The 57032-nt window shown below is 41.4% G+C and carries 64 protein-coding genes and 1 pseudogene (2 of these 65 cut by a window edge); 23 read left to right on the top strand and 42 right to left on the bottom strand.

The features are described from left to right. From BV375_RS18235 to rplC, 25 genes are all read right to left on the bottom strand, one after another. Positions 1 to 198: the 5' end (the start) of a DNA-directed RNA polymerase subunit alpha gene (locus BV375_RS18235; RefSeq protein ID WP_086688749.1), read on the bottom strand. Its footprint begins 750 nt before the window's first position; only the first 198 of its 948 coding nucleotides appear in the window; its start codon is at positions 196 to 198; its stop codon lies beyond the left edge, outside the window. A gap of 347 nt (positions 199 to 545) precedes the next feature. Next, positions 546 to 941 carry a 30S ribosomal protein S11 gene (gene rpsK, locus BV375_RS18240; protein ID WP_010998331.1) on the bottom strand — a complete coding sequence of 132 codons (396 nt, stop codon included), beginning with the start codon at positions 939 to 941 and terminating at the stop codon, positions 546 to 548. A 54-nt stretch (positions 942 to 995) separates the two neighbouring features. Next, complete coding sequence (gene rpsM, locus BV375_RS18245) at positions 996 to 1376, bottom strand: 30S ribosomal protein S13 (protein ID WP_086688748.1); 381 nt, start codon at positions 1374 to 1376, stop codon at positions 996 to 998. A gap of 114 nt (positions 1377 to 1490) precedes the next feature. Beyond that, the gene (gene rpmJ, locus BV375_RS18250; protein ID WP_015129703.1) at positions 1491 to 1604 is read right to left on the bottom strand and encodes a 50S ribosomal protein L36; all 114 of its coding nucleotides are present in this window, start codon (positions 1602 to 1604) and stop codon (positions 1491 to 1493) included. A 115-nt stretch (positions 1605 to 1719) separates the two neighbouring features. Further along, a complete protein-coding gene (infA, locus tag BV375_RS18255) occupies positions 1720 to 1944 on the bottom strand; it encodes a translation initiation factor IF-1 (protein ID WP_006276978.1) in 225 nt (74 codons plus the stop codon). 224 nt (positions 1945 to 2168) lie between these two features. Next, positions 2169 to 2723, bottom strand: a complete 555-nt coding sequence (locus BV375_RS18260; RefSeq protein WP_086762880.1) for an adenylate kinase — start codon at positions 2721 to 2723, stop codon at positions 2169 to 2171. Next, positions 2723 to 4036, bottom strand: a complete 1314-nt coding sequence (gene secY, locus BV375_RS18265) for a preprotein translocase subunit SecY (protein ID WP_086762882.1) — start codon at positions 4034 to 4036, stop codon at positions 2723 to 2725. The genes BV375_RS18260 and secY overlap by 1 nt, the downstream gene beginning before the upstream one ends. A 71-nt stretch (positions 4037 to 4107) precedes the next feature. Continuing rightward, positions 4108 to 4554 (bottom strand): 50S ribosomal protein L15, encoded by a 447-nt coding sequence (rplO, locus tag BV375_RS18270; protein ID WP_086762884.1) that lies wholly within the window; start codon positions 4552 to 4554, stop codon positions 4108 to 4110. Between the two features lie 48 nt (positions 4555 to 4602). Further along, entirely contained in the window at positions 4603 to 5130 is a 528-nt protein-coding gene (rpsE, locus tag BV375_RS18275; protein ID WP_086762886.1) for a 30S ribosomal protein S5, read from the bottom strand. Positions 5131 to 5238: 108 nt separating this feature from the next. Next, on the bottom strand, positions 5239 to 5601 hold the full coding sequence (gene rplR / locus BV375_RS18280) for a 50S ribosomal protein L18 (protein ID WP_086762888.1): 363 nt from the start codon (positions 5599 to 5601) through the stop codon (positions 5239 to 5241). A gap of 2 nt (positions 5602 to 5603) precedes the next feature. After that, positions 5604 to 6152: a 50S ribosomal protein L6 gene (rplF, locus tag BV375_RS18285; RefSeq protein WP_086762890.1), complete on the bottom strand. Its 549-nt coding sequence runs from the start codon at positions 6150 to 6152 to the stop codon at positions 5604 to 5606. 65 nt (positions 6153 to 6217) lie between these two features. Then, positions 6218 to 6619 carry a 30S ribosomal protein S8 gene (gene rpsH / locus BV375_RS18290; protein WP_086762892.1) on the bottom strand — a complete coding sequence of 134 codons (402 nt, stop codon included), beginning with the start codon at positions 6617 to 6619 and terminating at the stop codon, positions 6218 to 6220. Positions 6620 to 6639: 20 nt separating this feature from the next. Beyond that, a complete protein-coding gene (rplE, locus tag BV375_RS18295) occupies positions 6640 to 7188 on the bottom strand; it encodes a 50S ribosomal protein L5 (protein WP_086762894.1) in 549 nt (182 codons plus the stop codon). Positions 7189 to 7298: 110 nt separating this feature from the next. Beyond that, positions 7299 to 7649 carry a 50S ribosomal protein L24 gene (rplX, locus tag BV375_RS18300; protein WP_086762896.1) on the bottom strand — a complete coding sequence of 117 codons (351 nt, stop codon included), beginning with the start codon at positions 7647 to 7649 and terminating at the stop codon, positions 7299 to 7301. Beyond that, positions 7649 to 8017 (bottom strand): 50S ribosomal protein L14, encoded by a 369-nt coding sequence (gene rplN / locus BV375_RS18305; protein WP_015129713.1) that lies wholly within the window; start codon positions 8015 to 8017, stop codon positions 7649 to 7651. The genes rplX and rplN overlap by 1 nt, the downstream gene beginning before the upstream one ends. A 41-nt stretch (positions 8018 to 8058) precedes the next feature. Further along, positions 8059 to 8310, bottom strand: coding sequence for a 30S ribosomal protein S17 (rpsQ, locus tag BV375_RS18310; RefSeq protein ID WP_086688738.1), 252 nt, complete (start codon positions 8308 to 8310; stop codon positions 8059 to 8061). Between the two features lie 6 nt (positions 8311 to 8316). Then, positions 8317 to 8547, bottom strand: coding sequence for a 50S ribosomal protein L29 (rpmC, locus tag BV375_RS18315; RefSeq protein WP_086762898.1), 231 nt, complete (start codon positions 8545 to 8547; stop codon positions 8317 to 8319). Positions 8548 to 8550: 3 nt separating this feature from the next. Continuing rightward, positions 8551 to 8976 carry a 50S ribosomal protein L16 gene (gene rplP, locus BV375_RS18320; RefSeq protein WP_086762900.1) on the bottom strand — a complete coding sequence of 142 codons (426 nt, stop codon included), beginning with the start codon at positions 8974 to 8976 and terminating at the stop codon, positions 8551 to 8553. A 94-nt stretch (positions 8977 to 9070) separates the two neighbouring features. After that, the gene (rpsC, locus tag BV375_RS18325; protein WP_086762902.1) at positions 9071 to 9832 is read right to left on the bottom strand and encodes a 30S ribosomal protein S3; all 762 of its coding nucleotides are present in this window, start codon (positions 9830 to 9832) and stop codon (positions 9071 to 9073) included. Positions 9833 to 9884: 52 nt separating this feature from the next. Next, on the bottom strand, positions 9885 to 10244 hold the full coding sequence (gene rplV, locus BV375_RS18330) for a 50S ribosomal protein L22 (protein WP_086762904.1): 360 nt from the start codon (positions 10242 to 10244) through the stop codon (positions 9885 to 9887). A gap of 80 nt (positions 10245 to 10324) precedes the next feature. Beyond that, positions 10325 to 10603 (bottom strand): 30S ribosomal protein S19, encoded by a 279-nt coding sequence (rpsS, locus tag BV375_RS18335; protein ID WP_086688733.1) that lies wholly within the window; start codon positions 10601 to 10603, stop codon positions 10325 to 10327. Between the two features lie 105 nt (positions 10604 to 10708). After that, positions 10709 to 11572: a 50S ribosomal protein L2 gene (gene rplB, locus BV375_RS18340; RefSeq protein WP_086688732.1), complete on the bottom strand. Its 864-nt coding sequence runs from the start codon at positions 11570 to 11572 to the stop codon at positions 10709 to 10711. 7 nt (positions 11573 to 11579) lie between these two features. Next, positions 11580 to 11894 carry a 50S ribosomal protein L23 gene (locus BV375_RS18345; protein WP_086762906.1) on the bottom strand — a complete coding sequence of 105 codons (315 nt, stop codon included), beginning with the start codon at positions 11892 to 11894 and terminating at the stop codon, positions 11580 to 11582. After that, positions 11887 to 12519: a 50S ribosomal protein L4 gene (gene rplD, locus BV375_RS18350; protein ID WP_086762908.1), complete on the bottom strand. Its 633-nt coding sequence runs from the start codon at positions 12517 to 12519 to the stop codon at positions 11887 to 11889. The genes BV375_RS18345 and rplD overlap by 8 nt, the downstream gene beginning before the upstream one ends. A 122-nt stretch (positions 12520 to 12641) precedes the next feature. Further along, positions 12642 to 13277 (bottom strand): 50S ribosomal protein L3, encoded by a 636-nt coding sequence (rplC, locus tag BV375_RS18355; protein ID WP_086688729.1) that lies wholly within the window; start codon positions 13275 to 13277, stop codon positions 12642 to 12644. 233 nt (positions 13278 to 13510) lie between these two features. Here rplC and BV375_RS36085 point away from each other — a divergent pair, with 233 nt between their 5' ends. Further along, positions 13511 to 13750, top strand: coding sequence for a hypothetical protein (locus BV375_RS36085; protein WP_134075754.1), 240 nt, complete (start codon positions 13511 to 13513; stop codon positions 13748 to 13750). 497 nt (positions 13751 to 14247) lie between these two features. Next, complete coding sequence (locus BV375_RS18360; protein WP_086762910.1) at positions 14248 to 14724, top strand: NAD(P)H-quinone oxidoreductase subunit N; 477 nt, start codon at positions 14248 to 14250, stop codon at positions 14722 to 14724. A gap of 49 nt (positions 14725 to 14773) precedes the next feature. Here BV375_RS18360 and BV375_RS18365 read toward each other — a convergent pair whose 3' ends face one another. Continuing rightward, positions 14774 to 15244, bottom strand: coding sequence for a GNAT family N-acetyltransferase (locus tag BV375_RS18365; protein WP_086762998.1), 471 nt, complete (start codon positions 15242 to 15244; stop codon positions 14774 to 14776). A gap of 592 nt (positions 15245 to 15836) precedes the next feature. Between BV375_RS18365 and BV375_RS18370 the strand changes: the two genes are divergently transcribed. From BV375_RS18370 to BV375_RS18380, 3 genes are all read left to right on the top strand, one after another. Then, positions 15837 to 16691 carry an RnfABCDGE type electron transport complex subunit D gene (locus BV375_RS18370; RefSeq protein WP_086762912.1) on the top strand — a complete coding sequence of 285 codons (855 nt, stop codon included), beginning with the start codon at positions 15837 to 15839 and terminating at the stop codon, positions 16689 to 16691. 34 nt (positions 16692 to 16725) lie between these two features. After that, positions 16726 to 18102, top strand: a complete 1377-nt coding sequence (locus BV375_RS18375; RefSeq protein WP_086762914.1) for a DUF2330 domain-containing protein — start codon at positions 16726 to 16728, stop codon at positions 18100 to 18102. A gap of 760 nt (positions 18103 to 18862) precedes the next feature. Further along, on the top strand, positions 18863 to 19513 hold the full coding sequence (locus BV375_RS18380) for a hypothetical protein (RefSeq protein WP_086762916.1): 651 nt from the start codon (positions 18863 to 18865) through the stop codon (positions 19511 to 19513). 8 nt (positions 19514 to 19521) lie between these two features. Here the strand turns inward: BV375_RS18380 and BV375_RS18385 are convergent, their stop codons facing one another. The 3 genes from BV375_RS18385 to BV375_RS18395 form a co-directional block, all read right to left on the bottom strand. After that, a complete protein-coding gene (locus BV375_RS18385) occupies positions 19522 to 20103 on the bottom strand; it encodes a hypothetical protein (protein ID WP_086762918.1) in 582 nt (193 codons plus the stop codon). Further along, positions 20084 to 21343, bottom strand: a complete 1260-nt coding sequence (locus tag BV375_RS18390) for a peptidoglycan-binding domain-containing protein (protein WP_086762920.1) — start codon at positions 21341 to 21343, stop codon at positions 20084 to 20086. Before BV375_RS18390 ends, BV375_RS18385 begins: the two co-directional genes overlap by 20 nt. A gap of 217 nt (positions 21344 to 21560) precedes the next feature. Next, on the bottom strand, positions 21561 to 22052 hold the full coding sequence (locus BV375_RS18395) for an orange carotenoid protein N-terminal domain-containing protein (RefSeq protein WP_086762922.1): 492 nt from the start codon (positions 22050 to 22052) through the stop codon (positions 21561 to 21563). 434 nt (positions 22053 to 22486) lie between these two features. Here BV375_RS18395 and BV375_RS18400 point away from each other — a divergent pair, with 434 nt between their 5' ends. The 3 genes from BV375_RS18400 (at position 22487) to BV375_RS18410 (ending at position 25586) form a co-directional block, all read left to right on the top strand. Then, the gene (locus BV375_RS18400) at positions 22487 to 24031 is read left to right on the top strand and encodes an FAD-dependent oxidoreductase (RefSeq protein WP_086762924.1); all 1545 of its coding nucleotides are present in this window, start codon (positions 22487 to 22489) and stop codon (positions 24029 to 24031) included. A gap of 79 nt (positions 24032 to 24110) precedes the next feature. After that, on the top strand, positions 24111 to 24815 hold the full coding sequence (locus BV375_RS18405) for an actin-binding WH2 domain-containing protein (RefSeq protein ID WP_086762926.1): 705 nt from the start codon (positions 24111 to 24113) through the stop codon (positions 24813 to 24815). 63 nt (positions 24816 to 24878) lie between these two features. Continuing rightward, complete coding sequence (locus tag BV375_RS18410; protein WP_086762928.1) at positions 24879 to 25586, top strand: actin-binding WH2 domain-containing protein; 708 nt, start codon at positions 24879 to 24881, stop codon at positions 25584 to 25586. A 91-nt stretch (positions 25587 to 25677) separates the two neighbouring features. Here BV375_RS18410 and BV375_RS18415 read toward each other — a convergent pair whose 3' ends face one another. Together BV375_RS18415 and BV375_RS18420 are read right to left on the bottom strand one after the other, a co-directional pair. After that, positions 25678 to 28020 carry an ATP-binding protein gene (locus tag BV375_RS18415; RefSeq protein WP_086762930.1) on the bottom strand — a complete coding sequence of 781 codons (2343 nt, stop codon included), beginning with the start codon at positions 28018 to 28020 and terminating at the stop codon, positions 25678 to 25680. 272 nt (positions 28021 to 28292) lie between these two features. After that, positions 28293 to 28979, bottom strand: a pseudogene (locus tag BV375_RS18420) (IS1 family transposase). A 372-nt stretch (positions 28980 to 29351) separates the two neighbouring features. Between BV375_RS18420 and BV375_RS18425 the strand changes: the two are divergent. Then, positions 29352 to 29627, top strand: a complete 276-nt coding sequence (locus tag BV375_RS18425) for a hypothetical protein (protein ID WP_086762932.1) — start codon at positions 29352 to 29354, stop codon at positions 29625 to 29627. A 44-nt stretch (positions 29628 to 29671) separates the two neighbouring features. After that, positions 29672 to 29899: a hypothetical protein gene (locus BV375_RS18430; protein ID WP_086762934.1), complete on the top strand. Its 228-nt coding sequence runs from the start codon at positions 29672 to 29674 to the stop codon at positions 29897 to 29899. Between the two features lie 25 nt (positions 29900 to 29924). Here BV375_RS18430 and BV375_RS18435 read toward each other — a convergent pair whose 3' ends face one another. Further along, positions 29925 to 30881, bottom strand: coding sequence for a putative 2-dehydropantoate 2-reductase (locus BV375_RS18435; RefSeq protein WP_086762936.1), 957 nt, complete (start codon positions 30879 to 30881; stop codon positions 29925 to 29927). Between the two features lie 146 nt (positions 30882 to 31027). On the opposite strand from BV375_RS18435, the gene BV375_RS18440 reads away from it, so the two are divergent. Further along, positions 31028 to 31429 carry a fasciclin domain-containing protein gene (locus tag BV375_RS18440; protein ID WP_086762938.1) on the top strand — a complete coding sequence of 134 codons (402 nt, stop codon included), beginning with the start codon at positions 31028 to 31030 and terminating at the stop codon, positions 31427 to 31429. A gap of 178 nt (positions 31430 to 31607) precedes the next feature. Then, entirely contained in the window at positions 31608 to 31943 is a 336-nt protein-coding gene (locus BV375_RS18445; protein ID WP_086762940.1) for a hypothetical protein, read from the top strand. Positions 31944 to 32312: 369 nt separating this feature from the next. On the opposite strand, the gene crtA is transcribed toward BV375_RS18445, so the two are convergent. Continuing rightward, positions 32313 to 33173 (bottom strand): cyanoexosortase A, encoded by an 861-nt coding sequence (gene crtA, locus BV375_RS18450; protein WP_086762942.1) that lies wholly within the window; start codon positions 33171 to 33173, stop codon positions 32313 to 32315. Between the two features lie 455 nt (positions 33174 to 33628). Continuing rightward, positions 33629 to 35806, bottom strand: coding sequence for a hypothetical protein (locus tag BV375_RS18455; protein WP_086762944.1), 2178 nt, complete (start codon positions 35804 to 35806; stop codon positions 33629 to 33631). Between the two features lie 78 nt (positions 35807 to 35884). Here BV375_RS18455 and BV375_RS18460 point away from each other — a divergent pair, with 78 nt between their 5' ends. The 4 genes from BV375_RS18460 (at position 35885) to BV375_RS18475 (ending at position 39997) form a co-directional block, all read left to right on the top strand. Beyond that, positions 35885 to 37204, top strand: coding sequence for a proton extrusion protein PcxA (locus tag BV375_RS18460; RefSeq protein WP_208096049.1), 1320 nt, complete (start codon positions 35885 to 35887; stop codon positions 37202 to 37204). Positions 37205 to 37247: 43 nt separating this feature from the next. Next, entirely contained in the window at positions 37248 to 38516 is a 1269-nt protein-coding gene (locus tag BV375_RS18465) for a murein transglycosylase A (RefSeq protein ID WP_086763000.1), read from the top strand. Between the two features lie 361 nt (positions 38517 to 38877). Further along, positions 38878 to 39336, top strand: coding sequence for a PIN domain-containing protein (locus BV375_RS18470; protein ID WP_086762947.1), 459 nt, complete (start codon positions 38878 to 38880; stop codon positions 39334 to 39336). A gap of 61 nt (positions 39337 to 39397) precedes the next feature. Continuing rightward, on the top strand, positions 39398 to 39997 hold the full coding sequence (locus tag BV375_RS18475) for an HD domain-containing protein (RefSeq protein ID WP_086762949.1): 600 nt from the start codon (positions 39398 to 39400) through the stop codon (positions 39995 to 39997). A 241-nt stretch (positions 39998 to 40238) separates the two neighbouring features. Here the strand turns inward: BV375_RS18475 and BV375_RS18480 are convergent, their stop codons facing one another. Continuing rightward, positions 40239 to 40955 (bottom strand): biotin/lipoate A/B protein ligase family protein, encoded by a 717-nt coding sequence (locus BV375_RS18480; protein ID WP_086762951.1) that lies wholly within the window; start codon positions 40953 to 40955, stop codon positions 40239 to 40241. Positions 40956 to 40985: 30 nt separating this feature from the next. Then, on the bottom strand, positions 40986 to 41465 hold the full coding sequence (locus BV375_RS18485) for a YbjN domain-containing protein (RefSeq protein WP_086762953.1): 480 nt from the start codon (positions 41463 to 41465) through the stop codon (positions 40986 to 40988). Between the two features lie 145 nt (positions 41466 to 41610). Here BV375_RS18485 and BV375_RS18490 point away from each other — a divergent pair, with 145 nt between their 5' ends. Continuing rightward, positions 41611 to 42663, top strand: coding sequence for an aromatic ring-hydroxylating dioxygenase subunit alpha (locus tag BV375_RS18490; RefSeq protein ID WP_086762955.1), 1053 nt, complete (start codon positions 41611 to 41613; stop codon positions 42661 to 42663). A 431-nt stretch (positions 42664 to 43094) separates the two neighbouring features. On the opposite strand, the gene BV375_RS18495 is transcribed toward BV375_RS18490, so the two are convergent. Next, positions 43095 to 43367 carry a GlsB/YeaQ/YmgE family stress response membrane protein gene (locus tag BV375_RS18495; protein ID WP_086762956.1) on the bottom strand — a complete coding sequence of 91 codons (273 nt, stop codon included), beginning with the start codon at positions 43365 to 43367 and terminating at the stop codon, positions 43095 to 43097. 659 nt (positions 43368 to 44026) lie between these two features. On the opposite strand from BV375_RS18495, the gene BV375_RS18500 reads away from it, so the two are divergent. Beyond that, entirely contained in the window at positions 44027 to 44500 is a 474-nt protein-coding gene (locus tag BV375_RS18500; RefSeq protein WP_086762958.1) for a hemerythrin domain-containing protein, read from the top strand. A gap of 280 nt (positions 44501 to 44780) precedes the next feature. Here BV375_RS18500 and BV375_RS18505 read toward each other — a convergent pair whose 3' ends face one another. Next, positions 44781 to 45488 carry an alternative oxidase gene (locus tag BV375_RS18505; RefSeq protein ID WP_086762960.1) on the bottom strand — a complete coding sequence of 236 codons (708 nt, stop codon included), beginning with the start codon at positions 45486 to 45488 and terminating at the stop codon, positions 44781 to 44783. A gap of 379 nt (positions 45489 to 45867) precedes the next feature. Here BV375_RS18505 and BV375_RS18510 point away from each other — a divergent pair, with 379 nt between their 5' ends. Together BV375_RS18510 and BV375_RS18515 are read left to right on the top strand one after the other, a co-directional pair. Then, complete coding sequence (locus BV375_RS18510) at positions 45868 to 47100, top strand: DUF4336 domain-containing protein (RefSeq protein ID WP_086762962.1); 1233 nt, start codon at positions 45868 to 45870, stop codon at positions 47098 to 47100. A 931-nt stretch (positions 47101 to 48031) separates the two neighbouring features. Then, entirely contained in the window at positions 48032 to 48532 is a 501-nt protein-coding gene (locus BV375_RS18515; protein WP_086762964.1) for a sterol desaturase family protein, read from the top strand. A gap of 208 nt (positions 48533 to 48740) precedes the next feature. On the opposite strand, the gene BV375_RS18520 is transcribed toward BV375_RS18515, so the two are convergent. The 4 genes from BV375_RS18520 to BV375_RS18540 all read right to left on the bottom strand — a co-directional run bounded on the left by BV375_RS18520 (position 48741) and on the right by BV375_RS18540 (position 54079). Then, positions 48741 to 48974: a hypothetical protein gene (locus BV375_RS18520; RefSeq protein WP_086762966.1), complete on the bottom strand. Its 234-nt coding sequence runs from the start codon at positions 48972 to 48974 to the stop codon at positions 48741 to 48743. Between the two features lie 472 nt (positions 48975 to 49446). Next, a complete protein-coding gene (locus tag BV375_RS18530) occupies positions 49447 to 50949 on the bottom strand; it encodes an HlyD family efflux transporter periplasmic adaptor subunit (RefSeq protein ID WP_086762970.1) in 1503 nt (500 codons plus the stop codon). Between the two features lie 47 nt (positions 50950 to 50996). Next, positions 50997 to 53216, bottom strand: coding sequence for a peptidase domain-containing ABC transporter (locus tag BV375_RS18535; protein WP_086762972.1), 2220 nt, complete (start codon positions 53214 to 53216; stop codon positions 50997 to 50999). A 473-nt stretch (positions 53217 to 53689) separates the two neighbouring features. After that, entirely contained in the window at positions 53690 to 54079 is a 390-nt protein-coding gene (locus BV375_RS18540) for a hypothetical protein (RefSeq protein ID WP_086762974.1), read from the bottom strand. 366 nt (positions 54080 to 54445) lie between these two features. On the opposite strand from BV375_RS18540, the gene BV375_RS18545 reads away from it, so the two are divergent. The 3 genes from BV375_RS18545 to BV375_RS18555 form a co-directional block, all read left to right on the top strand. Next, positions 54446 to 55642 carry a sigma-70 family RNA polymerase sigma factor gene (locus tag BV375_RS18545; RefSeq protein WP_086763002.1) on the top strand — a complete coding sequence of 399 codons (1197 nt, stop codon included), beginning with the start codon at positions 54446 to 54448 and terminating at the stop codon, positions 55640 to 55642. A gap of 43 nt (positions 55643 to 55685) precedes the next feature. After that, the gene (locus tag BV375_RS18550; RefSeq protein WP_086763004.1) at positions 55686 to 56837 is read left to right on the top strand and encodes a DUF1822 family protein; all 1152 of its coding nucleotides are present in this window, start codon (positions 55686 to 55688) and stop codon (positions 56835 to 56837) included. Between the two features lie 85 nt (positions 56838 to 56922). Next, positions 56923 to 57032, top strand: the 5' portion of a protein-coding gene (locus BV375_RS18555; RefSeq protein WP_086762976.1) for a hypothetical protein. Its footprint extends 70 nt past the window's final position; the window shows 110 of its 180 coding nt (coding positions 1–110); the start codon lies at positions 56923 to 56925; its stop codon lies beyond the right edge, outside the window.

The following is a 57032-nucleotide window of genomic DNA, read 5'->3' on the forward strand; positions in this document are numbered from 1 at the left end:
GGCAAACTCGTGTGAAACTCCTGCAATCCGCACTGCTGTAACTGCCGTTCCCTCTAAATTAGACAGTAAAACACGCCTTAAGGCGTTGCCAACTGTCGTTCCTTGACCGCGTTCTAGAGGTTCTAGGACAAATTTACTGTAATGGCTTCGACTTTCCTCAGTATTAGACTCTACACATTCAATTTGAAACTGCGCCACGGAGTTGCCTCCCTTGTTTTAAGGTGCTACTAGTAGGCAAACCAATTGCCTCCTAAAAGTTAGTTTTTGCCCTGAAGCTTAATTGAGTTTTATCAATTAGCCAACTACAAATGTTGTTATTTGATACTCTGATTTAGCTCGCGGGCGCTAATAATTAATTTTGGGTTTTCCAAAGTTGGGCGAACCTCTTTTGAGGAGGAACGCTGATGGTCTTTTAATCACCCAATCCGTCTGAAGTTCAAAAGCCTTTACGTTGCAACACAGTTTGCGCGTTCAAGTTTCAAGCAGGCTGTACAGGTGGCTTTTCCGTGCCAGAACTTCTCGCTTTTACTGCCCACAGGTTGGGTTTAGACTCGACGGCGCTTAGGTGGACGGCAACCATTGTGAGGAATCGGAGTAATGTCCCGAATAAGTGTAATTTCCAGTCCGGCTCCTTGGAGTGCCCGAATCGCAGTTTCTCTACCTGCACCTGGACCACTGACCATTACCTCAATTTGGCGCATTCCTTGATCGATGGCTCGACGGGCAGCACTTTCAGCGGCAGTTTGTGCAGCAAAGGGAGTTCCTTTTTTGGCACCCTTAAAACCGCTGGAACCAGCGCTTGCCCAAGAAATGACGTCTCCGTTTTGATCGGTAATGGTGACAATGCTATTGTTGAAAGTAGACTGGATGTAAGCCATACCGTTGGGTACGTTCCGTTTCTGCTTTTTGCTCCCGGATTTTTTTGTTGGTTGTCGCGCCATAGTTGTGTAGTGAATTTAAGGTAAACCTTGCTCTGATGAGCAAGCATAGACATATTATTTGCCTGGTGCTTTCTTCTTCCCAGCCACAGTCTGCCTTCTACCACGACGGGTTCTGGCATTTGTGCGAGTTCTTTGTCCTCTGACTGGTAAACCCATGCGATGACGACGCCCTCTGTAAGTACCAATGTCAATTAGGCGTTTGATGTTCATCGCTTCCCAGCGGCGCAAGTCCCCTTCGACTTGATAGTTACTTTCTATTTCTCCTCGCAGGGCAGCAACATCAGCATCACTGAGTTCTTTAACGCGGGTGTCTGGGTTAACACCTGTAGTCGCTAAAATTTCTTGCGACCTAGATAAACCAATTCCGTAGATATAGGTGAGACCAATTTCAACACGCTTATCACGTGGAAGGTCTACTCCGGCAATACGTGCCACAATGAATTTCTCCCTCTTGTTCTCGCAATTGCTGTTAGAAAAATGCGATTAATCGCATTTTGGGCTTTGTCTAGCGTCTTTGTGTCGCATTTGTCTCTGGTTATAATCAGAGCGCTAGCCTTGACGTTGCTTATGCTTGGGGTTAACACAAATCACCATGACGCGACCACGGCGTTTGATCACGTTACACTTTTCGCAAATCTTCTTGACTGAGGCTCGGACTTTCATGCCTTTTGTAATTAACTCCAAATAGTGAATTATAGCATTTTTAAGGAAATTAGTCAGTTAAAAGACTGATGAACACCCAAAAAGGTGATTTTATGGTAATATTCTCTACATAATCTTACTTCTTGCGCAGTCGATAGGTGATTCTACCCTTTGTCAAGTCGTAGGGAGTTAATTCCACTTTGACGCGATCGCCAGGTAAAATCTTGATGTAATTCCGGCGGATTTTGCCCGAAATGTGTGCTAGGACATTAAAGCCATTATCTAAGTCAACGCGAAACATCGCGTTGGGTAATGACTCTGTAACCGTGCCTTCCATTTCAATCAAATCTTGCTTAGACAATTTGTTTTTTCCTCAACTCAACAATCTCCTGTTCTTTTGCCGTACCTTCACCTGCAAGAGAACATACTTCACGAAATATATCAACAGTTTCTTAATATATCTTAGCTAAAATTGCCATCTGCCCTACCGAGAGAGACAGCAGTAAATTTTATCTGTGGACTAAATTAGGGATATAGGAGAAATTGGAAATTGGGATTTCTCCCATATCCCCCTCTATACTTTGCTTAAGACGCTATTACCTTTTGCAGTTCAGTTGTGACTTCTTCTTGGGACAGATTACCGTTAACGGTTAAAAGTTTTTGGCGATCGCCGTAATAATCGATCAAGGGTGCAGTTTCCGAGCGGTAAACTTCTAGACGACGACGAATAACTTCTTCACTGTCATCCTTTCTACCCCTGGCTAGTAACCTTGCAACCACTACATCATCTGGGACATCTAGGTTGACTACCTTTTCACCACCCTGATGTGTTGTTTCCAGCAATTGTGCTAAAAATTTGGCCTGCGTTACTTTACGGGGAAAGCCATCTAGAATCCAACCAGATTTGGCATCAGGTTGATCTAGGCGCTCCTTTACCAGGTCTTCTACTAGCTGGTCGGGAACTAACTCACCACTATCAACATAATTTTGAGCTTTAACTCCCAAAGGTGTTTGGTCTTTCATCGCTTGTCGTAAGATATCACCCGTAGAAATATGGGGAATCTGCAAGTGTTCAGCCAATTTTTGAGATTGTGTTCCTTTACCAGCTCCTGGTGGTCCCAAGAAGATTAATCGCGTCACTATTGTTTCACCATTCCTTCGTAGCGCTGAGATATAACGTAGGTTTGGACTTGCTTCGCCGTGTCAATTGCTACACCAACCAGAATTAACAAAGATGTAGCTCCCAATCCCTTAAAAGTTGGTACTCCTAAAGCACTTTCCACAGCTGTGGGGATAATTGCAACAAAGCCCAAAAATATTGCACCCAAAAAAGTTAGTCGATTAATTACTCGCTCGATATACTCACTAGTCGCCTTACCAGGACGAATTCCGGGAATACTCGAACCCATCTTCTTCAAGTTCTGCGCTACGTCTACTGGGTTAACAATCAACGAAGAATAGAAATAGCTGAAGAAAACAATAGAAATTAAGTAAACCAAGGCATAGGCCCAAGGCTGAGAACCACCGGGACTGAGGTAAGTGTTAACGATATTTGCCAAGTCCGGATTTTTGGTAAAATTCGCAATTAGCAGTGGCAAACTCAGAATCGCAGCTGCAAAAATAATTGGCATGACGCCACCAGAGTTCAGTCGCAGAGGTAGGTAGCTACGTTGCTCAGCCAAAACTCGTCGCCCTACTTGACGCCGCGCTGAAATAATTGGGATGCGTCGAATTCCTTCCTGCACAAATACAATACCAACAATTGTTGCTAGGAAGACTACCACCAGCACAATTACCCGACCTACTATTTCGCGACCGCCAACTTGCACTAAGTCGATAGTATCACCCAAAGATTTTGGTAGTGATGCCACGATGTTGACAAAAATCAACAATGATGCACCATTACCAATACCGCGTTCTGTAATCAGTTCGGATGCCCACATAACGAACATTGAACCAGCGGTGAGCGCGATCGCAGTTTCCGCCACAAATAAGGGGCCTGGCTGTAAGGCAAACTGCTGAAGGAAGAGAGCTGAAAAAGCTGTACTTTGAATAATCGCCCAACCTACAGTGACATAGCGTGTAATTTGTGAAATTTTTCGCCGCCCAGCTTCACCTTCGTCTTTCTGTAACTTTTCTAAAGATGGTATGGCCGCAGTGAGTAATTGGATAATAATGGACGCATTAATAAAGGGCAAAATACCCAAGGCAAAGACTCCCAAAGTCGAAAGTCCTCGCCCGGAAAATATATCCAATAAACCAAAGATGGAATTATTTCCCGAGATAGCTTCGTGAAACCTAGCTCTATCAATACCTGGTACAGGCAGAAAGATGCCCAGGCGAACCAAAATTAAAATACCGACAGTGACAAGCAGCCTACCTCTCAGTCCAGCTGCTTGAGCCATCTGCATAAAAGTTTCTTGAGCCGTTGGGGCTTTGTCTCGACTGATCATAGAGTGCTACCTTTATCGTGAACCAGGCGCTGGAAGCGAGTTAGCTAGCATGTTAAGTGCGCTATTCTGGCTCACTCTGGGACTTGACAACTTCCTCCAGCTGCCTCAATTTTGCTACGAGCTTGACCTGTAAAAGCCGCTGCTTTGACTGTCAGCGGAACGCTCAGTTCTCCGTTACCCAAAATTTTCAATGGACCTTTGACAGCAGTAAGAATACCTGCTGCTTTTAAGGATTCCAAAGTTACTTCTGTATTGGCAGGGAGAGAAGCTAGCTTATCTACATTAATCGTAGTGTAAATTTTCCGATTAACTATCGGAAAACCCTTCAACTTAGGTAAGCGGCGGTACAACGGCTGTTGACCACCTTCAAACCCTGGTCGGGTACCACTACCTGAACGGGATTTTTGACCCCGCATCCCTAAACCAGCACTTGCACCTTGCCCGGCTGAAATACCTCTACCTACACGCTTACGGCGTTTTTTTGAGCCTTTTTGAGGCTTAGCATCGTTGAGTCTCATGATGTAAATAGTAATTTTTTACACAAATACTCTGCAAAATTGGCTCTACTAAATGATGTAGAGATTTTCAATAGGAACACCCCGATCTTCAGCGACTTCAGACAAGGTACGCAGTGTTGATAAAGCGTTGACTGCGGCTCTAGCATTATTGAGTGGATTGTTGGAGCCGAGTTGCTTTGCTAAAACGTTACGAACTCCTGCTAATTCCAGTACAGTCCGGACAGCACCCCCAGCAATTACTCCAGTACCAGGTGCGGCTGGTCGCATCATGACCTTAGCTCCGCCACCGACACCATCAATGGGATGGGGGATGGAGTTGGACTTTGTAATGGGGATGTCAATGAGATGTTTTTTACCGTCGGCTACGCCCTTTTTTACGGCACCAATTACATCAGAGGCTTTGCCCACTCCTACACCAACTTGACCGCGTTCGTTACCGACGACCACGATCGCCCGGAAGCTGAGTTTTTTACCTCCTTTGACGACCTTGCTCACCCGTCGAATCTGAATGACTCGCTCTTGCCAGTTGGTTTCTTCTTTTTTTGCGCGGTTTGCTTTACGACGACCAGTTGCCATAATTAAATGCTCTCTATTAGTTTAGTTGTCCTTCGTCTTTTGTCATTTGTCCTTTATCATTTGTCTTTTGTCCAATGACTAATGACTAATGACTGATGACAAATGACTTTAGAAATCTAAACCAGCCTCACGTGCTGCATCAGCCAGCGCTTGGATGCGACCGTGATATAAGTTGCCACCGCGATCAAAGACTACTTTGGTGATGCCTTTTTCTAGCGATCTCGCTGCTATCAGTTTGCCAACTTGCACGGATGCGTCACGGTTAGCGCCTGAGGCTAAACTCGATTTCAACTCTGGCTCTACAGTTGAGGCTGCCACCAAAGTGTGGTGTTGAGTATCATCAATTATTTGGGCGTAAATATGCTCATTAGAACGAAATACAGCTAAGCGTGGACGTTCGGGAGAGCCTTGAACTTTACCACGGATACGTCGATGGCGACGTGTTTTTGATTCTCTACGAGTAAGTTTCATTTTTACTTCTTACCACTCTTACCAGTCTTACCAGCTTTACGTCTGACCACTTCCCCGGCATAGCGAATGCCCTTACCTTTATAAGGTTCTGGTGGACGGACAGCACGAATCTTTGCTGCTGTGTTACCTACTATTTCTTTGTCATAGCCACTGACTATGACATTAGTTGTACCTTCCACAGCAAACTGAATTCCATCTGGTGGAGCAATTTGTACTTGATGGCTATAACCCATATTTAAAACTAGGTTACGACCTTGGACTTGTGCCCGATAACCAACACCTTGAATTTCTAAACGGCGCTGAAAACCTTGGGACACGCCCTCAACCATGTTGGCAACTAAAGTACGGCTCAAACCGTGCATTTGCCTCGAGGTACGGGAATCATCGCGACGATTTACTAGTAATGTTTCCCCTTCTTGGGAGACTATCACATGGCTAGGTAACTCGCGAGAAAGTTCTCCTTTGGGCCCTTTGACGACAACTTTTGCGCCATCAATCGCCACTTGCACTTTGGCGGGAATAGTAATTGGACGTTTACCAATACGAGACATGACTTTTTGCCCTTTGTTATTTGTCCTTTGTCCTTTGTCTTTAACTAATGACTAATGACTAATGACTACCAGACATAGCACAGCACTTCACCACCCAAGTTCTGACGACGCGCTTCACGGTCGGTCATGATCCCACTGGATGTTGAAATAATGGCAATGCCGATCCCACCCAGTACTCTGGGTAAGTCTTTTCTATTCGAGTAAACGCGCAAACCTGGTTTACTGACCCGCTTGAGGGCAGTTATTAGAGGCTGACGATTTTTACCCTTGTATTTCAAGGCAATCACCAAATTGCGCTTTATCCCTTCTCCTGATTCTTCAAATTCAGCAATAAAGCCTTCTTCTCGTAGCACTTTGGCAATACTACGGGTGAGTTTTGTTGCGGGCACTAGTGTAGTTTGATGCCTCGCCAAGTTGGCATTGCGGATGCGCGTCAGCATATCTGCAATTGTGTCGTTAGCCGCCATCGTTCCCTCTTTAGATGAACTTATTGATCGCGAAAAGGCATTCCCAATTCTTTAAGTAGGGCGCGGCCCTCTTCGTCATTTTTCGCTGTGGTAATGATGGAAATATCTAGACCACGGATTTGATCGATGCTGTCGTACTCAACTTCTGGAAAAATTAACTGTTCTCTGACACCCAAAGTGTAGTTACCGCGACCGTCAAAGCTTTTAGGGCTAACGCCGCGAAAGTCGCGAATTCTGGGCAAGGACAAGCTAACTAGTCGGTCGAGAAAGGCATACATCCGTTCGCCTCTCAGGGTCACCATAATACCAACAGGCATACCTTGACGAATTTTGAAGCCGGCGATCGCCTTTTTCGCCCTTGTTACGACTGGTTTTTGACCAGTGATCGTGGCAATTTCGTTTAGAGATGCATCCAGTGCTTTAGCATTAGATGCCGCTTCACCCAAACCTCGGTTAACAGTAACCTTGACCAACTTCGGTACTTGATGAACGTTAGTGTATTGAAACTGATTGATCAGTTTGGGGACGATTGTCTCTTGGTATAAGCTTTTGAGTCTTGTTGTCGCCATAATTTCTTGTTCTGTTTATCCCTGGGCTTGGTCAGGGAATCTTGAATTTTAGATTTTGGATTTTAGATTGAATTTAAAATCTCATCTAAAACCGTCCCTTAGTGCCATGACTATTTATCCAGGATCTCACCAGTTTTCTTCAGCTTCCGCACTTTTTTACCTTCAGCGGTGAAGGTGTAGCATACGCGACTGGCGACGTTTTGCTTAGTGGAGTAAAGCATCACGTTGGAGCTATGAATCGGGAATTCTTGTGTAACTATTCTTCCTGATTCCCCTTCTTGTTGGGGCTTCACGTGCTTAGTTTTAATATTGACGCCTTTGACAATAACTTTACTTAGTTGTGGCAGTGCCTGGATCACTTCACCAACTTTTCCTTTGTCCTTACCAGCAATCACTTGCACAGTGTCGCCAGTTTTGACGTGCATTTTATGAAAGACCTTGGGTTGTGGCTGTTTTGCCATTACAGCACCTCCGGAGCCAGAGAAACAATTTTGGTGAAGTTTTTATCGCGCAGTTCCCGTGCAACTGGGCCAAAGACCCGTGTGCCTCTGGGATTACCATCTTTGTTGATGATCACCGCAGCGTTATCGTCAAAACGAATGCTCATACCGCTATCTCGATTTATACTTTTACGAGTGCGGACAATTACTGCCTCCACAACATCAGACTTTTTTACAGCCATGTTGGGTTGGGCATCTTTGACAACGGCAATAATTTTATCACCCACGCCACCATAACGGCGGTTGCCTGCGCCTAATACACGGATGCACATTAGCTTTCGGGCACCGCTATTATCTGCGACATTCAGGTAAGTCTGGGGTTGAATCACAATTTGTCTCCCTTGTTAAGTTGTTAGTTTGATAACAACTATTAAGTTGTAGCTTTGGCGTTGAGAATTTCTGTGACTTGCCAGCGCTTGGTTTTACTCAGGGGTCTTGTTTCCTGAATGCGAACGCGATCGCCGACTTTGCACTGATTGTCTTCATCATGAACTTTATAGCGCCGGGTTTGAACTACAATCTTGCCGTACTTGGGATGAGGAGCGCGGTTTTCCACAGCTACTACCACCGTTTTTTGCATTTTGTCGCTCACCACCAAGCCAACTCGTTCTTTGACTGCCATAATCTCCTACTTTTCTTCTTTAGCCAGTTGACTTGCTGCTGCCCGTTGGCGTTCTCCCTCTACCGTTAGCAATTGCGCTAGGCGATGTCGGGCGTGTTTAAATTGATGGGGCTTGTCTAATTGTCTGGTCGCTTTTTGCAAGCGCAATTGAAATAGTTGTCTTTTAACAGCAACAATTTCCTCAGCCAGTTTCTCATCAGTTAATTCTCTAGCTTCTGAAATCTTGGGAAGAGGCATAACCTACTCCTGCTCCTGTACTTGAGGGCGCACAATAAATTTGGTTTTGATTGGCAGCTTATATGCAGCCAAGCGCATGGCTTCGCGGGCAGTTTCTTCAGAAACACCAGCGATTTCAAACAAAATCCGCCCAGGCTTAACTACGGCTACCCAAAACTCCGGCGAACCTTTACCGGAACCCATCCGAGTTTCAGCGGGACGCATGGTTACGGGTTTATCTGGGAAAATCCGAATCCAGATTTGACCACCCCGACGAATATAACGAGTCATGGCTCGGCGAGAAGCTTCAATTTGTCGGGAGGTAATCCACGCAGGTTCTTGAGCTTGGAGTGCAAAATCGCCAAAGTTCAGGGTACTACCGCGGTGGGCTAGACCCTCCATCCGTCCGCGCTGTTGTTTACGGAATTTAGTTCTTCTAGGACTTAACATGGTTTGTCACTTGTCATTTGTCATTTGTCATTTGTCATTTGTCATCTGCCATTTACTTAATGACTAATGACTCATGACCAATCACGGTTTACCCTTACCCTTCATTTGAGCGGTCTTCAAATTGTTGGCGACGGCGTTGTTGTTGACGACGACGAGGTTCGCGTTCGCGTTCGCGGGTTGTGGGTGCGGGCGCAGTTTCTTCTTGTCCGGGGATGATTTCTCCCTTAAATACCCAAACTTTAATGCCCAGAATTCCATAAACCGTTTTGGCTGTGCAGTAAGAGTAGTCAATGTCAGCCCTTAAGGTATGTAGGGGAACTCTCCCTTCACGAGTCCATTCTGTTCGAGCAATTTCTGCACCGTTCAGCCGACCGCTAACTTGGACTTTAATGCCTTGAACACCAGCACGTTGGGCACGTTGAATTGCTTGCCGTACCACCCGTCGAAAAGAGACGCGGCGTTCCAATTGTTGAGCAATGTATTCCGCAATTAAGTAGGCATCAGCATCAACTCGTTGTACTTCGACTACATTAATGCGAATTTGGCGATTGCTGCCCAACAGTTCTTGGAGTCCGGTACGTAAGGATTCGATTCCTTGCCCACCACGGCCTACTACTACACCAGGTCTAGCTGTGCGTACCTCTAAGTCGATTTGGTCGGCTTTGCGCTCAATCCGCACTTCTGAGATTCCAGCGTTGTTTTGCGCCAGTCTTCCCAGCTTTTGTTCTATATATTTACGGAGTTTGTGGTCTTCTTGGAGAAGCTCTGGATATCTGTCAGGAACAGCAAACCAGCGAGATTGATGTTCTTGTGTAATACCCAGCCGAAAACCAACTGGATGAATCTTTTGTCCCACAAATGCTTCCTCTAAAATTTCTTACTTTACGCAATTTTTTCGTGTCTAGTATTTATTCAGCAGCATCGCCAGCAGCTACAGCTACGGTGATATGACACGTCGGCTTGCGAATTTGGTAAGCTCGACCCTGTGCTCTGGGTTGGAACCGTTTGAGTACTGGGCCTTGATCGGCATATGCCTGGGTAATCACTAGCTGTGCTCGGTCTAAACCAGCATTATGCTCGGCATTGGCGGCCGCACTTCTCAGAACCGTTAAAACTGGTTCACAGGCACGATAAGGCATGAATTCTAGAATGATTAGCGCTTCTCGGTACGATCTGCCTCGGATTTGATCGAGTACACGACGTACTTTATAGGGAGATATGCGAATAAAACGAGCGATCGCTTTGACTTCAGTAGTATCAGTAGCCATAATTTTCTCCGTTTTTGTCATTTGTCATTGGTCACTTGTCATTTGTCTTTAGCTAATGACTAATGACTGATGACTGATGACTACCTACCTGATTTTTTGTCGCTTTTTCCATGCCCCCTGTAGGTACGTGTGGGAGCAAACTCTCCCAACTTATGTCCTACCATCTGCTCATTAACAAAAACGGGGACGTGTTGGCGTCCGTTGTGGACAGCTATGGTGTGACCAACCATCAGGGGTAAAATTGTCGATGCTCTCGACCAAGTTTTAATAACTTGTTTTTCGTTTCTGGCGTTCAGCTTTTCAATTTTGCTGAGCAAGTGATCGGCAACGAAAGGACCTTTTTTTAGAGAACGACCCATATTTTTAAGTGCTGAGTTCTAAGTTTTAAGTTTTGAGTTTTGAGTTTTAAGTTTTGAGTTTGACAATTCTACTCAGCACTCTTTACTCATTACTCACAACATAAGTTAAGATTCACGACCACCGCGACCGCGTTTAGAAGACTTACGCCGACGGCGCACAATTAATTTACTGCTAGCTTTTTTGGGTTTGCGTGTTTTTGCACCCAAAGTAGGTTTACCCCAAGGAGTGACTGGTCCTGGTCTCCCAATTGGTGCTCTACCTTCACCACCACCGTGGGGATGGTCAACTGGGTTCATAACGCTACCTCTAACTTTAGGACGGCGTCCTTTCCAGCGATTTCGTCCAGCTTTACCTGCACTTAAGTTTCTGGCGTCGGTGTTGCCTACTTGTCCAATGGTGGCGTAGCATTCGCGGCGAATTAAGCGAACTTCGCCGGAAGGCAGCTTCAGGGTAACGTAATTACCTTCTTTGGCTACAACTTGTGCGGTCGCCCCAGCAGAACGTACGATTTGACCACCTTTGCCAGGAGTCATCTCAACATTATGAACGCCGGTACCTAAGGGAATATTCGCTAGGGGTAAAGCATTCCCATCTTCGATTGGAGATTCCGGACCAGCAATGATTCTTGTCCCAACTTTTAACCCATTGGGCTGGAGAATGTAGCGTTTCTCTCCATCTTCATACACAACCAGAGCAATTCTTGCATTCCGATTTGGATCATACTCAATTGCTGTGACTGTAGCAGCAATGTTCCGCTTGTCTCTTTTAAAGTCGATGATGCGGTAAAGCTGTTTATGTCCGCCACCCCGGCGACGGCTGGTAATTCGCCCTTGATTATTGCGGCCTTTGGGACGATGTACGTTCTTGGTTAAGGATTTTTCTGGCTCAGTTTTAGTGATTTCCGCAAAGTCAGAGATTGTAACTTGGCGAGTACTAGGGGTATAGGGGCGATAAGAACGAGTACCCATTTTTGTTTTATACCTCTGGGAATAGAACTTGTCTAACCTTTTCTACATCCCCAGATGCGATGGTAACAATCGCTTTCTTGTATTGGGGCTTGTAACCAATAAATTTGCCCACACGGCGTTTTTTCCGTGGTGGATTCAAAGTATTGACTTTGACAACCTTGACTTGAAATAAGTCTTCGATCGCGGCTTTAATTTCTGGTTTGGTCGCCTTTGGAGTTACTTCAAACGTATATTTGTTTAACTCCATCAGAATGGTCGCTTTTTCGGTAACAATTGGGCGACGAATTAAGTCAGCTAAGTTACGGGGGTCGAAGTTAGGCACTGTAGACCTCCTGAATTTTTGCTATGGCTGATGCTGTAACTACAATCTTGTCAGCGTGCAGCAAATCGAAAACATTTAGCTGATTTGCGGCAATTACCTTTAAATTTTCTATGTTGCGGGCTGACAAATGGATGTTATCCGCAATTTCAGACAAAATTAACAGTGTCTTATTTTCAGGCGCAGCTCCCCAACGAGCTAGTGCTGCTACTAATTCTTTAGTCTTGGGGCGTGATAACTGTTCGCTAAATTCTTCTACTACAATCAAATCGTCAACACGACTCACAAAAGCTGTTCGCAGTGCTAAGCGCCGCTCTTTGCGGTTCATCTTTAAATCATAATCTCTAGGTTTTGGTCCAAAGATTACACCACCACCACGCCACAGAGGTGAACGAATTGACCCTGCACGAGCGCGACCTGTACCTTTTTGCCGCCAAGGTTTGCGACCACCGCCTCTGACTTCAGAACGGGTTTTTGTACTGGCAGTTCCTTGACGAGCATTAGTCTGTTGTCTAACCAAGGCTCGATGCACAATATGAGCTGCTGTTTCTTCTTTCGCAACCCGCAACTCAAACGAAGTCTCTCCGACTTGTTCTCCTTGCCAATTTTTAACTATACTCTCAACCATCTTTGTCACTTGTCCTGTGTCATTTGTCCTCTGTCACTTGTCCTCTGTCACTTGTCCTTAGCCAATGACTAATGACAACTGTACAGACGCGATTAATCGCGTCTCTAACAAATGACTGTTGACTACTTACCAACTAGCTTGGCAGGTACGATACTCACCAGCGCACCTGGTTTACCAGGAATGGCTCCTTTGATTAGCAGCAAATTGCGCTCTGCATCGACTCGTACTACAGTCAACTTGCGGATTGTGACGCGGCTACCGCCCAAACGTCCTGCCATCCGTTTTCCAGGATAGACACGACCAGGGGTGGTACCAGCACCAATAGAACCTGGTGCTCTATGGTTTTTGGAACCATGTGACATGGGTCCGCGACCAAAATTGTTGCGCTTTTGGTTGCCCGCAAAACCGCGACCGATACTTGTACCGATTACATCTACAATTTGACCTGCACTAAAAATATCTGCTTTAATTTCTTGACCTAAAGCATAATCGCTGGAAGTATCTGTGTGATACTCGCTTAGGTGACGTAACGCTGGGGCAGATGATTTTGCTAAGTGACCTAAGAGCGGTTTGTTTAACGCTTTAGGTTTAACTTCACCAAAACCAACTTGAATCGCGGCGTAACCGTCAGTCTGTTTCGTCTTAACTTGGGTAACAGTGCATGGTCCCGCTTGTATGACGGTGACAGGAATTGCTACTCCTGCATCGTCAAATATTTGGGTCATGCCCAGCTTGGTGCCGAGAATACCTACAGACACAGTAACTGGTTCTCCTTATCTAGTTGCTAACCTTGGCATCGAACTCTAAAAGACAGGCTTTTCATATACCGGTTGAGGTTAGACTAGCCTCTGAAATTTTAGAGATGCATTGGCACCCTAACTTCTCCGGGACACAAAAAACTATGTCCTTACTGTTTGGTGAATTCGTTTACTTTCACTCACTTATTCACCAGAACAACCATCAGCACCTTCGTTTTGGGAAGGAATAACTTTTGGAATCAAGGCAAGGCTTTAGAGCTTTGCGCTTTGTGCAGCAATGCTTTTATCTAAGCGATCGCTTAGGCACTTTCTGGAGGCGGGCGCTAACATCGGATTTACCAACGGTCAGCGACAGCCGTGTTGTAGGGGGACTTAAGCAGCTTCATGCCACTCAGTATCCTTTAACTAAGACTGACGTAATGCTATCAAACCAACATTACCGCTCAGCTTCTACTCCAACTAGAATACCTTAAACTATTGTTCAAGGTTTTGCCTACTTTTTCAGGACTACAGGAGTGAATGTAGCCTATAACTTAGGGTTGGTTTTAATTTTCCATCCACATAAGTTCTATAGTTGACCTGAAAGCTTTTTCAGTTTACCAGTCTCTGATCGCTCTTTTGCTAGCTTTCTCCAAATTTGGAATCAAGTTTTTATCCCTTGATGCTCACACTAGCGCAGAATCTCAATAAGAGGGCAACCTAATTTGCGTATTTGGTCACAATCTAACAATATAAATGATTTATTTAGATTTGTCTATAAATTTTTTGGATAATGGGCATGGGGCATTTGTTATTTCTTTGCTGCTTCCTTGTCCCCTTCCCCTGTCCAAATGTATCAAAGTTGCAGTGAAGCGATATCAATTGATTGACAGGCGATAAACCTAATCTAGATCATAAATTAATTGTTGAACCGAATTTAGCGGTTCACGGTAAATAATAGAGATATCTAAGTGAGATAGAAAGAATATCTATGGCACTACTTACCACTGGCAACGCTTTTATTCGCGAACTTGAAAAAGTTGGCTCTCTAGGTGTTTATGTACCTCCTGAGGGAGGTTATGAAGGTCGGTATCAACGCCGACTGCGTGCAACTGGCTACGTCACCCTCCACATGAGCGCTAAGGGGCTAGGAGATTTGGCAGCCTATCTCACAGGAGTTCATGGAGTCAGACCGCCTCATTTAGGTAAAAAAAGTACTGGTACGGGTGCGGCAGTAGGTTATGTATACTATTTGCCTCCTATCATCAGTTCTCACATAGAACAGTTACCGCCAAAGTCCAAGGGACTGGTGTTGTGGATTATTGAGGGGCATATTCTTTCCAATCAGGAAATTGATTTCTTAACGTCTTTACCCCGCTTGGAACCAAAAGTGAAAGTAGTAATCGAGAGGGGTGGCGATCGCGCCTTCCGTTGGACTCCTCTAGAAAAAACACTTTTAGCTAGTTAGTTCTTGGTCATTAGTCATTAGTCTCTTGACTTTTGGCTCTTGACGACTATTAATTCAACTCCATCAGCATTTCTATAGTGCTGATGCGAAAACCACAAGATGCAAACAACCGCCGCGCCGCTTCGTTAATAGCTGCGGTATCTAGCCTGATTTGCTTGACACCCATGTCATCAAAGCGTTCAATAGCCTGCATCACCATCTGCCGTGCTACTCCTTGTTGGCGATATTCTGGCTCAACCCAAATATCATGAATAAAGGCAAATTCTTGTAACCGATAAATTGGGATTTCGCGTTCAACTGTTGCTACTAAAAACGCTACCAATTTATCTTCATCTTCAGTTACCAAAAATACGCTTTGACCGTTATTTGCCAACCGCCCCAACCATTTTTCATAACGCTGCTCTGGATAGGGAAGAAAACCATATTTGGCAGAATCCCAAGAATCATGCAAAGCACAAATTTTAGCAACCATCGGTAAAACTTGAGGTACGTCAGTTGGTGTAGCAGTCCGGATTAGCATAAACTCTGGAGGCACAAATAGGCTAAAAAATGCCAGATCGCTCTGATTATTCTATCTTCTCTAGGGAATCAGTCGCTTTATTATTAGCGTTATCTTTGAGAAAATAGTTTTGCGGTTCCTACTGCTGAATCTGTTGTAGAAGCGCTTCTGTTTTTTGATACCTTGGTGTGTTTCCTTGCTGCACAGGTTTCATGATTTTTCCTCCAGCGGTATCTTCCTCTATCAATCATTGTAGTTAAGTACCTAAACAACAATATTTACAGTCATTGCGAGCGAAGCGTAAAGCCTGCGGCATAGCTTCGCTTAACGCTGAAAGCGTTCCCGCAGGGTAGCAATCGCAAGGGGTGGGATTGCTACCCTGCGGGAAGCCGCTGCGCGTCTACATTCCGCTTCGCTGCATAAAGCAATGACACTGTGTAATTAATTTTGAGTAACTACTTAGGAAGCAAAAAGTAGCTTTGAGCGTCTTATCTGTTACAAACATTTTTGAATTGAAATCAGTTTGTAACAAAAACTGTAACAACCGTGTATTTTAGTTTGTATCCGTCTAAATTGATGAAAAAACTCCGAGTAATCCCTGAGTAGACGGGTAATGTTGCTTAATGATATCCGAGATTATCAGATTCTGTTTCTTTCCTTGTTCCTAGTTTTGGGAATTGGGACAAGGGACTGGACACTGCGACCAGAGATGATAGGGGTGGCGATCGCCACTTGTCTATTAACGCAATGGATTTTGTCATCGATTATTAGCCAAGAACAAAAGCTAAATATTCGTAGTGCCCTAATTACCTCATTAGGACTCAGCTTACTGTTGCGGGCCGATCATTGGACAACAATGGCTTTAGCCGCAGTAAGTGCGATCGCTAGCAAATTTTTCTTCCAGGTTGGTAATAAGCATTTCTTCAATCCAGCAAACTTTGGCATTATTACTGCTTTACTACTTACCTCTGATGCTTGGGTTTCACCAGGACAGTGGGGAGAGGATTGGTGGTATGGGCTGTTGTTTGTCGGGACTGGTGGCATGATTGTGCAGCGAATTGGTCGCTGGGACACTACAGCCGCATTCTTGGGTTCTTACTCACTGCTAGAGGCGATTCGTAATCTCTGGCTGGGTTGGACATGGGATGTTTACTGGCATCGGTTGATGAGTGGATCTTTGTTGTTATTTGCCTTATTTATGGTCACCGATCCGCGGTCAATTCCCAATGCCAGAATCGGGCGGATAGTTTGGGCATTCTGCATTGCCATATTGACTTTTATACTGCGGAATTACTTTTTTATTTCCAGCGCAGTTTTCTGGGCACTGTTTATCCTAGCGCCGTTGACTCTTCTGTTCGATGCCTTCTGGTCAGCCCCAGAATTTTCCTGGTTGAGAAAAGATAGGAACACTAGTGTTACTGAAAATTCTCCAGTATCAAGTCCCCAGCCTCTAATGCCCAGTCCGTAAATGTTTTAAACACTGAAAACAATCGAGAAATAAAATGAAACCTTTAAGATTCTTTATCCCAATAGTGATGGCATTGATAGCTGTGCTATGCTTTGCCCCTACAGCATGGGCATTCTGTGGATTTTATGTCTCCAAAGCTGATACTAAGCTGTATAACAAAGCTTCTCAGGTAGTGATTGCGCGGGATGGCGATCGCACCGTCTTGACAATGGCTAACGATTTTCAAGGCGAAGTCAAAGATTTTGCGATCGTTGTACCTGTACCAACAGTGCTGCAAAAAGAGCAAGTCCATGTTGCTGAACCCAAGATTATCGAGCGTTTAGATGCTTTTAGCGCACCGCGATTGGTAGAATATTTCGACTCAGATCCCTGTGCTCAACTTTATGAGTATGACAAACCTCAAGCAGCACCTGCACCAGCATCTAGAAATGAAGCAGGGGGTACAAGAGGGCGTGCTGATAGTTTGGGTGTCACTGTTGAGGCGCGTTTTAACGTTGGCGAATACGACATTGTGATTCTCAGCGCTAAAGAATCTGGAGGATTGGAAACCTGGCTGAACCGCAATGGCTACAAAATTCCAAAAGGAGCAAAAGAGTTACTTCAGCCTTATGTTCGTTCCTCAATGAAATTCTTTGTTGCTAAAGTCAACCTCGATAAATTTGAGGCATCTGGCTATCAGTTACTCCGTCCTCTACAAATTTCCTACAAATCACCCAGGTTCATGCTGCCTATTCGTTTAGGCATGATCAACGCTGCCAGCGAGCAGGATGTAATTGTCTATATCCTATCGCCGAAAGGGCAAGCAGAAACTACCAACTACCGAACAGTAAAAATTCCCTCTAATACCAACATTCCACTTTTTGTCAAAGATGAATTTGGCGAATTTTATAAGTCTATGTTCCAGACTTCCTACAATAAAGAAGACCGGAAAGTGGCTTTCTTAGAATATGCTTGGGATATGAGTAGTTGCGATCCTTGTTCTGCCGAACCCTTATCTCAAGAGGAACTCAAGCAAGCAGGTGTATTTTGGCTGGATGGTGATTCCGCTAATGGAGTTCCAGCACCTCGTAGTTTCCGTCCTCCTGTTTCTAGCAGTAGTGTCTTCATCAGTCGGTTGCATATCCGTTATACCCGCAACAAATTTCCTGAAGATCCGATGTTCCAAGACACTTCCAATCGCGAATCTTTTCAGGGGCGCTACATTTTACAACATCCATTTTTAGGTGAAGTCAAATGTCCAGCTGGGCGGGAATATAAGCAGTCTTTGCCTAAGCGTTTTGAACAAGAGGCGCAAACTCTAGCCAAGCTAACCAACTGGAATATTCAAGACATTCGCCGCAAAATGAAGTTGACTGTTGGCGAGATCACAACTTCTTGGTGGCAAAGTTTCTTTTCTTGGCTGGGGTTATAGCTAGATCGCACTCAGCTAATGTGTTTTGAAGTCGCATAATTCGCAGCTTCAGCAAGACGTGAAGAAAGGTAACCTAATTACCTCTTTGCGTCTTTTCTGTCAGAATCCCTCAAAGTCTTTATTTGTTTTATGAGATAGGAAAATAAAGCTTACATCAATTTGAAAAATGATTGCGACAGATGGAAATCTAAAACGCTTATCCAATAGATGTTTCACAATCACGCCACTTGCTACAACGCGGCGGCACTTCCTACCCTGCGGGAAGCCACCCTCCGGGTGTCTACAAGTCGGCGGAGCCGCCCAACGGAGTGCCTTGGGAACCCGCGCAACGCAGTGGCTCCAAAATCTAGCTTGAAAAGTTTGCTCAAGTTGGGAAACCCGCCCACGCAACGCCAGGTGCTTTAAGCCGGGAAACCCGACGCTACTTGCTACAACGGAGGGAACCTCCCTCCGGGTTCACCAGTCCCCTACGGCAGGAAACCCGCCTTCAGGGCTGGATTCACCGCAACGCACTGGCTCTCCAACGCACTGGCTCAACTTTTCGCAAAATCTAAAATGGGATTACGCAACTGGCACACTAAATAAAGGTTAGGGCTATCAAGAGTCTAAACTTTAAGAACCGTTGACCAATAACAGCCTCAACAAGAAATCCCTAACACTTGCGTCAGTCCTGAAAACCAATATCACGACAGAGGGTAATTTTTTAGTACATTGTTACACGCAATACTATGATATTCTTGCGTTCTTAACTCAGATTGGTATGGTTGAATTGGATGAACAGCTACGCTACTTAGTTGCACAAGCCTGTGAAAACCCACCCGGGAGTCCTCAGCGTCAGAAGCTGCTTACGCAAATCATTCGTTTGAGTGCAAGTAGACTCTGGAAGGAAAGTACTTCCTATTATCAAGACGCACTGCAACAAACTTGGTTATATTTTTGCCGCAACATTTGTGAAGCTAGCACAGGTCAAGCTTACGATCCCACTTATGGAAGTGTTGTAACTTGGCTGAATGCCTATTTAAAACGCCGACTTCAAGACTTTTACCTCTACCAGCAGCGAGAACAAATAATTAAAGTACCTTTGAAGGTGCGCCATTCTACTTCAGGCGACAATAGTAACACGATTGACCCAGTAGAGAACCTAGCTGCTACCCCGGAAGCTCCACCAATTTTGGAAAACGTCAGGATCTGGGCGGAAGCCGATACCAGCGGGGAACTATGCAGTACTTGTATTAAAGGGCGTCCAGATGTAAATTGTCAGGTATTAATTTTGAAACGCTTACCCCCAGAAGCTAGTTGGAAAGAATTGTCTGAGGAATTTGGTTTATCAATTCCAACTTTAAGCAGTTTTTATCAGCGTCAGTGTTTACCCCGGTTGCGTAAATTTGCGGAAGTTGAGGGGTACTTATAAGCTTCAGTCTATTCCAACCTGATGTCGCGCCTGACTGTTACTGAATTGACAATGCCATCTTCGACACCATGCTCTTGTGGCGTGACATCCGCAATAACTGCACAAGTACGTGGCATATTTGGAATATCAACCTCAAAAACTAGTTTGGTTGGTCTATTGCTATGAAGCTTTGGTGGTTTTGAATAATTACCAAAAGCATCACTCAGCATTTTCACTGTAAGTTTATTTGTCTCAGCTAAAATAAGTTCTACGTGTGCTGGCTCATTAGTTCCGGCTTGCCGTACAATCTGCGCCTCTTTAAAAGCAGAATTCGATGGCCGAACAATCACAGGCCAGTCCTTTCCTTGGTCTTCTACAATTGTACCTAGGCTGGTGGCAGCTTCTTGGGCAGTCAAGGGTGCGTTAGATAAAACATTACACAGCTTTTGTAAAGTCTCAATCATTGTTGTCTCCTGATTCAGCTTTGCCTGTAAGGGTGCGATCGCACTTTTATGAGGTTGGGAAATAGATATTGCACCAGTCTGACAGCTAGTTAAAGCGCAGAGAGAAATGGCGATTATCTGGAGAAGTTTACTTTTTGAGATAAGCATCTGTAACTGCTCCACCCACTCTCCAAGCATCAGCTTCCTCTGGCAAGTCTCTGTACTTCTCGTATGCTATGTCATACTGCTTCTGCGCTTTATCTAGCTTTGCCTGATTAGCATCTGTAGGAGACTTATCATGCTGCTCTTTAGCTTTGTCTAAAGCTTTTTGTTTGGTATCGAGATCTGTAAGAACCCGATCGCGATAATCTGCCTTTGCTCCATATACACTCTCATACCAGCCTTCAGCTATGAGTGCTTCCATACTGCCTGATTTGAGTGGGTTGTTGACAGCACTGCTGGCAATATTAGGGGGAATGTCCATCTCTTTGGCGATCGCTTTGGCAGATTTTCCCTTTCCAGCTAGCATCTGCGCCATCATATACCATTGTTCCGCATGTCGGGATTCATGGTAGACCGTATCAGCAATATCGGCCGCCGCTTCATCAGTCAGTGAGGCTTGGGAAAAAGCTTCTTTGCCTAAATCTAATGTCCAGGTAACAAAATCAAACTGACCTGCATCTGCTCCCAAATCTTTGATAGCCTTGTTACAAGCAGGTACACCCGCAGCCGTAAGTTGCTTGTTGACTACTGTTAACAAAGCATCGGCTCGTTCATTTGTAGTTTTCAGTTTTGCCCAATCAGCCTGAACTTGCTTGGCTTCACCTACATACTCATCAGTAGCATCAGTTGTGGCTAATCCTGTAGGGAATGCTGCTGGTAAGGTTCTTGGCCCTGCTTTACCATCTACCTTCAGGGGTGGGTGTTCCTGCTGCCATTTTGCCACAGCTTGAATTGTCTCGTCGTCAATCGCTCCTGTAGGTGTACTTCCGACTGTCTGCTGAATCTGCGTAATAATCTCAGGCGTATATTGTTTACTACGGCTAGCATAATAAGCTTTAGCTGAACTCACCTGTGCAGCTGTTAGCAATTCAGCGTCTTTGTCCCCGAATCGTTGTACCTCTAAATTAGAAGTAAGTCTGGCTTGGGGACGCAGTGATATCCGGCTAATATCGTGACTTAAAGGCTGTTGTAGTGAAGCTTCTTCTGCCAACGTTTCACCATCAGACGGCAATGCTTGGGGGTTTGACGACTCCCGATCCACTTTTTTAGCCAAAATCCGCTCTGCTGGCAAACTAAAACCGCGTGTTAAATTCGCCAACGAAGGGGATGTTGGTGATGTTAGCGATGGATTTGTAGATTTGGATGTACCTGCTTTCTGGCGCTGTGCCCTGATGCGCTCACTCATCTGGTTCAATCCCCCAACAGTAACCTAGCCACGGCATACTGTTAAGACGCATCATATACTTAACCAAGATGCGATCGCTATCGACTTTAGTATAATTGGCGAAATTGGGAATTTCTCAGTTCTGTTTTAATACACATACATTTAGCTTCCTATAGTTAATCAACCATAGGAAGCAAGCTTTTATTTAACTATTACAGCAGACGCAAAAGTTCAGAATTTAAATTTCCGCACCAGCTTTTGGTTCAGCCCCCATTGGTGCAACATAATCACGGAAAAGAGTAATCTGCTGCTCAAAACCTAATCCTTTAATCTGATCTAATAGAGCTTGAGATTGTGATGGAAGCTGATAATCAGCAGGGACAGGAATTATAGTACCGTTATCCATGCCTTGAGATAAGCGATACCAAAATAGTAACTTGGTTGTATCACCAAAAGAACCATATTCACGGGAGATTTGATTATCAACTTTGTTAATTAAATCCCGTTGAACTTGTAGTTGTTCTTCGTGAGATAATTCTTTAACTTGATTGAACAAACTTTCTGCAATTTCTGGGGAAACAGTGCTAGCACCGGGTGCTGCTGGTGTAATTGAGCCACCCATTTCTTTGTATATGAACCAAAACAAAGCTAGCTGTTGATCCACATCCAATTTTTGCCAAGCTTGAACATGTTCGCGAATAGTAGAATCGCTAGTTTGGGTGTATGCCATTACAAACTCCGCTTATAATTCTTCGATGTTTTATGTCTCAAATAAAGGTAACAAAGTTCTATTTATGATTTAACCCTACTGAAGATAGAAGTAGATAAATTAAAGATAAAACTGATAGAGAATTCATAGAGATACTGATATTGTAAGGGTTACAGATGATAAACTCTACTTTTAATAATTAAATTTGGCAATCAAAGGTATCAGATTAAATTTAATTTTTAACCCTACTGAAGGCAGATATATAATTAAGTAAAAATAGAAAATTGAATTGCAATTTTTGGTATTTAAATTTTTGCTATTGCTATAAATGCAATGACAGCCTGATTTACATTGCAGAGATATCGCGGATAAGTTAACCAAGGTTAGTGCATTTACCCTCTATGCTGAAAGAGGTCTAGCCTAGTAAGCACAATGATTAGAGGGGATTATTCAATATGAGCATCACCGAAGATATTCTCTCCCAACTACCAGGCGATGTGATGGAAGGACTGCGTCGTAGCGATCGCATCTTAGCATCGCTGAGGGAAGATCGTGCACCGATACCAACGGTAGTCAAACAGAACAATCAACTTTTGGACACCGTAGACTGGGATGTAATTGTCTGCGGTGGGACTTTAGGCATTTTAATTGGTTGCGCCTTAGCTGTGCAGGGAGCCAAAGTAGGATTGATTGAGCGGGGAATCCTTCGTGGTAGAGAGCAAGAATGGAACATTTCCCGCAAAGAGTTAGAAATATTTTTGGAATTGAATTTACTGACGAACGAAGAATTAGAACAAGCGATCGCCACGGAATATAACCCAGCCAGAGTCAGCTTTCAAGGTGGTACAGAAGTTTGGGTAGAGGATGTTCTCAATATTGGTGTAGATCCTGTTTATCTACTGGCTACATTGAAAACACGATTTTTGGCTGCTGGGGGTGAGTTGTGGGAAAACACACCCTTGAGTGAAGCAGTAGTTCATCCAAATGGGGTGATGGTAAACAACCAATTCAAAACTAGATTACTAATCGATGCAATGGGACATCTCTCTCCCATCGCTCAACAAGCACGTCAAGGAGAAAAGCCAGATGCGCTGTGCTTAGTTGTGGGAAGTTGTGCTCAAGGTTTTCCGGAAAATCGCTCGGGTGACTTGTTGTTATCATTTACATCCTTGCACAATCAATGCCAATACTTCTGGGAAGCTTTCCCAGCAAGGGATGGCAGAACCACCTACTTGTTTACCTACATGGATGCACACCCACAACGTTTAGGTTTAGAAGCTCTGTTTGAGGAATATCTACGCCTTCTACCACAATATCAGGGTGTGGAATTGAGTCAGTTAAAGTTTCAACGGGCACTGTTTGGCTTTTTTCCCACTTATCGCCAAAGTCCCCTCAAAACCCCTTGGAATCGTATTTTGCCAGTGGGAGATAGTAGCGGTAGTCAATCCCCTTTAAGTTTTGGTGGTTTTGGTGCTATGGTGCGTCACCTGAAGCGTTTAACTTTTGGTATTCAAGAAGCGCTGCAAACCGAGCAATTATCTGCAAAAGCGCTAGCTTTGCTGCAACCTTATCAACCAAGTTTGGCTGTTACCTGGTTGTTTCAAAAAGCGATGAGTGTTGGTGTGCATCAAAATATTCCTCCAGATCAAATTAACCAACTACTCTCAGTAGTATTTCAGGAAATGCAACAGTTGGGTTCAACCGTGCTCAAGCCATTTTTGCAAGATGTAGTACAGTTTCCCGCACTGACACAGACACTTTTGAAAACTGGTTTGGCAAATCCTGGATTAGTTGCCAAAATAATTCCTCAAGTAGGTTTAATCAATTTATTGGATTGGGTGGTGCATTACGGGAATTTAGGTGTTTACACTGCCTTATTTTGGCTGAGTCCAATGCTAGAAACATTGATAAAGCACCTGCCAAGCCAACAACAATATTATTGGCATCGCCTAGTTGATGGTTGGAAGTTTGGTTCTGGCAGCGATTATGCGGATGGATAATTTAACAAAAATTATAGACGCGATGCATCATTAATATGATTAATCGCGTTTTTACTAAAAAACTTGTGTGAGGATTAAGATGATTGAACGGCAATCTTCAGGAATTAAATATTTTACAGTACTAATTGGCTTACTGCGCGATCGCCAAGCTTTTTTAGAAGAAATCACTCAAAGTGTCAGATTACCAAGTAAAATTATTTCTCTTTTAGTTTGCAGTTCGATATTTCTGGCTATCTATGGCGGTATTATTGGCGCATATCATAGCTGGATGCAAGCTGTATCTTCGGCTATTAAACTACCAGCGCTCTATTTAATTACGCTGCTAATTTGTTTACCCACGTTGTACTTTTCTAATATTATTTTTGGTTCCAAACGTAGTTTTGGACAGCATTTTGCACTGGTACTCACTGCGGTTTCCGTAACTAGTGTACTGTTATTTAGCTTTGCACCCATTACACTATTTTTCTTGATTACCACTAATAATTACCAGTTTTTAATCTTGCTCAATGTCCTGATATTTTCCTTTACAGGATTTATCGGTATTTCTTCTTTATACCAAGCTACAAGTGTAGTATTAGAACAAGATAATGAAGGTAGCCAAACACGCCGCAAGATTATACTCTCGTGGCTATTTCTTTATGCTTTTGTGGGTAGCCAGTTAGGATGGACTCTCAGACCATTTTTTGGAACACCTGGTTCTGTATTCCAACTATTTAGAGATAGAGAAGGAAGTTTTTATTTGAGTGTTCTACAATCTATTGGCCATCTTTTAGGGATTCGTTAATAAGTAATTAGCAAGTAATTAATTCATTAATTAAACCATCAAGAATTCACTCATAAAACCATTATGCTAGAGAAGCCATCTTACAAAAACAAACAATTTGGAATTTTAATCAGTTTATTACGCGATCGCCAGGGTTTCTTAGAAGAAATTGGTCAAGGGATAAGATTACAAAGTAAAATCAGCGCTTTGTTTGTTTCCAGTTCCATTTGTTTTGCAATTTATGGTGCAATTATCGGTGCCTCTCATAGCTGGGCACAGGCATTATCTGGTGCTATCAAACTCCCCGCCTTTTATTTATTAACACTGATTATTTGTTTTCCTACTCTATTCTTTTTTAATGTTTTATTTGGATCTCGTAGCAGTTTGCAACAGCATTTTGTAGTATTGCTAACAGCTGTATCAGTAATTAGTGTACTGTTATTCAGCTTGGCACCAGTTACGCTATTTTTTATGATCACTGCTCCCAATTCTTATCAATTTTTTAAACTATTAAATGTATTAATTTTTGGCATTACAGGTATATTTGGGATCAAATTCCTTTATGAAGGAATGCAGCTACTTTCCAAACAAGATGAGGTAGGTAAAAAAACTCGCACTACTATTTTAAGATCGTGGTTACTTTTGTATGCTTTTGTAGGTATGCAGTTGGGATGGTTTTTACGACCATTTTTTGGTGCACCTGGATCTAAATTTGAGTTATTTCGAGCCGTGAGTGGCAATTTTTATCTTGATATCGTCGCGGCAATATCTGAAATTTTAGGTTTCCGTTAATTAAAATCTAGATCTTATTATGGGAGAACCAATAAGTTGGACTGGTTTCCTCCTAGAGTAGCATCTGGCGTTATTCAGATATTTGTTATTTTTAAAGCCGGGCGATCGCTATTTGTACTTTTTGAACCTGCTTGGGTGCTTGCATTTCGTTAAAGATGGAAATTGCCTGATTAAAAGTATCTCGGCTAATTGTAACTTCACCCATTCTTTGATAAGTCAAAGCCAATTGATAATGTGCTTTAGCCAGATTACATTTATCAGAAAGGGTAGCCATATTTACGATAGCGTCTAAATGCTTATTTATTGCTACCATAAATTCTCCCTTTTCACGATGTAAGGAGGCAAGACAAGAGGTAGCTCTAGCTTTTAAATAAGTGAACTGATTGTATTCACAATGGGAAATAGCTTGGTTGCAAATCTCAATTGCAGTTTCTATATGACCTAAATTTTTATAAGTTAAGCTGGTATACAATAAACTAGTACCTACTCCCCAAGAAGTTAATCTCTCGCTTGTCATTCCTGCCTTAACCTCTTGCAAGATAGCAAGAGCATCTTCTCTTATCCCTAAAGAAGAGTTTATATAAGCTAAACAACACAAAGAGTAAACAACATACTGATAATAGTTTTCGTCAGTTTCACTTAAGTTTTTAACAAAATAAAAAATATTTTTAGCTTGCTCAAGTTCCCACAAATCTATATAACAAAGTCCTAGATTAAAGTTACTCGAGATTTTTTCCTGAAAAATATCAGATCTCTCAGCAATTTGATTAGCTCGTTCATGACAATCAAGTGCTAAGGCAATATTACCTGTTTGATGATATGCACGCCCTAGCATATTATAAAGTCTACTTAAGTAATACTCAGACTTTAAGTTTTCAATCAGTGGTGTAATTACAGAAATTAATGTTTCTAATAAACCAAATCTGTAAAACAACACACCCAAAGATATACTCTTATCCCATCTATTACCTCTGTTATCTAGAATGACATTAGCTGCTTGCTCAAAGTCTCCTATTTCCACATAATGATAATAAGCTTCTAGAGCCATTAAAGCATCTTGAGGAAATTCAATTTTGCTAACAGTAGCTGTCCAAAATTCTGCTGCCTTGCGGTTGGCTATTTGCCATTCGCCGCTTGATCGCAAACGTGCGATCGCTTCTGTACAAATCACTGGATGCAGCCAATATTTTCCTTTACGGAATTCTACTAATGAACGGTCACAAAGAGATTTAATAATTCGTCTAGATAGTTGTTCTGGCACATCCCAAAGTAAGCATTCTAGTCCCTTGATGCTAACATGAGTCACATTTTGATAACGATAGCATCCCAAACGACACAGCAATCGATATGCTTCAGCATCCATTTGTGCTAAGCGATCGAACTGGCTGGTAACTAAATGCTCTAATACACCTTCAACTAACAAATTATTTTGATTTTCCCGCCAATAAACATTAGCATCTTTTTCAAAATCTCTGATAATAGCACCACTAATAATTTCCATTGCTTTGGCATTTCCACCAAAAGCTTTGCACATTTGACTGAGAGCGTTTGTTTGGAAATTAATCTGACGACTGGTAAAAAATTGTCTCCAAGCGGACTCACCCAATCCTTTTAGTGAATAGAAATTTACATCAACTCCAGACTCATAAAGACGTTCGCGGCTAGTTATAAGAGTTACTGAATGAATTGTCGGATCGGCGAGGACTCTCAACAATTCAATATAAGGACGATGATCGAGAATTATCCGACCATTTCTATCTAAAGCAGATTCCAATCCATCAATTAAGACCCCAATCTTTCGAGATCGGTTTCGTAACTTCCGCCGTAACCGCTCCAAATTAATGCCAAACTCTCTTCCTGGTTCTTCCTGAAAGTCTTTTCTGAGCCATTCCTCAACTACACTTTCTACAGAGACAATATTTTGGCTTTCTTGAGCCATCCATAGTTCTAGAAAGTAGAAACCCTGCGTTTTAAAGTACTTACGCGCTAAAGTTGTTTTGCCGACACCGCCTTCACCTTGAATCAAAATGATTTTCTTTTCCTGACTGACGAGGTTTTGTAACTCTGCTATTTCGCGATCGCGTCCTACAAAGTTAGAATCTAACTCTTGGGGTGTTGCATCATTGACGATTGAATAGATGCATTGGTAGGTGTTTTGTGCATGTTGAGTGTGCCACAATCTCTCAATCACCCCAGAGAAGTTTGATTTAGAAACTTTTTCTCCCAGCACTTTCGACAGTAGATGCCATAACTGCGCACCCACTGCTTTTAAATGTGCCTCTGTGTAACCACGGCTATCTGCAATATCGTGGTAAGTTCGCTTTTCATCCTCCCACAAATGACGCAAAATAATCCTTTGAGCCTTATGTAAGTGTTCTCCTGTCCTAAGAAAAACTAAATTATCTACAAACTCTAAGGCTTCTTCTGCACCCATCGGCTGAGATTGAGTAGTATTTGTACTTAATTATAACTATAATTTTTACTCTACCTCGCGTGTCAGTTGTCAGTTGTTGGTTGTCAGCTGTTGTTAATTATTCCTAAAGTAGTAAACACCTGTAGCGTAGCGGTACTATATGGATGAGTTGAACGAAGTATATGTCTGCCCTTAGACAGAGGGGTTTAACCCATTCCTACTGACATTGAGAAAATCAAGAGTCCTATGCGGGTAAAGATTTTTGGCATTGCTGAATGAAGGGAGGAATTGATTTATTCAGGTACAATTTGATACTTTAAATAGTGTAGTAATAATTTAATTGAGTATCTCAGCATTTCTTCAGACTTAGAATAGCATAAGGTTTTGCGGTGAAGACGTGCCAGATAATGACGTAATCGGGTGTTTTCATTTTCCACTCGTGTCATATATGTTTTACTTACAATTTGGTCACCATCAGGTATAAAACTTGGGTAAACTTTCCAGCCATCAGTCACATAAAAATAGCTTTGCCACTGTTGAACAGTTTTCCATAATGGCTCAAATGTTTCGGCGCTATGGTCTCCTAAAACCCAAGCTAAAATACCTTGAGTAAAGTGGTTTACTGCTGTCCACAGCCAGATTTTGTTTTTTTTGAGCCTACAAACGTCTCTAATTCATCCAGTTCTCCAACTGCTGGAACAACATCTTCTTTGGGTACGTCTGGCAGTTGTTCTCCTAGTTTTTTGACCCAATGAATAATAGTAGTATGATGCACACCTTTAACCCGTTCAATCGCACGAAAACCCATACCATTAAGGTACATTTTTAAGCATTCTTGTTTTAGCTCTTGAGAATATCCTTTTGGTGGATCGTACACGTCAATAAATTGGCGATCGCATGATATGCAAATGTAATGAGCGTTTACCTCTTCGCTTTCCATTTTTACGAATTTCCGTAGACCCGCAGTATGAACATTGCACAGTAGATGACCTCAATTCCTCCCTCCATTATGCAACGCCAGATTTTTAATACTTCTACCTTGCCATACTACAACATACTTTTTCCTACTCAGTAGGAAGCCTACTTTATCCTACGGTAATCTGAATTTAACTATATTACTCTTGTAATTAAGACAGGAAAAGTTAAGTTAAGCGCTCAGAAAGGTTGGTTGAGGAGAGATTGTACCAGCACTACTACTGCAAGTTTAGTATCTCGCATAGATGAATTTTTGTCTATATAAATAACTCGTGAAAGTGATGTCTGCTCATCAAGCAGTAGGTATTGGCTAACTAGATTCTGTAGAGCGTGTTCGTCCCAAGTATGTAAGTTCTCACCCTACAGGAGGTTCAATAATGTTGGGTAAAGATTGTCGTCATGATTGTAATTCGAGTTCCTGCCCTTTTGCTCAAGATACTCGGAATCCTGATAGATACGTTTGCCTGAAATGCGGTGTTGAACGAGATATTAATCAGTATTCCTCAGGCATAAGATTTTTCTGGTTACTGATTTTAGCTTTATTAATCGCATTTCAACTATTAGCCAACGGTGAAAAGCAAAACGATCAAAAACAACAAAAGCAAAAGTCTGTTAGTAATTCACTTCATCAAGTAATTAGCTACCAGCAATAGGGTTTGAACTTTTCCAAATTCATCATCATGAGCAAGTAAAGAATATGGCTGCAAATCAATACTCTCCTCTATTCCGCCTAGCTTCTCAGTTGTTAAAGTATTTCTTTTGGCTCCTGTTTGGGATGGCGATCGCTTTCATTCTCGCATGGGGTTTGCGTGTGTTTTACATTATCCCCATACTTATGTATTTACTAAAACAGTTTTTTATGCCTATGGGATTTATCCTGTTGTGTTTAATTACAATAGCGATAATTCTTGAGTCTTGGCGTTAACAAAATTGCAGAGTGGCAGAAGAAATTAAGCGTTTTCCTGATCTCCCACTCTGATTTTCTCATCCAAAAACTTTAGCTGCTGATATATACAGCTAATCTGCGATAAATTTACACCTGCTGCTTGAGCTTTTCGTAATGGATTGCCAAAAATTGCTTCTACTTCTAAAGGACGGCGTGCGTCGTAGTCAATTTTCATACTAGTACGATAAGGCTTCATCTTCACGGTATAGTCGAGCATCATTTGAATAAAGCTATCAGGAATGATGCGATCGCAACTTTTCGCCCCATCTGCAACTTCATACATCAACTGTTCAGCTAAATTCCGAGTATGTTTATACGCCATTAATTCATCTGTTCTAGCGTTGAGAATTACAGATAAGCCATTATAGGGGATGTTCCATACCAGTTTTTTCCATCGCCCTAATAATAAATCCTCAGTTAATTCTATCGAAATCCCAGCATTAATAAAGTCATCGGCTATTTGCCGCATCTTATCTGTAATCCCACAAGGCTGATAACTAGCCGTATATTCCCCTAAGGTAATTTGTCCATAGTCGAGATGGCGGATATGTCCTGCTGCGACTTTATTGGAACAGAGAAAACACAACCCACCTATAATGCTGACATTGCCAACTATTTTGGCAACTTCTTCTTCCACCGCCAGTCCATTTTGCAGTATTAACACTACCCCATTATCTTTGACAACGGGTGGTAACATCTGTGCCAGTAAATGATTTTGTGTCGTCTTCAGTGCCACCATCACCACATCACATTGTGGCATTTTTTCTACATCATGGTAGGCGTGGACTTGAGGCAGAGTGAAATCACCATCTTTCGATTCAATCACCAAACCAGATTGACTGACATATTTATAATCACTCCTTAACAAAAAGTGGACATCTAAGCCCGCTTTTTGCAGTTTGGCACCATAAAAGCCACCTAATGCACCAGTTCCTAGAATGGCGTAACTCCGCTCGGACATTTTGCTAACAAAGAGATTTTTCTATGACGATCATAAGGCGAATACGTTGTATACAGACAGCCCTATTTCAAGCTAAATTTATTTAACAAAAGTTAAAAAGGATTTACTATCCTTTAAGTTACGATACATGGATTTAGGTGAAATACATGGCTGATATTGTTGATATTGCAGTTTCTGCTGACTCTTTTAAAACTTTAGTAACAGCTGTCCAAGCTGCTGGTTTAGTAGAGACATTAAAAAGTCCTGGACCGTTCACTGTCTTTGCCCCAAATGATGATGCTTTTGCTAAGTTACCACCAGGAACTATACAAACTCTAGTGCAGAATATTCCTCAACTAACGCGCATTTTAAAATATCATGTTGTTTCTGGAAAGCTTTTCCAGGCTGATTTAGCAAAACTCGGTACAGTTAACTCTGTGGAAGGTTCACCCATTAAAATTGATTGCTCTGATGGTTTTGAAGTGAAAAATGCCACGGTTTTAGCAGCAGATATCGAAGCAGATAATGGTGTAATTCACGTTATCGATACGGTAATTTTAATGGGTTAATTTGGCTATGGTGGGTAATGCCCACCATCCTCACTACTAACAATTTTTAATAGCATAAATTAATTTAAATTATGTTACATATTTAAGTTAGATACTGCAATAGGATGCTAAGGTTGGTTCAATTATTTATAAATATATTAAATTTGTTAGTATATGCGAACATTATCCCAACACATTGATGCTCGATTTCCACACATTAGCTGAGTTCTCCCGCACCAACTGCGTGAGCATTTGTGCATTTCTGGTGCCAGCCAACTTGCTAGCCACAGTGCTGACAATTATCCTGACGGCATTACATCGCCCATTACGTCAAATTTGGCAAGCTGCTGTATTTGCCAGTATTTTCGCTTTAGTCATGGTAATGCATGTATATAGTTGGTTTGCCATTGGCGTAGTCATGCTTCCGACTTATATCTTGTTATGGCTAGCAATTACCTGTTTGTTGACTAATTTAGCTGCTATTCTCTGGTACAGACGCTTCGCAAATACCCCTAGCCTTTCCAACAATGCATGATGTGAGGTAATGGAAAGGTGAAAAAATAGTACAGACTTTGTTAACAAGCGTCTGTCAGCGTTTTTGTATCGCTAGTATTTCATGGGCATCTCTTGCAAATCCAATTTTCTGCACATGAAATTACAAATGTACAACGGACACATGCTTCCAGTCTGAAGACTTAAAGCAGTGTCCTTAAGATAGATACAGATTCTTACTGATGTAGCTTACATTGGCGTTTCTTGGTGGTTTCTATTCATTAACTAAGTAGAACGGTGTGGAAAAACAAAACTATGTTAAGAAAAATCAAATAGGCTTAAACCCTCTTCCCTCCTGCCTCATCCCAACGATAAATATTCACACCGACCTACTTAGGATTTTTGTAATATCTTAATTAATTGAAGACCTCTCACTATTTTGAGTTTGCTGCTCTTCTTGTTTCAGCAGCAACATGTAGACTAGCCCAAAAATTAGAATACCCAAAACGCCATAGGAATAGGAGGCCTGTCCTCCGTGCCAGCTATCAAAGGCAGCTTTGTTTGTTCCTTCCATCACTGCCAACATAGCAATCCGTACTCCATTGATGACAAATCCTAAGATAATGGCAAAAATCGGCACAAAGAACCGCTTAATCTTAGCGATGGGGAACATTACCATCGCAATAATTGATATACCTAATATATAGTTGATTGTGTCTATTCCCGAACAGCTATAAGCTACCTTGATACTACCCGTTGGTAGATAAATATTGACCCCAACATTTGTAACATCAAAGCCTGAGTACCACAAAAGAAATGTAGCAAATTTGGCACTCAAAGGTGAAATATCAATTAATAAATCAGCAAGTACGCTGGGTACTCCTAAGAAAAACAGAATAATCAGTTCCTCCCAATATTGCTTTAAGCCCTTAAAGCCAGAAGCCAACAAGCTGACACCAAAAGCAGAAGTAAAAGACAAAAGACGAAGGGTATGTTCTAGATTCTGAGTTGCGCTCTGCCATAGTACCCAAATAATTAGGAGCAAACCCACAATGCTAGAAAAAACATCACTTTCAAAGCGTAATGTATGTCGTTTGTCCCATAATAGGGAGCCTGTAGCGAATAAAAACAGAATACTCATGCCTAAATGGCCAATATCATGAGCTTTCCAAACTAAGGTAAGACAAATTGCCTCTAGCCCTGCGGTAATACTCAAGAGCCACAATGGTTCATTTTTGAATAATTTGGGTGATATCAGGTCAGTAATGTTCATTGCAAGAGTAGGTTTACTAATGTCAAAAAGCTAGGGTTTTAATAAATTTTGGTAATTGGTAAAGTTTGCAGCAGACTATTACCTATATAGAATTAAGTTTATTAATGCCGAATTACTAAATATTTTGATGACACAGTTAAGATTACTCCTAAAGCATCATTTGGTAAAAGAAAATAACATTTTAACTGTGTACTATTTTACTTAAACATTAACAATCGCCAAGATCATCATCAAGCTACCATCAGATACAAGTGTCATATATGGCTTACTTAAGATTTTTCTTTTAATAAACCGATGTATCCGAATGAATATTGCAAATTTTTGTTGCCCTAAGTGTTATTCCTAGGTATTAATGTAATAAATATTTAAGTAAAGAAACTGAGATTAAATAAAGTCTTTATAAAGAAAGACCTGAATTAGATAAACTCTTAGTGAAGCTACTCAAATAAAGGCACTCAAGTAACAGCAGCCTCAGAATTAATTGGCACACAGGCATTGACTAAAGGTAATAGTGGTCCTAGTTGCTCTTGCCCATTCACAGCTAAATCGCTATGGCACAAATAAACTTTTTCGGATACACGAGAAAGTAAATCTGCCAAAATCCTTTGCAGCCGATGTTCTTCTGCTAATTTGTCATCTTCTGCTGTCCAAGGTGAACCTAACCTATCTTGAAGAAACAAGGGCGCGCCAAACAATGTAGCTGCGCCACCTTTTGCCCAAAGAGGCGAACTAGCATCCAGCCAAAAATGCCAACGATGAAATCTTCTACTAGAACGGTATTGGAAGATTGTTGCTAAGGTGACAGCTTTTCTGGCTGGACCAATTGGCCGTAAAGGATAGGGGTTGGCAGTAATCGTACCACGCCGCAGTAGTTGAATAAATTCGGCAATGGTAGCTTCAGAAGGACTAAGGGCAGGTAATTTGGAATTGGTTTGTTGGAGTCTGGTATTAATTTCCCAGTAGTGTTGGGCAGTTTCTAGCAATTCCCGTAAAGCTGCTAGTTGATCGTAGGGGGGGTTAGTATCTTTACAAAGAAAATCTTGAATTGCCAGGTATAACAGGGAAATAGGGCTAGGAATTAAACGTTGTTCTTGTTGCGATCGCTGTCTCTCTAACCACTGTAATATTTCACTATAAGCTGTTGTGGCTGCATAGCCGATGCGATCCCAGCGCTCAAAAGTTGTCACTGGTAGCAAATTAGGGCGTTCTGGATGCGGTTCAAAGCAGTAATCGGCAATCAACCCAGCGCGTACAGGATCGATGTCACTACTGAGTTCTGAGGCGTTGTCTGCTGCTTTTTGCTTTCTACTCAATATCACAAGCATCTCGGCTACGGCATCTCGATCTACTAAGCGTCCCAAACCAGGATAGACTAGGGCAAGCATAGTGAGTAATGCTCTAATTGCAGGTGAACTAATCAGAGGGCGTTGGTTGTTAAGTGGTTCTACCTGGATGTTTTGCTTGTTGAGGATTTCTATTAGGGTATAACGAGCGATCGCATCTAAACCAGGTGCAATTACTGCCACTTCTTCTGGTTCTACTTGTCCTGACTTAATTGCATCCACAATCACTTCTGCTGTTTGCCGCAACAGTTGGGCACGGGAGGTAGTTTGAATTGACTGTACCGTTTCTGGCAAGCTTAATATCACCGTTGGTTCTGTAGCTAATTCCACCATTTGTGTAGCCAACTCAATTGCCAAGGATTCTATAGGTGGCCCAATCAACGTTTCTACTTGACAACGCCCTGCTAATCCTTCTAAATAGTTGGGATCTGCTCCTAATCCCAAGCGTACTGCACCCTCAGGATTGTAGCTAAACGCCCCGACTGCGCCTTGATCTAACAAAAACTCAAACAAGTTACGGGCTATGCCAGGATAATCGTCCACATCATCTGCTAAAACAGCTTGATAACGTTTCGCTAGATGTTGTTGATAATTTTCATTGGTTAACAAGTGGTGATTATACAGTTCAGTAATAATCCCATAAGTCAGTAATCCCCTGTGTAAACACCAGTCGCGCCAATCTAACAGCAAAGAAGCGAGAAAATCCGGCTCTAAATTGCTCGGATTATCTCCTAACCCACTTGCCAAAATTTCGGAAATGTAATCGCACTTTTCACCGCTGTAGGCTGCTAATTGCAATAAATCTAGGATGCGCCGCACCAAACGATACTCATTTAGTCCTGCACGGCGCAGAGTTTCTTCATCTAACTGCGAACGCCAGAGCTTGGTTGCCAATTCCTGCTCGGTTTCTGGACGCAATCTTACAGGAAATTGGGCGTTTAGCTTTAAAGAATGAATCAGCAAAGGCCAAAATAAAATCACTTCATCCTGAAAAAAACCCAGAGGTGTCTTAGCTCTTACAGGAAATTTACCTAAAGTAGCCGTAACAATTCTATCTCCTAATTCTCGGCGGTTATCATCGTTAGCAGCCAAGAGCAAAACTCCTGTTTCTGTTTGGCGGACATCCCAGCGTTTGGCTAAATTTTTACCTTTTTTTTGCGCTTTATTGTTAGTATAAAATGATTCATTTTTCTGATGTTCGCCTTGTACCCAATGACAAAACTCCTTGATTAAACGAGTAGTCTTGCCACTACGGCTACCACCAACAATCCAAACAGAATGAGAAACCACAAACCCTCTCCTTGTAGATTTGTTAGTATACTTCGTGCGTTAATTTAAGGTTAAGAATCACCAAATGATGCTGGATGATTGCGGACGATGAACAACTCTGTTTTTAGCCAAAAAATTTACCCTTTCTTGCTGAGTCTCTACCGATGGTACTTAAGAACGCCAGAGCGTTCGCTGGATGAGGCTTACAATGCGGCATTAAAGATTAAAGAATTAGAAGACAAACATTTCAATGGTAATAAAATAGACCCTAATTTAACCATGTACAGTAGCAATGTCATGGATTATTTTCAGTCTGATCTGAAAAAGCAATTAAAAATTGCTCGGATGCGACTAACAGAGTTTAAAGGTAGTCGTTGGTTTTTAAACGAAGCTAATCAAGAAGCCGCGAATAAAGCAGGTATAGAATATCCGGAACTTTCCTTAATTTTAGGAAAGCTCAGATTCATCGATCAAGTGCTTTCAAAATATACTGTTGTTGAGGATGAGGTAAATTCCCTAGCAGTAGTGGATAAACCTCCCAAGATCCAAACTGACTCAGTAGTTGCTCAAACATCAATATCAAAAATCCCTAATAACGTCAGAAGAAAGCCTCAAGGTAAAGCGAATACAACGGGGATATTACCAAGGTCGATTTTAAGTACTATTACTCGTCTGCAAGTAGAATTAGATCCAAATTCTGAACAAGATGTCGTTCAAAATTTTCGCCAAACTCAAAGAAGAACAATCATATCTATCAGGTTTATTCTACTACTAATTATTGTACCACTTCTGACTCATCAGCTAGCAAAAGCATTGATAGTTGGGCCTCTTGTTGAACGTTTTCGAGGTTCAGAAGCAGTGCAAATCTTCTTAAATGTTGAAATGGAAGAAGAAGCGTTGGCAACCTTAGAAAGGTTTGAAGAAAGAATAAAATTTGAAAATCTGATTAGCAAAGCGCCACCACTATCTTCTGAAGAACTAGAAACTCACATGAAGGAGAAAGCTAGTGAAATTGCTGAGGAATTCCGCGAAGAAAGCTCTAATGCTATTAAAAATGTTTTTTCAGATATTTTTTCTGTAGGGGCTTTTATCTGGCTTTTGCTTGTCAGTAAACCCTCTATCGCTATTATCAAAGAATTTTTCGATAATATTGTCTATGGTCTAAGTGATAGCGCCAAAGCATTTATTATCATTTTGTTTACTGATATCTTTGTAGGATTTCACTCTCCTCACGGCTGGGAAGTAATTTTAGAAGGTGTCTCTCGCCATTGGGGATTACCAGCAAATCGGGATTTTATCTTCTTATTTATTGCCACATTCCCAGTGATTTTAGATACGATTTTTAAATATTGGATTTTCCGCTACTTGAACCGCATATCGCCTTCCGCAGTTGCCACATATCATAATATGAATGAATGAAAAAAATGGAATAGGAAACAGGGAACGGGAAACGAGGAATTGGATGAGAACAAAACTTGCTGCTATTACCATCAGCCTACCTGTTGTTCTGGTAATTTTCTTGGTACGGATGCCATATTCGGGGCATCGAGAACTCAGTTCGCCAGAATGTCAGGTAAAAAAATGGGATATACCAGTATCATTGGCCAGCAGTTCCCAACAAAAAATCCCAGTACTGATCAAAAGGTTACCAGTTACTTGTTGTCAGAACGATCGCTCTTGTGTAGATGAGGCACTGTATGGGGGTGAGAATAATCAACTAGCGGATAAAAAAGCGCTGTTAACGTCCATCGATCGCAGTCTGCGATACCTACAAACTCCTAGGGCGGATACTGTTTACAAGAGCTATCACGTTTCTGGGGTCACGCGCGAGCGCGTTTACAAAAGTTTGATTAGATTCCGCCAACTGTTACTCAATACCAATTCTGCCGCCGCACTCAATAGCGCGATCGCCAAGGAGTTTGTGTATTACCAATCGATTGGTAAAGATAGCAAAGGTTCTGTTTTGTTCACCGCCTATTACGAACCAATGTATGCTGCTAGTCGTGTGCCTACAGCAGAATACCGCTATCCTGTTTACAAAGCACCTCCAGATTTAGACTCGTGGAGTTTACCTCATCCTACGCGCCTGGAACTAGAAGGCGCAGATGGTTTACAAGCGGCAAAAGGTAAACTGCGAGGCTTAGAGTTATTTTGGTTGCGCGATCGCCTGGAACCGTATATGGTGCAAATTGAAGGTTCTGCAAGGCTGCAACTGACTGATGGTACTCAGACAAGTATTGGTTATGCGGGTAATACTGCTTATAACTACAAAAGCATAGGGCGGGAACTGGCGAATGATGGCAAATTGCCTTTAGAGGGAATGACTATGCCAGTTATCCTCGATTACTTTCAAAAACATCCACAGGAATTAAATATTTATATTCCTCGCGATCCCAGCTTTGTGTTTTTTCAAGAAACTCAAGGCACGCCAGCACAAGGTTCTATTAGTCAACCGCTAACAGCAGAACGTTCAATTGCTACAGATAAATCCCTAATGCCTCCTGGTGCTTTAGCACTAATTCGGGCTGCTATTCCCTTTGCCGATGATACTGGTAAATTAGAGCATCGGATTGTGAGCCGTTACGTACTCGATCAAGATACTGGCGGTGCGATTAAAGGCCCTGGTAGAGTTGATTATTTTTTAGGTACTGGGAAATTAGCAGGCGATCGCGCTGGTGTCACAGTTAGTAATGGACAACTATTCTATTTACTATTGAAAGATACAAACTAAATTTATTGGCATTGTATGGCTATCGAAAATTATCATCATGTAATGTAAATTTTACCTAAACCTCGTCAATTTTGAAACCTGGAGTAGTGCGGGACGGAAAGCCCGTTACGAAGAGTAGGGAGCAAGATGCTCCCACTAATTTTAAAATTATGGTTCTTAAAATAGATGTGGTTTATAATAAATTTTTGCGATTTATTTTGCTAAATTTGCTTATCTAATCTTGGAACTTAAAAAATAAGTTTTCGTCATTACAATTAAAGCGCTATTGAAAAATCTCTTTTACAAAATGAGATATACTCTAATCAATGCGTATCAGCTTGTTTATGGCACTAAATTTATCATTAAGTAATAGGGGTTAAAAGTGCTCAAAATTTTAGTTGATGCTGATTTAATATTAGAAGCTTTAATGAATCGCAACAACTGTGTAGAAGATGTTGGCAAGCTATTAGATATAATACATCCTGTAATTCAAATATATATTACAGATGTAGGTTGGCAAAAAATCTACAATTATCTTAGCTGCCTCCAAAACACTCAAATTGCAGAGCTAGTAGTTAATTGGTTACAAGAAAAAATCCAAATTTGCCCAATTGATAATAGTATTTTACAACAAGCAAGATCATCACCTTTACAAGACTTTGAATCTGCTGTTGAACTGGTTTGTGTTAGCAAGCGCCAACTACACGCAATTGTCACACATAAACAAGAAAATTTTGCGGAAGCTACTCATAATTTTTGGATTTGGTCAATAGCAGATTTGTGGTTACGGGCAAATCTAGAGCTTCGATATCTACATACCGAAAAGCTAATTCAGTCATAGAAATTGCACCTAAAAATTGCCGAGCCGTTAAGCTGAATAGGGTAGTAGTTGAGAAATCATCGTGCAAAGCAACAGACTGACGCAACAAATTCAATTCATCATTGAAATCGATCGCCTGAAGCAAGTGCTGCGTCAAACCCTGCTCATCGACGGGTCGCGCCAAGAAAACAGTGCAGAACACTCTTGGCATTTGGCAGTGATGGCAATGACATTAGCAGAATATGCACCAATAGAAGTTGATATATTCCACGCTATCAAAATGCTACTAATTCATGATTTGGTGGAAATTGATGCAGGTGATACCTTCTGTTACGATGTGCAGGCTAATTACAGTAAAGCAGAGAAAGAATTACAAGCAGCATCGCGGCTATTTGGAATTTTGCCAACAGATATAGGTACTGAGTTGCGTTCACTGTGGGATGAGTTTGAAGCACAAGAAACACCCACTGCTAAGTTTGCCGCATCTCTAGACCGGATACAACCTCTACTGCACAATCAGCGAACAAAAGGTGGAACTTGGCGCATTCATGGTATCAGACGCGACCAAGTTATGAAACGGGTAGCACCTGTAGAAACAGGCGCACCAGAACTCTGGCCTTTTGTGCTGCAATTAATTGATGATTGTGTAACAGTAGGCTATTTGGAAGAAACTCCTTATTAAAGGCATGTTCAGATAGAAATGGTATTATCTCATGTCCGGTTAAACACTTGTCATTGCGAGCGTTCGCTGAAAGCGTTCCCGTTCCCTCGAAGAGGGTTCCCGCAGGGTAGGGTAGCGAAGCAATCGCAGAGGCGTTGTGATTGCTTCGTTACACTCGCAATGACATATCACAAGTAATTTAGCGGACATGGTATTAAACTGCTTGCAAACATCGAATAGCAATAAAAGGAACCACAGATGTTTACCCCAAAATATCCTCCCATTCTGTTTTAGATAGCGGTTTAACAACTAACTCAATCTCAAAACAATAACTAGCAGCAGCCATCAAAGCTGTAATAATTATTTCTACACTGAGGCTTTGAGGTAGTTGCACCTGTGTCCAAGATTCTGCACCGAATACCTGGGCAAATAGTTCAGCATCTTGGTTTAACCGCATAGAACCATGTTGCAAAATTGCCCCAGCACGTCGCAGTTGAGCGCTACCAATGAGTTTTGCTCCATCGGGTAAAACTAAATCTGCACCTGTAGCAGTACCAAAACAGTTAGGGTTGTGAATATAGCCTCGCCCAGCTGTACCGTATTCCAATTTAACGCCAAGCGATCGCCAACCTTGAATCAAAAACTCACAAATTTGTTGGTAAGCTTGGAGGCGAGCGCCATTCAGTCCAGATGTGACAACAGTGTAAGTTAAATCACCTTGGTGTAATACTGCCCGTCCACCAGTAGGACGCCTGACCACATCCAGTTTTTGACCTTGCCAAATAATATGTTGCCAAAATTCTGGGTATTGGCGTTGATGATAGCCCAAGGAAATAGCGGGTGGCGACCAAGTATAAAACCGCAGAGTTGGGGGATGTTTTCCAGACTGGTGCTGTGCTAGCAACCAGCCATCAATTGCCATTTGCACATTGCCAGCAGCTTCTAGCAAAGGAATTAGTCGCCACTGCTTGCTATGCATCCGATAAAGCAAACTCCAATCTCAAATTCTTCAAGCTGCACCAAACTCAGACTGTAAAGCTTCATCGTTATTATCGGCGATCGTGGCCACGATGGTAATTACTCGGGAGACTTCGCCAGGAGATAACTCTGCTAAAGTGCGTGTCGATATGACCACAACTTGGTTGTCAATAATCCCAAATCGAGCTTCCAAGGTGCTAGTACAGTTCATCTCCAATAAATGCCGTAATAATCTGGGTTCATCTTTAGCAGGTAACTTTAGCACCACAGACCAAACTGTAATGGTATCTTCATCACTTGTACCACTAAGTTGGACAAATACTTCTACACTGCCATATTTAAACTTCCAGAGAAAATTACCATCTGAATTGTGGCTAACCATCGCACTGTCATCTTGTTCTAGACTGTCGATGACATTTTCAATGACCTCCACATGGTTAATGCTTGCTGTTTCTACGAGTAACTCATTGACGAGTGGGTTGCTTGGTAGGGTTTCTTGGTAGTTTGTCATACAGATTTTTTGCTGAATATGGTTACTGATTTATCTACACATACTTTATAGCTTGTAGACGCAGTTAGTTTTAGCTTCTAAAGTGATAGTCTGATCTTGAGCCATGTCAAATTGACTTTAGACGCCTACAAGAATACGCGATTCTATGTCCTCTATTTCTCAAGCTGTGCAAAGTCGTGATGTCCGTCAGTTGGGTATCAACCCCAATCACTGGTATGTGGTTGCTCGTAGTAGTGAAGTGACTAAGACACCTGTGGGTGTGGTACTTTGGCAGCAGGCGATCGCTCTTTATCGAGATAGTACAGGCACAATCCATGCTTTAGAAGACCGTTGTCCCCACCGCCAAGTTAAACTCAGTCATGGGCAAGTCGTTGGTAATAACTTAGAATGTGCTTATCATGGATGGCGCTTCGATTCATCCGGTGAATGTGCAGCAGTTCCCTACCTAGCAGAAAATCAGAAACTACCCAGTTGTAAAATCCGTCGCTACCTGGTAAAAGAACAAAACGGTTTTATCTGGCTATTCCCTGGAAATGAATCACCATCGGTAGAACCTCTGGGTTTACCAGAGTGGGAACATCTCAATTACATTGCCACTGTTTCAGTTATTAATTGTAATGCTCATTATTCCTATTTAATTGAAAACCTGATGGATATGTATCACGGACATTTACATCAGGATTTGCAAGCTTGGGCGGAAGCAGCTTTACAAGATATTGATGAAGATGCTACCCGTGTGGATGCCCATTATACAGCACAAAGTTATTATAAAATCGATAAAATTTGGTCTATATCCCAATTATTTTTTCCGGCTTTGCGGCGGTTGCATCCTGAACCTTTGGATGTGAGTTATATCTATCCCCATTGGGCTTCAAGATTGGGACAAGATTTTAAAATTTACTGTCTGCTTTGTCCAGTCAATGAAACGCAAACAAAAGCTTATTTAGTTCATTTCACATCATTAAATGCATTTTGGCGGTTACATAAATTACCTGTGTGGTTTCGGCGCTTTGTCAAGGATAGTTTATTTGGTGCAGCACAGAAACTACTTGATGGTTTAGTAGTTCAAGATGTGAAGATGATTGAGGAGGAACAGCAGGCTTATCTGCAAAATCCAGATAGGCATAATTATGAATTGAATCGAGCTTTGGTGAGCGTGCAAAGGCTAATGAGAAGTCAGGTTGAGAAAATAAAGTAATTCCTAAAGCACTAAGTAAGTTGGCGTAAAAATTTCAAGGTACGTCATTGCGAGTCTAACGAAGTGGAATGTAGACACGTAGACGCGTACTCCTTCGGAGAAGCAAGCTACGCGGAGCGTTGCCGCAGGCTAGCGGCTTCTCGTTCGACGAAGTTGTTCCCGCAGGGTAGCAATCGCAAGGATTTTGGGTGTTTTACATTCTTTTACATAGTTTGGTTTATTTGTGTCGGCTTACTTAGCTAATAAAAAATATCCGCCTTCTTAGAGAAGTCAGATAGTCAGATATCTGGAGTTTTCAATTTTCACATAATTAATAATAGCGCCTACCTTTAATTAGGCAGGCGCTATATATTTCCATTTAATTTCAGGGATAAATAATATTTACATAAACTCCCTGATTTTTACTCATAATGGATTTACAAGCTTATTTTTTAGACAGTACTGCCGCGGTTTAACAAATTCCACAGAAAAACAGCAATGATCGCGCCAATAACCGCGACTATGATACCAGTAATGCTGAGAGTAGGAGCAGTTAATGCCAAGGTTCCCGTAGTAAAGAATACACCTAAACTACCGCCAATAAAAGCACCGATAATTCCCAACAAAATGGTTCCGAGAATTCCACCACCTTGATGACCGGGATAAATAGCCTTTGCGATCGCACCAGCTATTAGACCTAAAACGAGCCAAGCAATAATGTTCATTTTTGTTATTGACAAACGTTTTTCTCGAACAACTTAAGATTATCAATTTCCCTATCAATAACCAATCTGCCATAAGAATTATTTATCCATATATCCAAAGAGGAATATGAACAATACTATGCCTTTTGATATAGACCGTTAATTTTATGAATAAAAATTTAATAGAAATTTTAAGAAAAAGCTCCTAGCAGGTCTAAGACTAGGGGCTTATAAAATTATTGCTTGGTAAATAGTAGTATATGTATTTATGGTTACCTCTCTCCTCTACTTTAAGAATTAAGCTGTAGTATTTCAAAAGTATTGTTAATTTTAAGATTTATAACATAAATGTAGATAGATTTAAGTAAAAAATCTTGTTGTTACTGTCGCCAATCATATCTAATGTGAGTATTTACGAAAATCAGTTTATATCTCTGGACAGAGGTTTATTTATTTTAGGTTAGTAAAAATTTAAATTGGAGAATTTAGATTGTTTTGCCCTTTTTATTGTTCAATTAGATGCAAATTGAACCATCTTTTTTATTGAGCATTTTATTTAATTGAACTAGTAAATTAAAATCTCACTCAAAACTGATTTTGATTTAAATGTTTATAAATTTAATTTTGCAGTGCTTAGCATTACCAGCGCTAAACAAAAGAATTGTTCCAAGGAGCGATAAATGGCTAAATCTCAAACACAAAATATTCTGTCTTTGATTGAAACAGAGCATCGCCAAGTTGAAAAACTATTTGCAGAGGCAGAAAAGGCGAATACCAATCAATTATATGAGTGCTTTAATGAAATATATAAAGCATTGACATTACATACTAGATCTGAAGAGTTAGTCTTTTATCCAGCAATGCAGGAGTATGAAGAGACTAAACAATATATTGAAGAAGCTGAAGCCGAACACGAAGAGGCTAAAATTCTTTTAGAAGAAATTAAGTCTCTGAAACCAACTGATTCAGAGTTTAAAACAAAAATTCAGGAACTAAAGAAAGCAGTTAAACATCACGTAGAAGAAGAAGAAAGTCAAATTTTTAAAGCTATATCTGACTGTATGAGCGAGCAGCAGCTAGCTGAACTGGGGAAAGAGTTTTTAACAACTAAAGGTAAATTAGAAGAAGAAGTTAAAACAGCTATGACAACCTAGGAAAATTTTCAATAATCCTTTGTTGACAAGCCTATAAGCGTCTACGTTGCTTGAGTATCAAGCAAAAAACAAAGCTCAATACTATACAAATTTAGGTAGGCTCCTAATATCTAACTAATATTAGGAACCTACCTAAAAATTTTGAGATTGGCAAGCAGCTACATCAAATATAGGATTGATACTTAAATTTTGAAATGCATATAGATTTTCTCAATAATCAAATCAGATTCCTATAGATTTATAGGTATTTTTAGAATTTCACTTGATTTAGATGTTTATTTTATTGAGTAGATAACACTTCAGGATTACTAACCGCAGATTTTTCTAACATTACTGGTTCGGCGTCGATGCTATGTGGACTCTTGAATGAAAATTGAGCATTAGTTTTTTGACAAGCGACCATAGTTTTTACATGCTCCATCTCATCATCTCGAATTGCCACAAATACATCATAGAGATTGTCAATTGTAGGACGGCGTTCGGCTGGTGTATGAGATGTTTGGAATTCATCAAACAAATAAAGGTCTCCGTTACGGTAGTAACCTATTGCTATCTCAGGTGCAGGTTGTGTCTTCAACTCTGTCTCATGGGCTGTGAGGAATTTGTGATAGCTACTGTAAGCGTGCTCTTCAACCAATTCCATAAAATGATAGGCAGAACGAGGAGAAATCATATACAACGCTACAATGATCCAGTAGTAAACTAATGCAGTTGTTTTCGCTAAAAAGCGATCGCCCCAAAATGCTGCACCTCCCAAAGATTCCATAATCAACAGATGGTGCAATTCATTCCAAGATTCTGCAAAGTGAACCTTGAGCCAATCAGCTTTGCGCCAAAATCCCAGAGTTTCGTAGAGGTGTAAAACCGAGAGATAAGAAAAGTAAGGTACTCGCGCCACGGTTTCTAAGACATAGAAGCGAGGATAAGGGCGATCGCGGTAAATTATATTGATCACAAAAACTAGAACGCTAACTAGTAAGCGAATCATTGCAACTCTCCATGAATTATAGTTATTAGCCTAAATTAGACTGAACATCAAGAAATTTAGCGCCTTCTTAACTCCTGCCTGTTACATTTGCAGTTATAAAAGCAAAAGTTGAGAATTTTGTGAGGAATACGGGCAATGTCAGCAAAAATAAATACACTAAATAATTTAGTACTTGGAAGCTATGTTACTGTCCAATCGCGAATGTGTTCATCTTTCTTAAGATATTGCTTTACTAAAAATGTGAGTATTCTAATTCCCTCATTTGTTGGTCGTCAGAGACTAGAATTTTGATTAGAACTAAGTTATTGGCTCAACAATTTGTTAAACTCCAACTTTTGGAGAGCAAATAGAGCATTGGGAATGCGGAGGGGTTCGCAAAGTGGCTCAAGAGGAACGTACAGGCAACATTGAACGGATCGATCCAAGGGACTTTTCATGGTTCTTTTGGTTTACTTTGCCACTCTACCCATACGGCAGGAGGCGGACAATCCGCAAAGAAGTAGTTAAGGATACAGTCTGGACTTTTGACCAAATGCAGGGCATATTTTATGTTGTCGTGCCCATTCGCATGACCGTTGTCAAACTAGAGGCTGGGGGACTTCTGGTTTACGCTCCTGTTGCACCAACCCCAGAATGTATCCGGTTAGTCAATGAATTGGTCGCAGAACACGGTGAAGTCAAGTACATTATTCTGCCAACTATTTCTGGACTAGAACATAAAGTCTTCGTTGGTCCCTTTGCCAGATTCTTTCCCAAAGCACAAATCTTTGTCGCTCCCAGCCAGTGGAGTTTTCCGCTAAATCTGCCGCTCAGCTGGCTTGGTTTACCCTCAAAAAGAACTCAAATACTTCCAGAAGATAGCAAAATAGCGCCCTTTGTAGACGAGTTTGACTATGCAATCCTCGGCCCTATAGACTTGGGCCCGGGTAGGTTTGCGGAAGTGGCATTTTTTCACAAGCGATCGCATACTTTGTTAGTGACAGATTCAGTAATTTCTGTACCAGAAGAACCGCCTGCGATCGTTCAATTAGATCCATATCCTTTACTATTTCATGCCAAGGAGAATGCCTGTGAAATCGTCGCAGATAATCAGGCAAATCGCCGTAAGGGATGGCAACGCATCTCACTATTTGCTTTGTACTTTCAGCCAAGCGTGTTGGAGGTGATTGGATTAAGTCAAGTATTACGTGATGCTATTAAAGCACCAGAACGTTCTAAAAAAGCTTATTTTGGGTTGTTTCCTTTCAAATGGCAGCAAGATTGGCAGCGTTCATTTGAGGCTTTGCGCGGCGATGGCCGTATATTTGTAGCGCCGATATTACAGACTCTCATTCTCAACCGCGCACCAAAGGAAACTATCGATTGGGCTAATAATATAGCAAGTTGGGATTTTCAGTGGATTATTCCTTGCCACTTTGACTCACCAATCAAAGCTGAGCCATATCAGTTTCGCCAAGCATTTTCTTTCTTAGAACAGCAACCAGCTGTGAGTGCTGGCTTGTTTAATAGTAGCGGTTATCCCTTGCCGCAAGAGGATTTTAAAATCCTCAAGGACATTGATCGCGATCTAAATAAGTTTGGGATTGTACCACCAGCGAAGGATAAAGTGTAGGAATAATTCAGAATTGAAGAGCCTATATATACTTTACTTCGACCTAGCACTTACAGAATACCACTGTATTCCTATTGATCTCTGCAATGTTTGGCTTAAGAATTGCAATTAAGTCTGCCTTGATTGCGGATTTAGCTCCCACAATCATCAGAAATTCTCCAATTCACCGATACCGTCGCGTTGAATTCAACTATGAATTCGCGATCAGAGCAATTAGTAAGTTCGATATGCATCGATTTTTATTAACCAAATTTTAATTATAATTTGATTTTCAAATTTAAATTTACAAATTAAATTTAAAGTCCGAATAAATTTACCTGTAAGCAAATTTTTGTATTTAAGATTCTAATTCAGATACACTGCTTTGAATTTAGAGTCTATATTTTCTCATTTTCAACTCTTATTCTATTTGGCTTAACCATAGTTGAAAGCCTTTTGTAGTTTAGCAGAATTCCTGTTTCTACTAGACTGAAAAATTTCCCAAAACGCCTTAACCTAAATTTGTACCGATTTTAACTCAACCTTTGCTAATCCTGTAAGCCTTAATAAGAAGATTGTGAAGTCAATATGCTAAAATACGGTATCCCGATTGGAGTTTAGATGTATTTATTTCATCAACCCAGAGCTAAAGTCCAGATGAGAGGCTCTTGCAAGTTGCTGTGCAATAGTTTCAAGGCATTAGATTCAGAGCATAAAACTTTTTAAATTGTTTATATTCTGAGCAAAGCAAGTAGAGTGTGGACCTACGAAGTTTATAAATAAAAAAAGTTAGAGGACGCTGCGTTGCAGGGTTTCCTCAGTAGCACTGTGCAAAAAAAAGATAGAACAGATGGTTATCTTTTTATAGCCAGTGTTCGTAGCGTCTACATCTAATGCATAACATCTGCATTTTTTTCTTTGGAGTTTTCTTAATTAGATGTGAGGAGTACAAATGCTTGAGGCTATCGCTGTTGCTTGGCTATTATTATTTTTTGGTGATTTCCTTTCAACCTTCGTTTACCATGTACCCGAGCATGTTTTTGGTAGCCTCCACCTGAAAACGCACCATTCTTGGAAAAAAGACTTCCGCCATTATGCTATTTTGACGTTAAATACCCAGGTTTTATTAGATGGTATTCTGGGTGCTTTGCCTTATTTAGTAATGGCAGTAATTTTGTGGTCTTTCTCCCCAATCGGTGTAATTTCTGGACTACTTTTGGGTCAGGTTCATGTTTGGTGGAGACACATTAGTGTTTTGGATTGGCAAACTCCAAAGCCTGTAACTATTTTGTGTCAGATTTTCTTTATCACTACTCCTGAGAGACATTGGTTACACCATCAAAAAACTAACCAGGGTTTTGGGGATATTTTTACTTTTTTTGAGCAACCTTCACTGATTTGGTTGCGTTGGTTACGCCTGCTCAGGATTCGTTTTCGCTACTCACGTATCTAGCTGAAGTTAACATTTAATGGGATGCTGCCATTTATTTGACACTACAGTCAAGATAAAAGTAAATAAATACAATTTATTCTGAATTCTGGCTTTTGAATTCAGAATTCAGTATTAATTAGTGGCGGTTTTGAATCTCCACTAATTGTTTTGCGCCAAATTAAAAAAGATTCAGTAAATCATAATTTTGAAATATCAGGCAGAGCAGTCGCTATTTTTCCTCATAATCGAAGGACACACAAGGACTTTCAATTTCCTGTGCAGGTTGGAATGAATTACAGAAAATAATGGTAGAACAATTAACCTCAAACTCTTCAGGGTGAGTACATTCCATCGCTCCTGCTACTTTGCTAGAAAAAACACAGTCTTGGCAAATAGTTTGACGTGGCGATGGTTGGCAATACTCTTGACTTAACTGATACTGGTAGTCTATTGAGCCTGACATAAGTAAAAATCCTGTTTAAAGATGTGAATCGTCTGAATGCTCCTAATGTTCAACTCTCATCTTGCCACCTCTTTTTCAGAGATGATCTGTGGTTGAAATAATGCTTTACTAGTTGGAGTTTCAAAGCTGGTTATCCGTTCATGTCTCAATGGCAATGCCTAATACCAATTCACGAAATTATTGATACAAATTACTTCCTCTGCTCCTCTGCTTCCTCTGCTAGCCGATATGTATCATTCTTAAAGTGAAATGGTATAACTGCCATCCGCCTCTGGTATCCAGGCTACAGTACTGTAGCTTTGTGCGATGCTTATGCTCCCTCTTGTGTCCCCATGAAAAGTTCTTTCCCTGATTGTTCTCGCTTCTAGTCGTGACCAAAAGCTATGATCTCCTGCTAGAAATGGCTGTGCATCCGTCGCTACCTCCTGTACCAGTAGCTTCATCAGCTTCCTTTTCGGTGGACGACTATCATCTATAAATCTGCAATCAGTCGCGCTTTCCTGAGGAAGAATTGCAGTACAGTTTCTTCGCGGGATATGATATCTGCCCTACCGTCCATTCCCAATTGAATGTGGCACTGATGTTTACCTTTACCTAAAATCAGATTTTCTGGCTCTATGGTAACTTCATAGAAACTACCAGCCATTGCTGCTTGCGGAGTAGCTGCTGTGTTAGCAGTAGATGCATTGTTATTTTTTTGCGGAGTCATTGCATCTGGAGAAATTGCTTGCACTTTCCCGTTGAGAGTTCCGTAATCTGGATAAGGGCAAGCACCAACCCGCATTTGCACTTTTTGACCGATTTTTAATTTATTTTTATCTTCCGATGGCACTGCTGCTTTAATTATCTGAGGTGCATGGCTGGGGACAATTTGCACTACTTCTTCGCCAGCCCGTAGGGTTTGTCCGGGATTGCGGAGATTGAGTTGGGAGATGATCCCATCGGCGGTGGCTGTGATGGTAGCTTGTTGTAAGTCGAGTTCTATTTGCTTGAGTTCGCTGGTATCGCGCTCTAGCTGTTTTTCTATGTCAATTCTTTGCTTAACTAGAGCTTGGCGTTCTTTTTCTAAGGTTGCTTTGTTACTTTCCCCAGAGGCTGTTTCTTGAGCAATGCGTTCTGTAGCAATAGCTACGTTGGTATTGCTAGGATTAAGGGCAGCGATCGCTCTTTGTCTTCTGGCTATAGCGGCGGCTACTGCTTGTTTAAGTCGCTTGATGGTTTGTTTTTGTACCTCTACTGCGGCTGTTTGCACTGCTACTGCTTGTTCTTGCTGTTGCGCAATTAGTTGGGCTTCTTCCAGTTGATCCTGAGACAGCGCACCTTGTTGGGCTACGCTTTGATAGCGGTTTTGTTTGGACTTAGCTGCACCCCAAGCCGCTTGGCTAGCGCGGAAATTTGCTTGTGTTGATTTTAACTGCGCGATCGCGGCCTGTAATTCGTCCTGAGCCATTCTTATATTGGCATCTGCTTCTTGGAGTTCGGAAACAGTGGTAATTTTTTTATCTCGATACTCGCGATCGCGGCCACTCAATTCGGCTTTAGCAGATGCGATCGCGCGGTTAATGCGGTCAGTTTCCGCGCTAATCTGGTTAATTAGGGCATGAATTTGCGCGTTGATTTGCACTAATTGCAATTTAGCTTGCTGGATATTAGTTTGCAGTTGACTTTTTTTCGTTTGCAGGCGGGAATCATCAATAGTAGCAACCGCATCACCTTTTTTCACTTCCTGATTTTCTTTCACATAAATCTGCATAACCTGACCTTCAGTTGCTGCTTGCACAATTCGCAATTCACCCACCGGACGCACAACCGCTTGTGCTTTAATTGTGACCTTATATTTAGTCACAGACGCAATTGGGATAGCTAAACTCATACCGCAGAGAATAACCATTCCCCCATAAGTAGTCCAACGATTAATTGGAGGGATAAATTCGTTAGTCTGGACTTGGGGGAGGAATTTGGTGTTGCTAACCATAATGTTCTAGAGAAGGGAGTGTGGGAAGTGTGGGGAGAAATGACAAATTATTTAATAATGTGAGATTTACCATTACGATGAGCAGGAGAAGATGCGATCGCTAAATTTTTCTGTAATGGGATAAAGTCGTCTAAAAAGTCTAAATGTTCACCTTGAATTTGTCGCAAATCTTCTGGTGTACCTTGAATTTTTAAGCATCCTTGTTCTAAAAGTACAATCCAATCTGCTCGCTGAATTACTTTCGGACGGTGACTAATTAAAATAGTGGTTTTACCTTGACGATAGTAAAACAATTTATCGAGTACTTGTGCTTCGCTTACAGGGTCAAGAGCGCCTGTTGATTCATCTAAAATTAGGATGGGTGGGTCAGTAACGATTGCTCTGGCTATTGCTAATCTTTGTCGTTGCCCACCGGAAAGATTTGCGCCAAATTCTCCTAAAACAGTTTGATATTTATCTGGTAATTTGCTGATAAATTCATCAGCCCCAGCAATTTGACAAGCCCGAACAATATCTTCAAAACTAATATTGGGATAACTAAAGCGGAAATTATCAATTATTGAACGACTCCAAAAATGAGGTTCTTGGGGAACAAGAATTACCTGTTGTCGCAGACATTCTAAAGAGAGGTCTTGCTGATTATAAATACCATAGCGAATATTACCTGACTGCACTTGATATAAACCAGTAATAAGCTTGGCTAGGGTACTTTTACCACAACCAGATTTACCAATGAAAGCAATTACTTGACCACCATTTATAGTTAAGGAAAAATCTTGCAATAAATCAACTCTACCTGCATGATGAAAGTTGAGTTGAGTACAGGTAATCTCTACATTTCCCGGAATTTCTGCCCAAGGTTTTTTAAAGTCGTTTTCGTCTTCTGGGGTAGCGTCAATCACTTCTGTGAGGCGTTGAATGACAATTTGGGCGGTGATAAATTCATCTGCTAATCCAATTACAGAACTGAGAAAGCCGAGAAAATTACCACTCATGCCGTTATAAGCCATCAATTGCCCAATAGTTAAAGTTTGATTAATTACTAAATAGCTACCAAACCAGAGGATGCCAATATTAATGAAAGTAGAAAGAATACTAATAACTGTGCTGCTATAAAGTCCTAATTTCATCATGCTCCAGCCTAGATTAGCAAGGCGACCGTAATTGCCTTGATACTCTTGCCAAGCTTGGGGAGTAGCTTGGGTAGTTTTTAGCACTTGAACACCGCGAAATGTTTCTACTAGAAAGCCTTGGTTTTCTGTTCCTAAAACAATCGAGTTGCGGGTTTTCTGGCGCATTGCTGGGAGAAACAGCAAACTAACAGCTGTGACAATTACAAAAGCGACGATGGAAGCGATAGTCAATTGTACGCTGTAAAAGAGCATAAAGCTCAAAGAGGCTAAAGCGATAAATAATTGACTGGGTAATCCGAGGACAATTTGCGAAACTAGAGTATTGATGGCATGAACATCACTAATGCGACTGACTACTTCCCCACTTCTTCGTCCTTCAAAGTATGACAGAGGTAAATGTAGGAGTTTGCGCCCATATTCTAGAATTAGCCCTAATTGCAATTTTTGACCGAAGTGACCAATGAGGTGAGACTGGACTAAGCTAATAGCACTTCTAATTAAGTTCATGGCGATAACGCCAATCGCTACGGTGGTGAGTAGTTGGGTATCTCCTCGCACCAATACATCATCTGTCAACAATTGCATCATAAAAGGAGATGTGAGCGAAAGTAGCCCAATGGCAATGTTGATAGCGATCGCTTGGGCGAGAATAAAACGATAAGGCCAAACCCTTTGGATATAACGCCCAAGTCCGCCAATTTTATCGGATTCTTGTTGATAAAAGCGGCTTTCGTCGGGAGTTAAAAGTAACATTACACCATTACCCCAACCAGCCATTAATTCTTGACGGCTAAGATAACGAATCCCTACACCAGGGTCGGCAATTACGTATTTATTACGATTTTTTCCGTATAAAACTACCCAGTGGTAGCCTTTCCAATGAATAATCGCTGGTAAGGGAATTTCATTTAAGCGATCGATAAGTTGAGGATTAGCTTTGACTTGACGAGTATTAAACCCTAATACTTCGCCACCCCGACATAAACCGAGTAAAGAAGTTCCACGCGCACCAGTACCAACAGCTTCTCTAACGCGATTCAAGGCAAAGGTACGTCCGTGATATTTGGCAATAGTGGCAAGACAAGCAGCTCCGCAGTCTTCTTCGCTGTGTTGTAGTACACTTTGGTATTTCATATTCTGCTGCAATTATTGGGGAGTGAATAAAGTTAGGTCATTTGACCCGAATTAATTGAGTTGTTATACGAACTTGAAAAAAGAATGCGACAGATGGGTAGGGCACAACAATGTTGTGCTCTTACGAAGAATTTATGTTTTGCAAACATTATTTAAATTGGTATTAAATCTTCAATTTAAACTGAGACAGGACAATGTAAACTTAGAAATTCAAATCAGTGTTATTTTCTGATACTTACTAAGTGAACTTCTCTGCTCTGACTCTTTACGATGACTTTTAGTATTTATGCACTGAAGAAGCGAAAATTTGGCAAAAAACCTGAAAAATCCTGATGCAGAAATATCGGGGCAGAAAGCCCCGACTTGATTTAGCGTTTATTTTGTCATTTGAGAGTTTTGTTTATTTGGCTCAAAACCCTTAAATAGGGAAAGAAGAGAAGAGTTATGCTTTAATGTCTTTAGCCCACTTCTAATTAAGTAATCCTGTAATCTAGCCGATATTTATATCCATCTCCTTGAACATCCAAATGGTGTTCTCCTGGTGTATTGAATATGGCTTGACTTGCTAGAACATCGTCCTTATGCCACCCATAATCTTTATCCCAGACCATCAACCGTCCTGCGACGTCGAAATCTTCACTTGTTCCGACTTCGTAGTAACCACGATACACTGTTTTAACACCAAAGAGTCTTTTACTATTAAAGTTGATATAAAGATTGTATTGCGATGCAGCTTTTTCTACGTCAATACCGATTAATTCAAATTTGGCACCTCCTTGAATATCAGAACCTTCTTCTGGAGTTAATTCGGTAAAAAGTTGTTCTTGAGCAAGAATAGCCGAAGTAGAAGTGATATTTGACATATTTTTCTCCTTGATTGTATTTGAGTTAATTTTCTGGAAAAGACATCTTTTGAAGATGAACTTGATATTAGATGTTCAATATCTCTTATATAGAAAATATTTGATACATCTAATTTATTTTTTTACACAAACATTGTGTATTTATAACAGTTTTCATTCACTGATATTGCACTTATTAGAAGTACTTGATATGTGAATTTCTCTGCTGACACTCTTTACGATGACTTTCAGTTTTTATGCACTCATGCTGCAAAAACTTTGGCAAAATCTATAAAGTCCTTATACAGTAAGGAATTGGGTTTATGCTTTTGGTTGCATGGCTTTATAATTAAAATCGGCTATGGTTCAAACAGCGGCGAGTTTTCCATGCAAACCCGACAGGCCATTGTTGACATCTTTTCTACGTTTGTGCAATTTGAGGCAGACCAATTTAACCGTTGGGCAACTGACTCTAAATTAAGACGCAGTATGGAAAGTTGCCTGAAACAATCTTCAACACAGGAATCGGATACCTTTTGGGCAATTTACTGGTATAAAGTATGGCACAAACAACCCAGTTCTTTAGCAGTGGGTCATATTTCTGCTTATTTACAAGAAGTGTGCTATTGGGTTGCACGAAAATTTGCCCTCAACTTTCCCACGCAGTCGTCTGTAGCTGACTGTTTTCAAATGGCGATCGCTAGTGTCCCCAAAATCTTAAAAAGTTTCAATCCTCAATACAGTTCCTATTTAAAAGGCTATGCAGAGTTGGCTTTTGAGCGAATTCTCAAGGATGTGATGCGCTTACGCCAAGAAGCTGATATTTGCTCAGACTGGGCAATATTGTATAAACTCAGTCGGAAACGATTAATAAAATCATTACAAAATACAGGTTTTAACGCTCCAAGCATCGAGAGTTACGTTCTAGCCTGGGAATGTTTTAAAGAACTCTATACAAGTGACAACACCAAAATTCGCCAGCTGACTAAACCAAATGCGGTAACTTTGCAGGCTATAACTAACCTTTACAATGCCCAACGTTTGAGCCAATTAAGTTCACCTACCCCCGCAGTTAACGAGCAAACTATAGAACAGTGGCTCTTATCTGCTGCTAAAACTGCCCGCACTTTCCTTTATCCTCAAGTTGTTTCCGCAGACGCACCCCTAAAAGACCAAGAAAATACTAATTTATTAGATATATTGCCTGCTGATGTGCAAACTTCTCTACTTACAGAAATCATTGAGCAGGAAGAAGCAGCCAACCTACGTACACAGCAAACTCAATTAAACCAAGTATTACAAAAAGCGATCGCAGCTTTGGATGCTGAGTCACAAAAACTCTTGCAAGCTTACTACGTTGAGCAACTCACCCAACAAGAAATTGCTAAGCAGTTAAACATCAAGCAATACAATGTTTCCCGTCGTTTGAGCAGCATTAAAAAATCATTGCTGCTGACTCTCACTCAGTGGAGTCAAAACACCTTGCATATTTCCCCTAAATCAGACGTAATAGATGCCATAAACACCAGCTTAGAGGAATGGCTCAAACTTAAATATCAGAAGGGAGACAAGGGGGATAAATAGTCATCGATGCCCCATGCCCACTGCCCTATACCCATTGCCCATTATGTTTAACGCATCTACCCCATTCCCCATTGAATCATACCAATTGTACTTGGAAATTCCTCCATCTCCCCAAGTGCAAGAACGAAACTACTCAACTGCTGGTGCTGATCGGCGCGCTTGGATCAATCAACTTTGTTTGCAAGCATTTTTACCTTGGTTCCGAGAAGAAATTGCACCCGAAGCTAAGATTTATCCTAATGCTGCTGTTTTACCAAGTTTTTGGGAAGTAGTTAATGGTACTGCTATTAGTTTCCATAAATCTCGCCTGGTATTAATTCCCACCCTAGCAATTGATGATGATGAGTTGCGGGTGCCTCAAGAATGGGTAGATATTCCGGAGTGGGCTGCTGACTATTATGTGGCAGTACAGGTAAATCCTGATGATGGTTGGATAAAAATTTTTGGCTACACTACCCATCAAAAATTGAAAACTAAAGGCGTTTATGATGCAGTTGACCGTACTTACAGCCTAGAAGTAGAAGACTTAATTGCCGATATTAATGTGCTGTGGGTGAGTCGCCAACTTCATTCAAAAGAAGCCTTACGTGCAGAGATTGCACCGCTAGCGCCAATTGCGAAAACTCAAACAGAAAACTTATTAGAACGGTTAGGCAATGCGGATGTTAAATTTCCGCGTTTAGCTGTACCGTTTTCCCTTTGGGCTGCATTGCTGGTACATGGAGGCTGGCGACAAAGATTATGCGATCGCCGTCAAGGCTTACCAGAACAACAATCAATTCCCCATTGGTTACAGACAGAAGTAACAAATTTAGCTCAACAGTTGGGATGGGGAAAAAGGGAATTTGTTTTAGCGCCAGCAGGAATGAGGAGTAGAGAATCAGTTCTTGGATTGTCTCGCCAAATAATTATTGCTGGTAATACATACGAATTATGTATTTTCCCTAGTGGCGCATCTGAAGACCATATTTGGCGCTTTGAATTACGAAGTACAATTCCTAGCAGCCAAATTCCTGTGGGGTTGTCACTGCGATTGCTAACCGAAGACTTACAACCTTTTGAAAATAATCAAGATACGGCAATAACTCCTGTCGATTCACTGTATGTAGAAGTAATTTTAGAGTCAGGAGAAGGATTGATTTGGGAAACACAACCCTTACCTGATGATTATGACCAAGAAATTTTGCGGTTTTAAACAGCATGATTTAGATTTCTTAACGTTTTGCATTTGTGTTTACCTTTAAACTGAATTTAAAAACTGTTGGAAAAGAGAGTAGCCTATGGCTAAAAACCAGCAGTACAAAAATAATCCTAGTGGAATTATTTTTGGCAAGAACGCAAGTTTAGATGTCAGTGGTTCGTTTGTAGCGAGTACAGCGAATGCGATGCT

The sequence above is a fragment of the Nostoc sp. 106C genome, assembly GCF_002154725.1.
GTDB lineage: Bacteria > Cyanobacteriota > Cyanobacteriia > Cyanobacteriales > Nostocaceae > Aulosira.

Bases quoted from the DNA above. Each gene is read 5' to 3' on its own strand.
- rpmJ (WP_015129703.1), bottom strand. From the start codon at position 1,604: ATGAAAGTCCGAGCCTCAGTCAAGAAGATTTGCGAAAAGTGTAACGTG.
- BV375_RS18500 (WP_086762958.1), top strand. From the start codon at position 44,027: ATGGCTAAATCTCAAACACAAAATATTCTGTCTTTGATTGAAACAGAG.
- crtA (WP_086762942.1), bottom strand. From the start codon at position 33,173: ATGAACATTACTGACCTGATATCACCCAAATTATTCAAAAATGAACCA.
- BV375_RS18490 (WP_086762955.1), top strand. From the start codon at position 41,611: ATGTCCTCTATTTCTCAAGCTGTGCAAAGTCGTGATGTCCGTCAGTTG.
- BV375_RS18535 (WP_086762972.1), bottom strand. From the start codon at position 53,216: ATGAAATACCAAAGTGTACTACAACACAGCGAAGAAGACTGCGGAGCT.
- rplR (WP_086762888.1), bottom strand. From the start codon at position 5,601: ATGAAACTTACTCGTAGAGAATCAAAAACACGTCGCCATCGACGTATC.
- BV375_RS18425 (WP_086762932.1), top strand. From the start codon at position 29,352: ATGTTGGGTAAAGATTGTCGTCATGATTGTAATTCGAGTTCCTGCCCT.
- rplB (WP_086688732.1), bottom strand. From the start codon at position 11,572: ATGGGTACTCGTTCTTATCGCCCCTATACCCCTAGTACTCGCCAAGTT.
- rpsQ (WP_086688738.1), bottom strand. From the start codon at position 8,310: ATGGCAGTCAAAGAACGAGTTGGCTTGGTGGTGAGCGACAAAATGCAA.
- BV375_RS18495 (WP_086762956.1), bottom strand. From the start codon at position 43,367: ATGAACATTATTGCTTGGCTCGTTTTAGGTCTAATAGCTGGTGCGATC.
- BV375_RS18380 (WP_086762916.1), top strand. From the start codon at position 18,863: ATGGTTGAATTGGATGAACAGCTACGCTACTTAGTTGCACAAGCCTGT.
- BV375_RS18480 (WP_086762951.1), bottom strand. From the start codon at position 40,955: ATGCATAGCAAGCAGTGGCGACTAATTCCTTTGCTAGAAGCTGCTGGC.
- rplV (WP_086762904.1), bottom strand. From the start codon at position 10,244: ATGGCTACTGATACTACTGAAGTCAAAGCGATCGCTCGTTTTATTCGC.
- BV375_RS18540 (WP_086762974.1), bottom strand. From the start codon at position 54,079: ATGTCAAATATCACTTCTACTTCGGCTATTCTTGCTCAAGAACAACTT.
- BV375_RS18440 (WP_086762938.1), top strand. From the start codon at position 31,028: ATGGCTGATATTGTTGATATTGCAGTTTCTGCTGACTCTTTTAAAACT.
- rplX (WP_086762896.1), bottom strand. From the start codon at position 7,649: ATGGCAAAACAGCCACAACCCAAGGTCTTTCATAAAATGCACGTCAAA.
- BV375_RS18435 (WP_086762936.1), bottom strand. From the start codon at position 30,881: ATGTCCGAGCGGAGTTACGCCATTCTAGGAACTGGTGCATTAGGTGGC.
- BV375_RS18395 (WP_086762922.1), bottom strand. From the start codon at position 22,052: ATGGCATACACCCAAACTAGCGATTCTACTATTCGCGAACATGTTCAA.
- BV375_RS18410 (WP_086762928.1), top strand. From the start codon at position 24,879: ATGCTAGAGAAGCCATCTTACAAAAACAAACAATTTGGAATTTTAATC.
- rpsH (WP_086762892.1), bottom strand. From the start codon at position 6,619: ATGGCGGCTAACGACACAATTGCAGATATGCTGACGCGCATCCGCAAT.
- BV375_RS18370 (WP_086762912.1), top strand. From the start codon at position 15,837: ATGTTGCTTAATGATATCCGAGATTATCAGATTCTGTTTCTTTCCTTG.
- rplO (WP_086762884.1), bottom strand. From the start codon at position 4,554: ATGAGACTCAACGATGCTAAGCCTCAAAAAGGCTCAAAAAAACGCCGT.
- BV375_RS18530 (WP_086762970.1), bottom strand. From the start codon at position 50,949: ATGGTTAGCAACACCAAATTCCTCCCCCAAGTCCAGACTAACGAATTT.
- BV375_RS18445 (WP_086762940.1), top strand. From the start codon at position 31,608: ATGCTCGATTTCCACACATTAGCTGAGTTCTCCCGCACCAACTGCGTG.
- BV375_RS18365 (WP_086762998.1), bottom strand. From the start codon at position 15,244: ATGCTAATCCGGACTGCTACACCAACTGACGTACCTCAAGTTTTACCG.
- rplE (WP_086762894.1), bottom strand. From the start codon at position 7,188: ATGGCGACAACAAGACTCAAAAGCTTATACCAAGAGACAATCGTCCCC.
- BV375_RS18550 (WP_086763004.1), top strand. From the start codon at position 55,686: ATGTTTAACGCATCTACCCCATTCCCCATTGAATCATACCAATTGTAC.
- BV375_RS18415 (WP_086762930.1), bottom strand. From the start codon at position 28,020: ATGGGTGCAGAAGAAGCCTTAGAGTTTGTAGATAATTTAGTTTTTCTT.
- BV375_RS18515 (WP_086762964.1), top strand. From the start codon at position 48,032: ATGCTTGAGGCTATCGCTGTTGCTTGGCTATTATTATTTTTTGGTGAT.
- BV375_RS18505 (WP_086762960.1), bottom strand. From the start codon at position 45,488: ATGATTCGCTTACTAGTTAGCGTTCTAGTTTTTGTGATCAATATAATT.
- BV375_RS18360 (WP_086762910.1), top strand. From the start codon at position 14,248: ATGGCACTACTTACCACTGGCAACGCTTTTATTCGCGAACTTGAAAAA.
- BV375_RS18520 (WP_086762966.1), bottom strand. From the start codon at position 48,974: ATGTCAGGCTCAATAGACTACCAGTATCAGTTAAGTCAAGAGTATTGC.
- BV375_RS18385 (WP_086762918.1), bottom strand. From the start codon at position 20,103: ATGCTTATCTCAAAAAGTAAACTTCTCCAGATAATCGCCATTTCTCTC.
- BV375_RS18400 (WP_086762924.1), top strand. From the start codon at position 22,487: ATGAGCATCACCGAAGATATTCTCTCCCAACTACCAGGCGATGTGATG.
- secY (WP_086762882.1), bottom strand. From the start codon at position 4,036: ATGATCAGTCGAGACAAAGCCCCAACGGCTCAAGAAACTTTTATGCAG.
- BV375_RS18485 (WP_086762953.1), bottom strand. From the start codon at position 41,465: ATGACAAACTACCAAGAAACCCTACCAAGCAACCCACTCGTCAATGAG.
- BV375_RS18390 (WP_086762920.1), bottom strand. From the start codon at position 21,343: ATGAGTGAGCGCATCAGGGCACAGCGCCAGAAAGCAGGTACATCCAAA.
- rplP (WP_086762900.1), bottom strand. From the start codon at position 8,976: ATGTTAAGTCCTAGAAGAACTAAATTCCGTAAACAACAGCGCGGACGG.
- BV375_RS18405 (WP_086762926.1), top strand. From the start codon at position 24,111: ATGATTGAACGGCAATCTTCAGGAATTAAATATTTTACAGTACTAATT.
- BV375_RS18375 (WP_086762914.1), top strand. From the start codon at position 16,726: ATGAAACCTTTAAGATTCTTTATCCCAATAGTGATGGCATTGATAGCT.
- BV375_RS18465 (WP_086763000.1), top strand. From the start codon at position 37,248: ATGAGAACAAAACTTGCTGCTATTACCATCAGCCTACCTGTTGTTCTG.
- rpmC (WP_086762898.1), bottom strand. From the start codon at position 8,547: ATGCCTCTTCCCAAGATTTCAGAAGCTAGAGAATTAACTGATGAGAAA.
- rpsK (WP_010998331.1), bottom strand. From the start codon at position 941: ATGGCGCGACAACCAACAAAAAAATCCGGGAGCAAAAAGCAGAAACGG.
- BV375_RS18430 (WP_086762934.1), top strand. From the start codon at position 29,672: ATGGCTGCAAATCAATACTCTCCTCTATTCCGCCTAGCTTCTCAGTTG.
- rpsS (WP_086688733.1), bottom strand. From the start codon at position 10,603: ATGGGTCGTTCTCTAAAAAAAGGTCCTTTCGTTGCCGATCACTTGCTC.
- rpsE (WP_086762886.1), bottom strand. From the start codon at position 5,130: ATGGCAACTGGTCGTCGTAAAGCAAACCGCGCAAAAAAAGAAGAAACC.
- rplD (WP_086762908.1), bottom strand. From the start codon at position 12,519: ATGGTTGAGAGTATAGTTAAAAATTGGCAAGGAGAACAAGTCGGAGAG.
- BV375_RS18545 (WP_086763002.1), top strand. From the start codon at position 54,446: ATGCAAACCCGACAGGCCATTGTTGACATCTTTTCTACGTTTGTGCAA.
- rplF (WP_086762890.1), bottom strand. From the start codon at position 6,152: ATGTCTCGTATTGGTAAACGTCCAATTACTATTCCCGCCAAAGTGCAA.